Below are 55,060 nucleotides of genomic sequence, written 5' to 3'. Positions count from 1 at the left end.
ACGGCCGCGGAGTTCTACTCCGGGCACGCGGACTGGTCCGCCATCGCGAAGCTCAAGGAGACGATCACGGGCACACCGGTGCTCGGGAACGGCGACATCTGGTCGGCGGCAGACGCGCTCCGGATGGTCGATGAGACCGGCTGCGACGGCGTCGTCGTCGGTCGTGGCTGCCTCGGGCGTCCGTGGCTGTTCGGCGACCTCGCGGCGGCCTTCCGGGCTCGCGCGGGGGAGATCGATGCCGCTGAGGCGGCGCGCGCCCAGGCGCATCCGAGTCTCGGGCAGGTCGCGGCGACGTTCCGGCGGCACGCGGAACTGCTCGTCGAGTTCTTCGAGAGCGAAGAGCGCGGCTGCCGGGACATCCGCAAGCACGTCGCGTGGTACTTCAAGGGCTATCCCGTCGGCGGCGACCTCCGGGCGAGCCTGGCCACGGTCGACACGCTCGCGCACCTCGACGATCTGCTCGCGACGCTCGACTGGTCGCAGGAGTACCCCGGCGAGGCGGCGGAGGGGCAGCGCGGTCGCGCCGGATCTCCCAAGCGCCCTGCACTTCCCGACGGATGGCTCGCGAGCCGTGAGCTCGACGGGTACCAGCGCGCAGAGGTCGCCGAGGCGGAGGTTCACAACAGTGGCGGATGACGGCTACAGCGTTCACGATCGGGAGCGCTGGCTCCCCGAAGAGCACTCGAACCGCCGCAGCGATTTCGCGCGCGACCGTGCTCGCCTGCTGCACTCCAGCGCGCTACGCCGCCTCGCCGCCAAGACGCAGGTGCTCAGCCCGACGGCGGGCCTCGACTTCGCCCGCAACCGACTGACCCACTCGCTCGAGGTCGCACAGGTCGGCCGCGAGCTGGCGACGAGCCTCGGCCTCGATCCCGACATCGTGGACACGGCCTGCCTCGCGCACGACATCGGGCACCCGCCGTTCGGTCACAACGGGGAGCGCGCGCTCAACGGGTGGGCCGACGACATCGGCGGGTTCGAGGGCAACGCGCAGACGCTGCGCCTGCTCGCGCGGCTCGAGCCCAAGGTGTTCGGGCCCGACGGGCGCCCGTATGGACTCAACCTGACCCGGGCCAGCCTCGACGCGAGCTGTAAGTATCCGTGGCCGGCGACGACGTCGGTGGCCGATCCGAGCGGCCGCGCGAAGTTCGGCTTCTACACGGACGACCGCGCGGTGTTCGAGTGGCTGCGGGCGGGCGCGCCTGATCGCGTCCGCTGCATCGAGGCCCAGGTCATGGACCTCTCCGACGACATCGCGTACTCGGTGCACGACTTCGAAGACGCGGTCGTCAACGGCTACATCGACGTGGCCGCGCTGGGCAGCCGGGTAGACCACGACGACCTCGTGCGCTCGATGTACGAGTGGATCGGGGGCGAGTTCAGTCACGACGAGCTCATCGCGGCGTTCGATCGCCTCGACAGCCTCGACGTGTGGCTGGACGCCTGGGATGGCAGCCGCCGGTCGCAGGCGCGCCTCAAGAACCTCACGAGTCAGCTCATCGGTCGCTTCGCGGGGGCGGCGATCCGCGCGACACGCGACGAAGCACCCGGACAGCAGCTGATCCGGTTCGGTGCGAACGTGGTGGTCCCCCCCGGCATCCAGGCGGAGATCGCCGTACTGAAGGGCATCGTCGCGACCTTCGTGATGTCGAAGAACACCCGGCAGCCCATCTACGTCCAGCAGCGCCAGATCCTGACGACGCTCGCCGACATCCTCTATGAACGCGGGCCGGCCGAGCTCGATGCGGGCTTCGCCGAAGACTGGAACTCCGCCGACGATGACACGGCTCGCCGCCGCGTGATCGTCGATCAGGTGGCCAGTCTCACCGACCAGTCCGCGCTCAGTTGGTACGAGCGTCTGGTTCAGCACTGAGTTCACCCAGCGGGCTTGAAACCCCGGGCCCAGTGCAGAATGCTGGGAGTCTTGGCGATCGGGAGGAAAGAATGAGCACCCCAGAACCACCGGCGAACGGCGAGGAGCCGACGCCCGCGGAGGTAGCGGCCCCTGTGCGCCCCAAGCGCACCACGGCACGCCCCGCGGCGAAGACGACCGGAGGCGCCGCCGAGATCCCGGCCGGAACGACGACCGGAGACACCGCTGCGGCAGATGCGCTCGGCACGGATGGCGCACCTCGTGCGACCCGCGCACCACGCACCACGCCTGCCCGGAGCCGAGCGACAGGCACTGGTGCCGGCACTGGCACCCGCACCGGGTCAGGGACCGACGCGGCCACGGACGACACGACCAGCGCCGCCGTCCTCTCGAAGGCGGCCAAGGCGGGAGCAGCGAAAGCCGGCGCTGCCAAGGCGAAGACCGCTTCTCCGACGACCGGCGCTGCCAAGACGCCCGCCGCAAAGAACGGAGCCCCGACGGCCGGTGCCCCGACGGCCGGGGCCCCGACGCCCGGTGCCACTGCGACCGGTGTCACTGCGGCCAGCGCCACGAAGACCGGCGCATCCGCGACGAGCCCGGCGAAGCCGGCGACGAAGAAGGTCCCGACGACCAGTGCGCCCGCGGCACGCTCCACCGCGCGCAAGACCCCCACGCCGAAGAAGCCCACCGGAACGGGCGCGACGCAAGGCGACGCACCGGAGATCCTCGACGCCGCGCTTGCGGGACACAACGCGTTCCTCGACGGTGTGACCGAACCGTCCGCCGCCACGACGCCCGCGGATTCCACGGGAGCACCGGCGTCGGCTGCGGGCGCAACACCGCCCGCTACGGCCGCAGCGGCCGGCCCATCGACCGCCGCCACGACCGCCACCACGGCCGCGACCACCGCCGCATTCAGCGATGCCCCGACCGAGGTGCTCGTGCCCGCAGCGACATCCGCCGCCGCAGGCGCAGGCGCAGGCGCAGTGCCTACGCCCTCCGGCACGGGTGCCGCCGCCGGCGCGGTCCCGCCGACAGCCGCGGTCCCGCCGGCAGGCACGGTGCCGCCGCCACCCGCAGGAACGGTTCCGCCGGCCGGCACGGTTCCGCCGGGCGAAGCCGGAGACGACGACGCCTACTCCGCCGCGGGCGTCCCCCCGCGCAGCATGAGCGACTACGCCGAGATCCTCGACGACACCCGGTTCTTCTCGACGCTGTTCGACTTCAGCTTCACGAACTACGTCACGCGCAAGCTCGCAGGTCCCGTCTATGTGGTCGGCCTGGTCCTGATCGGCCTGAGCACACTGCTGTCGCTCATGTACAGCTTGACGCTCGCGGTCGAGACGCACTCGTTCTTCGGCGCCTTCGTGTTCCTTTTCGGCTTGATCATCACGATCGTTGGCGCTGTGCTGGCGGTGCTGCTGCTGCGGGTCGGCATCGAAGTGTTCGTGGCGATCATCGAGATCGCGCAGAACACGCGCGGACGCAAGAGGCAGAAGCAGTAGCGAGGTGAACGCCCGGCGGCCCTCGAGGTCGGCCCGGGCTCACTAGAATCGATGTATGGCCGGCCGGATTCGACAGAGCGACATCGAAGAGGTCAAGGCCCGCACCAACATCGCCGACATCGTCGGCGACCACGTCAGCCTCAAGTCGGCCGGTGTCGGAGCCCTCAAAGGCCTCTGCCCGTTCCACGACGAGAAGAGCCCGAGCTTCCAGGTGCGTCCGGGCGTCGGCCGCTACCACTGCTTCGGCTGCGGCGAAGGCGGAGACGTCTACGAGTTCCTCCAGAAGCTCGACCACGTCACCTTCACCGAGGCTGTCGAACGGCTGGCCGCGCGCATCGGCTTCACCCTGCACTACGAGGACGGCGGCGGCGGACCCTCCGAGCACGGCAACCGCGCCCGCCTCCTTGCCGCCAACAATGCCGCGGAAGAGTTCTTCCGGTCCCGCCTGTCCGCCCCCGATGCCGAGGTCGGACGCCGGTTCCTCGGCGAACGCGGCTTCGACTCGCACGCCGCCGCACAGTTCGGGGTCGGGTTCGCGCCCAAGAGCTGGGACGAGCTCACCAAGCATCTCCGCTCCAAGGGCTTCACGGTCGACGAGCTCACGATGGCCGGGCTGGTCTCACAGGGCGACCGCGGCGTCTACGACCGGTTCCGCGGGCGGCTCGTCTGGCCGATCCGCGACCTGACCGGCCAGACGATCGGCTTCGGCGCACGGCGACTGCTCGACGACGACAAAGGCCCCAAATACCTGAACACTCCGGAGACGCCGGTCTACAAGAAGGCCCAGGTGCTCTACGGGCTCGACCTCGCCAAGCGCGATGTCTCCCGCCTCGACCAGGTCGTAGTGGTCGAGGGCTACACCGACGTCATGGCCTGCCATCTCGCCGGCATCACGACCGCCGTCGCGACCTGCGGCACGGCCTTCGGCGTCGATCACATCAAGGTCATCCGGCGCGTCATGGGCGACGACAACAGCCAGGGCTCCGTGATCTTCACGTTCGACCCGGATGCGGCGGGCCAGAAGGCGGCGACGCGCGCGTTCGGGGAGGAGCAGCGCTTCTCGGCTCAGACGTACGTCGCGGTGGGCCCGGACGGTCTCGACCCGTGCGACCTGCGGCTCGCGAAAGGCGACGACGCGGTGCGCCGCATGATCGACGCGAAGAAGCCGATGTTCGAGTTCATGATCCGTCAGGTGGTCGACCGCTACGACCTCGACACGGTGGAAGGTCGTACGTCGGCCATGCGCGGGGGAGCACCCATCGTGGCGACGATCCGCGACCCCGCCTCGCAGAACGGCTATGCCCGCGAACTGGCCCGGCTCTCCGGCGCCGACCTGCAGGACACGCTCCGCGCGGTGCAGGCAGCACGTCGTGGCGAACGCTCCGCCCAGAACGGTTCGCCGCAGGGGCAGAACGCGACGAGCGGCGCGAACGGCGCGCAGCCGACCGTGCAGGCGGCGGCGGGCCTGGCCCAGCTGCCGAACGACCCGGTGTCGCGCACAGAGCGCGAGACCCTCATGGTGCTTCTCCAGCTTCCGAACGAGATCGGCGCCGAGCGCGCCGCGCGCGTCATGCAGGTCCCGTTCACGAATCCGTCCCTCGGCGTCGTCAAGGACGCCATCGCCAGCCAGCTTGCCACGCTCGCCGACCCCGGTTGGGTCGACCGCGTCGCGGCGGAGGTGCCGGCGCCGTTCGCTCCGCTCGTGAACGAGCTGAGCGTGGCATCCGTGCCGCAGATGGGCGATCTCACCGCCTATGCGCGGTCGGTCGCCGGCGCGCTGATCGAGCGCGACCTCCTGCGGGAGAAGGCGGAACTGCAGCTGCGGTTGCGCCGCACGGACGACCCGGAGGTCGCGCGGACCCTCGGGCGCGCGATGATGCAGATTGAGACCGAACGACGCAGGTTGCGCGAAGAATAGCGCGTTTTGCGCAACGGCGCTGCGCCCTGCGCGAATGTGCGCAGTTAAATTGCGCGCATGTAAAGATCGCGCTACAAACTCCATCCGGATGCATGCGTGCGACGCGTTTCGTGTTACGAATATGGCTACGTGATTCGGCAGTGAGGCACGCGTGCGTCTGCCGAATCGGTGACCCCACACCAGGAAGAGGTATTCGGATATGAGATCCGCTCACATCAGCGGCAAGCGCCTTCTGGCCGTGTCCGCCGCACTCGCGGCGACGGCCTTGGTGCTCGCCGGTTGCTCCGGGAACGCCAACAACACCGGCTCCGGCAGCTCCGGCTCGCTGACCGTCGGCACGACCGACAAGATCACCTCGATCGACCCCGCCGGCTCGTACGACAACGGCTCCTTCGCCGTGATGAACCAGGTGTACCCGTTCCTCATGAACTCCCCGTACGGCTCCGCCGACGTGAAGCCGGACATCGCAGAGTCCGCGGAGTTCACCTCGCCGAACGAGTACACCGTCAAGCTGAAGCCCGGGCTGAAGTTCGCGAACGGTCACGACCTGACCTCGTCCGACGTCAAGTTCACGTTCGACCGCCAGAAGAAGATCAACGACCCGAACGGTCCGGCCTACCTGCTGGCGAACATCGACACGGTCGAGGCCACGGACCCGACCACGGTCGTCTTCCACCTCAAGGTGCCGAACGACCAGACGTTCGCACAGGTGCTCTCGAGCCCGGCCGGCCCGATCGTCGACGAGCAGGTCTTCTCGGCCGACAAGGTCACCCCGGACAACACGATCGTCAAGGGCCACGCCTTCGCCGGCCAGTACGACATCACGAGCTACGACTTCAACAACCTGATCGCCTACAAGGCCTACTCGGGCTACAAGGGTCTGCTCGGCAAGCCGGCGACGGACAAGATCAACGTCAAGTACTACACCGAGGCGTCGAACATGAAGCTCGACATCCAGAAGGGCGGCATCGACGTCGCGTTCCGCAGCCTCTCCGCGACCGACATCGCGAGCCTGCGCACGGACAAGAACGTCAAGGTCGTCGACGGCCCCGGTGGAGAGATCCGCTACATCGTGTTCAACTTCAACACGATGCCGTACGGCGCCAAGACCACGCAGGCCGACCCCAAGAAGGCCCTCGCCGTGCGCCAGGCAGCTGCTGACCTCGTCGACCGCGCCGCGATCGCCAAGCAGGTCTACAAGGACACCTACACCCCGCTGTACTCGTTCGTCCCGTCCGGTCTGACCGGTGCGACGACGGTCCTCAAGGACCTGTACGGCGACGGCAACGGCGGCCCCAGCCTCGACAAGGCGAAGGCTGCTCTCCAGGCGGCCGGCGTGAGCACCCCGGTGGCGCTCAACCTCCAGTACAACACCGATCACTACGGCCCCTCGTCCTCCGACGAGTATGCCCAGGTGAAGGACCAGCTGGAGCAGGGCGGTCTGTTCAAGGTCAACCTGCAGTCGACCGAGTACGTGCAGTACAGCAAGGACCGTGTCAAGGACACCTACCCGGCCTACCAGCTCGGATGGTTCCCCGACTACTCGGACGCTGACAACTACCTCACGCCGTTCTTCGCGAAGGACAACTTCCTCGTGAACCACTACGACAACCCCGAGGTGCAGAAGCTCATCGACCAGCAGCTGGGAACGACCGACAAGGCCGCTCGCACCAAGCTGATCGAGGAGATCCAGGCGAAGGTCGGAGCCGATCTGTCCACGCTGCCCCTGCTCCAGGGTGCTCAGGTGGCCATCACCGGCAAGACCGTGTCGGGCGCTGACAAGACGCTCGACGGCTCGTTCAAGTTCCGGTACGCCGCCCTGTCGAAGGGCTAGGTCGTCGGCGGTTAGAATCGCCTGACCGAAAGCTGGGGGCGGCTCGCGAAAGCGGGTCGCCCCTTCGCACTCCGGCACACTCACGATTGGTAGAAATGACAGCGACTGTCACGGGCCCCGCCGCGCCGGCGCCGGCAAGCCCCACTGCAACCCCCAAATCTCGTAAGGCGGGAGGTGGGCTCGCACGGTACATCGTCGTACGCGCGCTGCTCATCATCCCGACCATCTTCATCCTGGTCACCGTGGTGTTCTTCATCATGCGCGCGACCGGCGACCCGATCACCGCGGCGCTCGGCGGCAAGCTCACGCCCGACCAGCTGGCCGAGCGCATCCACCAGGCCGGATACGACCGGCCGCTGATCGTCCAGTACTTCGAGTACCTCGGCAACGTCTTCACGGGGAACTTCGGAACGACCCTCAGCGACAACCAGCCGGTGACGCAGGTGCTGCTCACGTACGGTGCGGCGACCCTCGAGCTGGCGTTCTACGCGCTGATCGTGGCGTTCATCGTCGGCATCCCGCTCGGAATGGTCGCGGCCTACTTCCGCGACAAGGGTAAGGATGCGTCTCTGCGCATCTTCGCGATCCTCTGCTACGCGACCCCCGTGTTCTTCGCCGGCCTGCTGCTGAAGCTCATCTTCTCGATCTGGCTGAACTGGCTCCCTGTAGCCGGACGCGCGTCCACCAGCTCCGAACTGGAGATGCAGACGCTCCCGAACAAGACCGGCATCTACCTCATCGACGCCTTCCAGACGGGAGATCCCGCCGTCGTCGGCGACGTGCTGATCCACGCCGTGCTGCCGGCGGTCACCCTCGGCCTGCTGACGGCCGGCGTCTTCCTCCGCCTCGTGCGCACGAACGTGATCGGCACGCTCTCGACCGACTACGTGGATGCCGCCCGCTCGCGCGGGGTGAGCGAGTACCGCCTGGTGCGCAAGCACGCCTACAAGCCGGCCCTGATTCCGATCATCACGGTCATCGGCCTGCAGATCGCCATCCTGCTCGGCGGCGCGGTGCTGACCGAGACGACGTTCGAGTGGAAGGGCCTCGGCTTCCAGCTGGTGCACTACCTGCAGGCACGCGACTTCGTGGCGGTGCAGGGGATGGTCGCGCTGCTCGCGGTGATCGTCGCCCTGACCAACTTCATCGTGGACATCATCGCCGCGCTTGTCGACCCGAGAGTGAGGTACTGACATGTCGACGGAAACGGTTCAGACCGATCTCCCGACCACGCCGCGTCCGCCCAAGCGGAGCATCCTGGACCGCCTGCCGGTCGTCCACCAGCTGCGCCAGAGCGTCGGGCTCCAGCGGGGGATGCTCATCGCGGGCCTCGTCATCACGGGCATCTTCATCCTGGTGGCGATCTTCGCACCGCTGATCGCACCGTACGGCTTCGCACAGCTGCGCAATGCGCAGGGACCGTTCGGCGCGCAGGAGCCGCCGAGCCCCGAGCACATCTGGGGCACCACCGTCGGCGGGTACGACGTCTTCTCCCGCGTGATCTGGGGCGCTCAGACCGCCGTGCTCGTGATCATCGTCGCCGTCGTGCTCTCGATCTTCATCGGCATCGCCGTCGGACTCCTCTCCGGCTACTTCGGCGGCTGGCTCGACCGCGTGCTCGTGGTCATCCTCGACGCGATCTTCGCGTTCCCGTCGCTGCTGCTGGCCATCGTGGTCGCGATCGCGATCAGCGGCGGTCAGTCCAGCCTGTGGGGCGGCATCATGGCGGCCGCGATCTCGATCACCGTGGTGTTCATCCCGCAGTACTTCCGGGTCATCCGCGCAGAAGCGGTGCGGATCAAGGCCGAGGCGTACGTCGAGTCGGCGAAGGTCATCGGTGCGAGCAGCTGGCGGATCATGTTCCGCCACGTGCTGCGCAACTCGACCCGCACCCTGCCGCTCATCTTCACGCTGAACGCCTCGGAGTCGATCCTGACCCTCGCAGGCCTGGGCTTCCTCGGCTTCGGCATCGAGCCGACGGCCGCGGCTGAGTGGGGCTACGACCTCAACAAGTCGCTCGCCGACGTCACCAGCGGCATCTGGTGGACCGCCTTGTACCCGGGTCTCGCGATCGTGCTCGCCGTGCTCGGCATCACGCTCGTGGGCGAGAGCCTCAACGACCTCGCCGACCCGCGCCTGCGCGGACGCCGGGCGGTCGCGAAGGCCTCCGGCCTCGTCGCCGAGACGTCGGTCGTGCCGGGCGGCACGCTCGAGGCGGGCCCGGGAGGACTCGCCGGTCTCGAAGACGGCGAATCGTTCGACGAACACGGAATCGAGGTCAAGCCATGAGCGACGTCGTACAGATCAACAACCTGGCAGTCTCGTTCTCGACCGACGCCGGCGCGGTGAAGGCCGTCGACGACGTGACCCTGCGGGTCGCGCCCGGGGAGGTGCTCGCGATCGTGGGGGAGTCCGGCAGCGGAAAGACCGTGACGGCGAAGACCATCCTGGGGCTCCTGCCCGAGACGGCGACGGCCTCCGGCGCGGTGATCCTGCGGAGCAAGGACGGCTCCACCGAAGCGGATGTCATCAGCCTGAGCAAGCGCGAGCTGCGTGAGGTGCGCGGCAGCGATGTCGCGATGGTCTTCCAGGAACCGTCCACCGCGCTGAACCCCGTCTACACGGTCGGCTGGCAGATCGCCGAAGGACTCAAGGCGCACGCGAAGCTCTCGAAGAGCGAGGCGCGCGCGCAGGCCATCGAGATCCTCGAGCGGGTGGGCATCCCGGAGCCGGAGAAGCGGGTCAACTACTACCCCCACCAGTTCTCGGGCGGGCAGAAGCAGCGCATCGTGATCGCGATGGCGCTCGTGCTCAACCCCGGGCTGATCGTCGCGGACGAGCCGACGACGGCGCTCGACGTGACGGTGCAGGCGGAGATCCTCGACCTGCTGCGCCGCTGCCGCGACGAGTTCGGCGCCGCCATCGTGCTGATCACCCACAACATGGGTGTGGTCGCCGACCTGGCCGATCGCGTCGCTGTCATGTACCAGGGCAAGGTGGTCGAAGAGGCCGACGCGAAGACCCTGTTCGCGAGCCCGCAGGCTGACTACACGCGGCGCCTGCTCGCATCGGTGCCGAAGATCGGCCAGGGGCGCGCATCCACCCAGGATCGCGCGACGTCGCGCGGCGTCGAGTGGGAGAGCGCGGCGCCCGTCGTCAAGGCGGAGGGCCTGCGCATCCAGTACCCGGGCCGTCTCGGCCGTCCCGGCTTCGTCGCGGTCGACGGTGTCGACTTCGAGATCCGCGCCGGCGAGGTGCTCGGTCTGGTCGGTGAGAGCGGTTCGGGCAAGACGACGATCGGTCGCGCCATCGGCGGGCTCAACCGGGTCACCGGAGGCTCGCTGAAGGTTCTCGGCGTCGAGATGAACGGGGTGCGGGAGCGCCGGTTCAAGCCGGTGCGCGCGGACATCGGGTTCGTCTTCCAAGACCCTGCGTCGAGCTTCAATCCGCTGCTGACGATCGCGGACTGCGTAGCGGAGCCGCTCGTCGTGCACGGCCGGGCGTCGAGCCCGCAGGCCGCTCGGGGGCGCGTGAACGACCTGCTCGAAGCCGTGCAACTACCGCGCAGCTACGGCGACCGGTTTCCGCACGAGCTCAGCGGCGGCCAGCGACAGCGCGCCAGCCTGGCCCGTGCGCTCGCCCTCGAGCCGACGCTCCTGATCGCCGACGAGCCCACGTCGGCCCTCGACGTCTCGGTGCAGGCGCGCGTGCTCGAGCTCTTCGCCGAGCTGCAGAAGGAGTTCGGCTTCGCCTCGCTCTTCATCAGCCACGACCTGGCGGTCGTCGACATCCTCGCGGACCGGATCGCGGTGCTGCATCGCGGCAAGCTGGTCGAGGAGGGGACGGGCGCTCAGGTGCTCGGCAACCCGCAGCAGCCGTACACGCAGCGGTTGCTGGCGTCGCTCCCGGTTCCGGATCCAGTGGAACAGGCCGACCGGCGGGAGGCCTTGCGCGCGCTGCGGGCGCAGAGCGCTTAGGGTCGATATGTGAGTTCCAGCCCCGCCATCGCCGTCAGTGACCTGTCCGTCGAGTATCCGGCCAAGGGGCCGAGTGCGTCCTGTGTCGCGCTGCGGGGAGTGAGCTTCCGGCTCGAGGTCGGTGAGGTGCTCGGGGTGCTCGGCGAGACCGGTTCCGGCAAGTCGACGCTGGCGGCGATCCTCGCCGGGCGCGGCCTGCCCGCGCGCTCGTCGGAGCCGGGTCCCCGGGTCAGCGGCGGCGACGCCACGGTGCTCGGGCACTCGATGCGGAAGGCGCGCAAGCGGGACATCGCCGAGGTGACCTTCCACGTCGGCTATCTGGCCCAGAACGCGTCGAGCACGCTGGAGCCGTCGCTGACCGTCGCCGAGAACGTCGCACTTCCGATCTTCGAGCGTGACGAGCGCTACAGCCGGCGAACGGCAGGCGCCCGCGCGGCCACGATGCTCGACACCGTCCACCTGCCGCTCAGCGTGCTGAGCAAGTACCCGTACGAGCTGAGCTCCGGCCAGCGGCAGCGTGTGGCACTGGCCCGCGCACTCGTGCTCGGCCCGTCCGTGCTGGTCGCAGACGAGCCGACCGCCGGCATCGACGCGACGGTGCGGGATGCCGTGATCGACCTGCTCGGTCAGCTGAAGGACCACGCGGACTTCTCGGCCGTCATCGTCAGCCACGACCTCGCCGTCCTGCGGCGGGCGACCACCAACTCGCTGGTGCTGCAGGGCGGCCGCGTAGTCGGCTACGGCCCGATCGAACAGGTGCTCGCCAAGCCGGAGCACCCGTTCGTCGCCGGTCTCGCCACGGCCCTGAAGCCGCCGTCGCGGCGTACGGAGCGCCGCCCGCAGCGCCCGGCCACCGCCGACTGACCCACCACCGCTCGATCAAGGAGACCAGCATGTCCGCAGAGCCGACGAACCACTCCGCCTCCCACTCCGCCTCCGCCTCGTCCGCCACCGCTGCCCCTTCACAGCACCGCGCCGTGCTGGCGGTCGACGTGACCGAGGTGCCGGCAGCGGAGCGCCCGCAGCCGGGTCCCATCGTCGTGCTCCCGCATCCCGAGCAGCAGTTCGTCGACGCCGTGCGCGCCGGCGGAGGCACGGTCGCCGACCCCTCTCCGGAGACGCGGGGCGTCGTGTGGCTCTCGTACCGGGAGGCGGCCGGTCTCGCCGACCTGCTCGAGAAGAATCCGCAGATCGGCTGGGTGCAGCTGCCGTACGCCGGTGTCGATGCTTTCGCGGACATCCTCGCCGCCGAGGCACGGCCCGGGCTGCTCTGGACGAGCGCGAAGGGTGCGTACGCCCAGCCGGTGGCCGAGCACGCCCTCGCACTCACGCTCGCGCTGCTGCGCGTGCTCCCGAAGCGCGTGGTCGCCCGCACCTGGGCCACCGAGCAGGAGGGGCGCTCGCTCTACGGACTGAAGGTCGTCATCATCGGCGCCGGCGGGATCGCACTGGAGCTCATCCGGCTGCTCGAGCCGTTCGGCTGCGAGATCACGATCGTGCGACGCTCGCCCGACGCCGTGCCGGGAGCGGCGCGCACGGTGACGGCCGACGGACTCGGCTCGGTGCTGCCGGAGGCCGACGTCGTCGTGGTGGCGGCCGCCCTCACGGGCGGCACACGCGGCCTGCTCGGTCGCGACGAGTTCGCCGCGATGAAGTCGACGGCGTACCTGGTGAACATCGCGCGGGGCGGGCTGGTGGACACGGATGCCCTCGTCGACGCTCTCGCATCCGGCGAGATCGCCGGCGCCGGCCTCGACGTCACCGACCCGGAGCCCCTGCCCGACGGCCACCCGCTCTGGGACGAGCCGCGCTGCCTGATCACCCCGCACCAGGCGGACACGCCCGAGATGACGGCGCCGTTGCTGGCCGAGCGGATCCGGCTGAACACCCGTGCGTTCCTGGACGACGGACGCTTCGTCGGGCTCGTCGATCCCGCCGCCGGCTACTGATTCCGCGGGCGACGCGCGCGAGATTCGGTCTCGATTTGGCGGTGCGCGAAATGTTGATAAAGTAGCTACGCTGATTCAAGCATTCCTCGATAGCTCAATTGGCAGAGCAGCCGGCTGTTAACCGGCAGGTTCTTGGTTCGAGTCCAAGTCGGGGAGCAACGAACCCCCGAACTCCGTCACGGAGTTCGGGGGTTTTTCGCGTTGGTGGGCGCAATATGTCGAGCCCGGTATATGCGGGAGGGCCCGGATTCGATTGCGACCGACGTCACCGGATGTTCACCTGAGTGCTCTGGTCGCGCGCGTCGCCCGCGCGTACGCTCGGCGCATGACGATCGACAACGGCGATGGCCGGTGGCGCGACGACGAGCGCGCCGGCGGCGATCCGGATGACGTGCTGCGCGACTTCGAGGACGACGACGCAGAAGACCTTCAGAGCCGAGAAGACGAGGCCTCCGACATCGCGCTGGCGGTGCCGGGCGGGATCATCTTCGACGAGGAGCCCGACGACGGCGGATTCGACGCCGAGCACAACCCGTGAGCGCGCCGAAGGTCCGCTGCGTACTCCCTCGGGAGTACCCGTAAAGCGCCCAGCGGCGGATGGAGCATCCAGCGCCGCTGGTTAGCATGGGCAGATGCCCCTGAATGCGAACGATGAGACGTGGTTCGCGCGCGCGGGCACCGGCTGGGAGGGGCGTCGCCGCCCGCCGGGTGCCCGGTGGTTCCCGGTCGTCGTGGCCGCGCTGTTCCAGCTCCCCGGCGTGGTCATCGCCGTGCACGATGCCCGGGCCGATCCACTGACGCTCGCGTTCGTCCTGCTCGCGTTCGCCTCGTCGTTCGTGCTGCTCGCGGCACGTCAGCATCCGGGTCCCGTCGTCGCCGCCGTCGCCGTGCTCTGCGCTCCGGCGATCGCGATCACCACGGGGCCGCCGTTCACCGCGGTTCCGCTCGCCCTCGCCGTTGTGAGCGCCGTGGTGCGTGGGGCGCGGGTCTGGGCCTGGTGGACCCTCGCCGGGCTCGCGGTGCTCGGCCCGCTCGGCGCGTACCTGCTGGTCGGGCATCCGACCGCTATCATCCGGCCCCTGATCATCGCGCTCATCCTGTGCCTGCTGGTGGGAGCGGGTGAGGCCATCCGCGGCCGCAGGGAGCGGTACCGCGAGGTCTCCCGAACGCTCGCCGCGCGCCGCGAGGCCGCCGCCGAGGCGGAGCGCCTGCGCATCGCGCGCGAGCTGCACGACGTGCTCGCGCACTCGCTCTCCCAGATCAGCGTGCAGGCGGGAGTCGGCCTCCACCTCTTCGACACCCGGCCGGACAAGGCGAAGGAGAGTCTGGCCGCCATCAAGACCACGAGCAGCCAGGCGCTCGAGGAGGTGCGTGGCGTCCTCGGCTTTCTCCGCTCCGAGGGCGGACCGGCCGCCCGCACGCCCGAACCGGACCTGCAGCGCATCCCGGTGCTCGTCGAGACGTACACGCGCGCCGGACTCCAGGTGCGGTACGACGAACGACTCTCCAGCGTTCCGAGCCCGGCCATCCAGCTCGCGATCTACCGGATCGTGCAGGAGTCACTGACGAACATCGGCCGCCACGCACAGGCCACCACGGTGCGCATCGACCTCACCGAGACCGCCGGCGAGTACGTCGTGACCGTCACCGACGACGGTCGCGGGCTCCCCGAGACCACCCTGCAGGGCGGCAAGGGCATGCTCGGAATGCGCGAGCGTGCCGAGCTGCTCGGAGGCCGCTTCAAGGCGGTCACCGTGCGCGACGACGACGGACAGCCGCACGGCGTCACGGTCACCGCGCACTTCCCGCACCGCACGGCCGCCGCCACCGGACCGATCAGCACCTGGGGTGTGTCGTGATCCGGGTGCTCCTCGCCGACGACCAGCATCTGGTGCGTGCAGGGTTCCGCGCGCTGCTCGAAGCCGAGCCCGACATCGACATCGTGGGGGAGGCCTCGACCGGCACCGAGACGGTCGCCCTCGCGACCGCGACGAAACCGGATGTCGTGCTGATGGACATCCGGATGCCCGACGGAGACGGACTCTGGGCCACGGAGCAGATCGTGCGCGATCCCGCGCTGTCGGGGACGCACATCGTCATCGTGACCACCTTCGAGCTCGACGAGTACGTCGCACAGGCCATCTCGGCCGGCGCGAGCGGGTTCCTCGTGAAGGACACCGAGCCCGTCGACCTGATCCGAGCCGTGCGGGTGGCCAGCGCGGGAGACGCGCTGCTCTCGCCGGGCGTCACGCGCCGACTGCTCGAGCGCGTCGCCGGTGGTCTGAAGCCGGCGCCGGCATCCGACGCCCTCGCCGGGCTGACCGAACGCGAGCGCGAGGTGCTCACGCTGGTCGGCCAGGGACTGACGAACGGGGAGATCGGCGAACGGCTGTTCCTGAGCCCCCTCACCGCGAAGACCCACGTCTCGCGCATCATGACGAAGCTCGACGCCCGCGATCGCGTGCACCTCGTCGTGGTCGCCTACGAGACCGGCCTCGTGCAGGCGGGCTGGCAGTAGCCGCACTGCTCCCTGCGGAGTACGGCCATTCACTCCACGGGGCGGATTCGCCGAACAGCCGATCCGGCGACGCTTGAGTGGATGGTCCGCGAATCGTGCGGACCGCGTTCACCGATTGGATGACCACCATGCTCAGCACACTCGCCGCTGCGAACGTCGCAGCCCACTGGGGCGGACCCTGGGTGGGACCGTGGGGCGCCGGCTTCGGCTGGCTGTTCCTGCTGATCCCGCTGTTCTGGATCGCCGTCTTCGTGCTCATCTTCACCTTCGCCGGGCGTCGCTGGCGCCGTGCGGCTGCAGCCCGCGGCGGTTACGGCCCCTACGGCGGCGGCTACGGTCCGGGAGCCGCCTCGCGCTCGGCCGAGAGCACGCTCGCGGAGCGCTTCGCGCAGGGTGACATCGACGAGGTCGAGTACCGCGCCCGGCTCGAGGTCCTTCGCGCCAACCGCGGCGACAGCGCCTGAGTCGCAGCCCCGAACGGCGGTCGCGTCATCCGGCGCGGCCGCCGTTCGCCGTGCGCCCGCACGTCTGCCGGGTAAGCTCGTTCGGGCCGTTCCCCCGTAGCGGCCCGAAGGGACTGTCATGGACGCTCTGTCGTCACCCGACGCACGAGGCCTCGTGATCGCCGCCGGCATCGTCGGCGGCGTGCTCCTCCTGGCCGTCATCGTGTTGCTGATCCTCTGGCTGCGCGCCGCACGCTTGCTCCGCCGGCAGCGCGACGACCGCAGCGAGTCCGAGTGGGACCGCATCGACCGCGAACTCGAGCTCGCGGAGCACGCCGGACGCTTCCGCATCATCCGCGAGCTGCAGGACGTCGCCGTGCAGGCGGTCTCCCGGCTGGTCGCACAGGCCGAAGGCATCCGGTACGCCGCGGCGAGCGACCCGGAGGCGGCCACACGGTCGGCGGGCACGCTCGAGACGCTCGCCCGGGATGCCCTGGCCGATCTGCGCCGCGCGCAGTCGGTCGTGCGCGAGGGCGAGTCGGCGGCGATGCCGCAGCCCAGCCTGCACTCCGCCCGCGACCTGTTCCGTGTGATGCGAGACGCCGGACTCGATGTGACCTTCACCGAGACCGGCGAGCGATTCGACCTGCGGCCCGGCGCCGAGCTCGCCGTGTTCCGCATCCTGCAGGGCAGCCTCGAGAACGCGCTCCGGCACGGCGGGACCGGCACGGCGGTCGCCGTCGGCTTCGCCTGGACGGACGAGGGCCTGCAGGTGAGCGTCGACGACGACGGCATCCGGTCGGCCGCCCGCCGCGCCGGCCTCAGCCCCGACGAGGTCGATCAGGCGACGCAGTACACGATCGACGACGACCTGCGGGCGCTCACCGAGCGCTTCGAGGGCGCCGGCCTCACCGAGATGCGGGAGCGTTCCGCACTGTTCGGCGGCATCCTGAACGCGCACACCGTGCCCGGAGTGGGGTTCTCGGTGTCGGCGGTCTTCCCGTCGCTGCGCTTCCACAATGGCGTGCACGGGGTCGACCTGGGCCGCTGAGGCCCGTCGGCCCTCGGCGTCGCCTGGCAGCGCACAGTGCTCGGCGCCGCCGGGCAGTTCACACTGCGATGCGGTCGGCGAGGATGACCACGGTGGCGTAGTTCATGGTGAAGCTTCCGCCGTGGTCGTCGACCACCCGTGCGAGCCCGTCGAGGAGTTCGGTGAGGCTCTCGCGGGGGATGCGGTTGTGGCCGCCCATGGTGGGAACCTGATCGAGCCACGCCTCCCCGGTGATCGCGGTCTGCCGATCGAAGCGCAGCCGGCGCGGCTCCGCGAAGGCAGCGGTGGCCCGGATGCCCGCGATCGCTGCTCCGGTGATGGCGTCGTAACCGTCGAGAGCCGGTGCGGCCCACGGCGTGAACGGCAGTCCTGTCTCCACGGACCGGTAGACGGCAGCGAACTCCGCGGCGATCTCCGGTTCGGGGTCTGCGACGTTCCAGAACAGGGCGAGCCGGCCACCAGTCGCGAGCACGCTCGCCGCTTTGGCTGCACCGGCCGACGGGTCGATCCAGTGCCAAGTCTGTCCAGCGATCACGGCATCGAAGACGCGTCCGGCAGCATTCCAGTCCTCGAAACGAGCGACCTCGACCTGGAAGCCGCGCGAGCGTGCGAGCTCAGCCATGCGCGGATCGACCTCGACCCCGACGATGTGCGCCCCCGCCTCGTCGAATGGCAGCGCAGAGATGCCGGTGCCCATTCCGACATCGAGCACGCGGCGGCCCGGCAGGCCGTCCAGCACAGCGTCGGCGACCGCCTGCGGGTAATGCGGGCGGGCGCGGTCGTAGCGTGCCGCCTCGGCACCGAAGGATTCGGCGATCTCGCGGTGGCGGTGCGGTGCGGGATCCGGCGTTAGAGTGGCCATGCGCCCACTCTAAGTGGGCGGTCGCCCATTAATCCAGTAGCCGAGGAGACGTGCATGCCGACCGGAGTCGCTCTGCGGGACGCGCGGGCACAACTGTTCGCCGCGGCCGAGCGCGTCGTCGCGAGGGACGGCGTGAGCGGACTCACCAGTCGCGCGGTGACGGATGAGGCGGGGGTCGCCAAAGGCGTGCTGCATCGCCATTTCGCCGACTTCGACGATTTCCTCGCCGAGCTGATCCGCGACCGCATCGCGCTGCTCGATCAGGAGGCCACTCGGCTCGACGCATCCGTCGGGCGGGAACGCGTCGTCTCCACCATCGCCGATGCGCTCACCCGGATCTTCACCCCGATCGATCTGGGGTTGATCGCCGTCATCGGCTTCCGGGAGGAGTTGCGCGGCCGGCTGCGCCAGACGACCCCGCGTGGCGTCCCCATCGTCACCGAGGCATCCGCAGTGCTCTCGCGCTACCTGACGGCGGAGCGCCGCCTCGGACGGCTGACCCCGCAGGCGGACCCCGACGCACTGGCATTCACCCTGATCGGCACAGGGCACCTGCTCTTCGCCGGGGAACTCGGCGGTCTGCCCGATGCCGACGCCGTCGAAGAAGTGGTCGAGTCGATCATCGTCGGCGCCGAACCCGGCGCGCGCCCCTGACCGACTACAGCACCTCGGCGGACGCAGCCGTCAGTCCTCGAGGTGGTCGCGTCCAGGAAGCCAGCTCAGCCCGGGTACGCCCCAGCTGCTCTTGCGCGACGCCTTCGCGGCCGCTTTGCCGTACGGCTGCGTGAGACGGTCGACGTAGAGGGTTCCGTCGAGGTGGTCGTACTCGTGCTGGAAGATGCGGGCGAGCCAACCGTCGGCGTGCACCTCGAACGGCTCGCCGTCGAGATCCACCGCCCGCAGGATGGCGTTGGCTGAGCGCCGCAGCGGGAACCGCTCACCCGGGAATGACAGGCAGCCCTCCGACTCCTCGTCTTCGTCGAGCTCGTCCGTCGAGGTCGGGGTGATCCACAGCACCGGATTGATCGCCACGCCGCGATGCGACACGTCGTCATCGTCGGTCCAGCCGTAGACGAAGAGACGAAGCGGCACGCCCACCTGCGGCCCGGCGAGGCCGACCCCGGGAGCGGCATCCATCGTCTCGAACATGTCGGCGACGAGCGTGCGCAGGCCGTCGTCGAAATCGGTGACGGGGGCTGCGGGGGAGTGGAGCACGGGATCTCCGGAGATCCGGATGGGGAGGACGGCCATTCAGCAAGAATATCGGCATGAAACTGGGTAGGGTCGTGGGGTGGATACGGTGTTGACGGCGGTGACGGGCGAGGTCGCGCTTCAACCGAGCGCATTCCTCGGAATCCCGATCGCTCTCATCGGCGCCTGCTTCCTGTCGGTCGGCGCCCAACTGCAGCATCACGGTGTCGCCAAGGTCGAAGCGATGACCCATGAGGCGTCCTCCGGCCTCGACGTGGCTCAGCTCGGCAGACTGCTCGCGCGGCCGTCGTGGGTCGTCGGCACGCTGATGCTCGGCCTGGCGATCGTGTTCCAGCTCGTCAGCCTGACCCTCGCGCCCATCATCGTGGTGCAGCCGCTGGGGGCGATCGCTCTCGTCGTCACGGCCATCCTGAACGCGCGCGTCACGCACGTGAAACTCAACCGGCAGTCGATCATCGCCATCTCGCTCTGCGTCGGCGGCGTCGGTGCGTTCGCCATCCTGGCCGCCTTCACCGCGAGAGACCTGCCCGTGACGAATCGGGCGCTGATCGAGATCCTGGTGATCCTCGCCATCGTGCTCGTGGCGTTCGGGGTGTGCTTCTTCTTCCTGCGCTCCCGGTTCAAGGCGCTGATCTACATCGTCGGTGCTGGGGTGCTCTATGGTTTCGTGGCCACCCTCGCCAAGGTCGTCATCGCACGCATCAGCGACGGCGAGTGGGATGGTCTTCTCGTACTCTGCATCGTCGGACTGCTGATCGCCGCGGCACTCGGCGCGTACTTCGTGCAGAACGCGTACTCGTCGGGGCCACCCGATCTCGTCATCGCCGGTCTTACCGTGATCGACCCGCTGGTCGCGGTGACCATCGGCATCCTGATCCTCGACGAGGCCGCCCAGGCGCCCTGGTGGGCGATGATCGGCTTCGTCCTCACGGGCGCGGTCGCCATCTACGGGGTCTTCATGCTCGCCAGGCACCACCCGCAATCGCTCGAGCCGGGCCTGGAAGGCGCGCCGGTCGCGGCCACGCTTTCGGACAGAACGCCGGATTCCGGCTTAGACTAAGCGACTGAATCAGCCGGTCGACCCCGATCGGCGTTAGCGACGACCTTCGCCGGATTCCTGTCCCGGCCCACAAACGTAGGGAACCAACTTCGTGCCCGATTCGAGCGGACCGCATAGCTCCACGCCCGCCCAGCCGGCCGGCGCGGCCAAGAAACCCCTGACGGTGCTGATCGGCGCCGACACCTTCGCGCCCGACGTCAACGGCGCCGCACGCTTCGCCGAGCGCCTCGCCGCCGGCCTCGTCTCCCGCGGCCACGACGTGCACATCGTCGCCCCCGCCGCCTCTCGCAAGCACGGCACCTGGCAGGAGGAGCACGAGGGCCAGACGATGACGGCCCACCGCCTGTACAGCTGGCGCTGGTACCCGCACGACTGGCTGCGATTCGCCATCCCGTGGCGCATCAAGCAGAACAGCGCCAGGATCATCGACGAGGTCAAGCCGGACGTCGTCCACTTCCAGTCGCACATCGTCGTCGGTCGCGGACTCTCCGTCGAGGCGAAGAAGCGCGGCATCCGGATCATCGGCACGAACCACTTCATGCCGGAGAACATGCTGGAGTTCACGCTCCTGCCGCGCTGGATCCAGGAGTGGGCGATCGGGCTCGCCTGGAAGGCGGCACGACGCACCTTCGGGCGCGCCGAGGCCGTGACCACGCCGACGCGCAAGGCCGCGGACTTCCTCGAGAAGTTCACCGGTCTGCGCGGCGTGCACGCGATCTCCTGCGGCATCGACGCCCACAACTACACGCCCGACTTCGGTGAGCGCACCGAGAACCGCATCCTGTTCGTCGGCCGGGTCACGGGCGAGAAGCAGATCGACGTTCTGCTCAAGGCCGTCGCCGCGCTGCCCGCCTCGCTCGACACGAAGCTGGAGATCGTCGGCGGCGGCGATCAGCTGAAGAACCTGCAGAACCTCGCCGAGACGCTGAACATCGCCGACCGCGTGACCTTCACCGGCTACGTGACCGACGAGCAGCTCCGCCAGGCGTACACGCGGGCATCCGTGTTCGCGATGCCGTCCATCGCCGAGCTGCAGTCGATCGCGACCATGGAGGCGATGGCCTCCGCCCTCCCGGTCGTCGCGGCGAACGCGATGGCGCTGCCGCACCTGGTGCGCGACGGCGAGAACGGCTACCTCTTCGATCCGGGCAATGTCGACGACCTGGCGACGAAGCTCGAGCACGTGCTCACCCTCCCCAAGGAGGAGCTGGATGTGCTCAAGCGCGGGTCGCTGCGCATCGTCGCGGCACACGACATCCAGACCACGATCTCGACATTCGAAAGCCTGTATCGTGGTGAGCCGGTGGCCGACCCGGTGACGGAAGCGGCCCCATCGGTGCCGACGTCCGAGTAGACGCCGGCACACGGGGCGGTAGCTCAGCTGGTTAGAGCATCGGACTCATAATCCGCCGGTCACGGGTTCAAGTCCCGTCCGCCCTACTGATGAGCCGCCGGACTCGATGCCACGGCCACGGCAACGCCGCGAGCGCTCTCAGGCGCGCTCGACGGGAACCTGCAGCTCGGTGACCCAGTCGGGCTGCGGGATGTGGCCGTTCGCCTTGAGGTAGACCTCGCGGCTGGGGCCGGTCATCCGGTAGCCGTCACCAGTCAACTGATCGACGAGTGCCGACCAGGTGTCGCCGATGCCGGACATGTCGCCGCGGTGGACGATCGTGGCGGCCGTCTCGATCCCGGGGAGTTCGACGACCTGGTAGCCGTCGCCCGGCAGAGGCGTCGGCTCGGCGTGGTACGAGACGTTCACGGCGAGATCGTCGCCGCCCTCGCCCGGCTCGTACCAGAAGATCGCCGGCTCGACGATCGCGCGCCCGGCGTCGACCAGCACGCGGTCGAGCCGCTCGATCAGCGGACCGACGACGGGGCCGACGTTCTCCGGACCCATCCCCGGAGACACACCTGTGACGGCGTAGACGGTGACGGGCTCGACGGTGCGATAAGTGACTGCTTCTGACATGGTTTCCGTTCCTTCCAGTAGTCGGAGACGTCGCCGGATCCGGGCGAGACGCGCGGTGTCGTCGGCCACGGAGTCCTCGAGTTCGGCGAGCCGCGCCTCGAGGGCGTCCCGGAGCGCAGCGTCGTCGTCCTCGTCGCTTGCGAAGACGGTGGCGATGCGGTCCAGGCCGACACCCAGCTGGCGGAGCTCGACGATTCTCAGCAGACGACGCAGCTGGGCGTTCGAGTACTGGCGGTACCCGGTGCGCTCGTCGACTCGAGCGGGCGGCAACAGCCCGATCGCGTCGTAGTGCCGCAGCATCCGCACGCTGACCCGCCCGAAGGCGGCGAACTCTCCGATGGTGTACATAGTGGAAGCCACGTTCGACCATGACACAGTGTGAGAGTCAAACGAAAGCCGCCGCGATTCGTTGAAGGGTGGCGAATACGCCATTGGCCGGCGTGTTTAGACGCATTCGGCACCCCTCAACGAATGGCGCCAGGGAGGCGCGCGGCGGGCGGTGATAGGCTCGCCGGGTGTTCATCCAGCTCTCGCTCTCGCTGCCCTCGGGGCGTCAGGAGGTCGTCGGCGTGTTCTTCGCCGACGCGAGATAGCGACACCGCGTTCGTCCTCCACCTCGCCGGCTCTCGGCGGGGAGCGGCATCTGCCGCTGCTTCGAACCCTGCGTCCCGGGCTGCGCCCCGCCGACGCCTGCACGGCCGACCGGGCACGCCCATCCGGCCGACGATCCCAAGGTGCACACTCATGATTCCCCTGACCGAACAGTCCATCCGCTCGTCCTTCGTCAACGCCTCCCGCAAGGAGGTCTCCGACCTGACCCTCCCCGCCGATTTCGCGACCATCGACTGGGACGCCCATGACTACCTGGGCTGGCGCGACCGCAAGGTTCCGAGCCGAAGCTATGCCATCGTCGAACTCGACGGCTCGCCCGTCGGCCTCCTGCTGCGTCCCACGGAGGCTCGCGCCCTCGCGCGCCCGCAGTGCTCGTGGTGCCAAGACGTGAACCTGTCGAACGACGTCGTCTTCTACAGCGCCAAGCGCGCCGGTCAGGCCGGCCGCAACGGCGACACGGTCGGCACGCTCGTCTGCGCCGACTTCGGATGCTCGGTAAACGTCCGCAAGCGGCCGCCGATGGCGTACATCGGCTTCGATGTCGAGGCGGCGCGGGAGGAGCGCATGGCGGTGCTCCGGGAGCGCGCACGCAGCTTCGCGCTGTCGGTGCTGCACGGTGTCGGCGCCTAGCGAGTAATCTGGCGCTCGATCGCACTTTTCGTCTCGAAACCTGTCGGTTCAGGAGGCACGGATGCGCACGCGATGGAGTCTGCTCGGTGCTGCGGCGATCTCGGTCGCCCTCGTCGTCTCCGGGTGCTCGGCGCGCGGCGGCGTCGCGGAGAGTCCACGGTCGCTCACGATGGGCTTCACCGAGCAGGACACCACAGGCGATCCCTTGGCGGACTGATTCGCGCGCAGTGTGTTCGCGCTGTCGCACGGGCAGCTCGCCATCCGGATCGTCCGCGACTGCTGCGGCGACGGACAGGATGCCGAGACGCGCCTGATCCGGGGCGTTGCTCGCCACGCGTACGACCTCGGCTGGGTGCCAACGCGAGCGTTCGAACGTCTCGGCGTTCCGACGGCGCGTGCGCTGACCGCACCGATGCTCGTCGACAGCTACCGACTCCAGCAGGCGGTGGTGGACAGCGCCCTGTCCACCACCGTCTTGACAGACGTGCGGCGCCTCGGGGTCGTCGGGCTGGCGCTCGAGCCCGGCTTTCTGCGCCGGCCGGTCGCGACGGAGACATCGGGGCCGCTCCGCGCACTGAGCGATTGGCAGAGGTCCACGTTCTCGTCGTACGGGTCCTCCGTCGAGGCGGCGGCGGTCACCGCGTTCGGTGCACGGTCGGTGCAGCTGAGCCCTCCCGAACGCGACACCGCGTTCGCGAATCGCACCCTGCTGGGCTACGCGAGCTCGATCGTCGACCAGAACCACGATCATGTGCTCGCCCGCCCGTACATCACGCAGAACATGGCGCTGTGGCCGCGGATGACGGCGCTGATCGCTCATCCAGGCGTTCTCTCGCTCCTGTCGATGCAGCAACGGGCGTGGCTCGACGACGCCGCCGCGGACGCTCGCGGGCGCACGGGCGCTCTGCGGACCCTCGAGCAACGGGCGATCCGGGCCGGATGCTCGGCCGGGACCCACTTCGTCACTGCGGACCTGCGTGACCTCGCCGGGCTCTGGCACGCGCTCGGTCCGGTCTACGCCGTGCTCGGGCGCGACGAGCCGACCCGCCGCGTGATCCTCGCCATCCTCGCCCTCGATTCGGCCACGCCTGGCGACGGCTCAGCCCCACCTGCCTGCGATTGACCGAGGAGCACCATGTCCGCTGACCACCTCCCCGACAACTGGGAGCAGGGAGACGCGTACGAACGGTACGTGGGGCGCTGGAGCAGAGCGGTCGCTCCGGCGTTCCTGCGCTGGCTCGACGCTCCCCCCGGGGAACGCTGGCTCGACATCGGATGCGGCACGGGCGCGCTGACCGAGGCGATCGTTGCCGGATGCGAGCCGTCGTGGGTCGGCGGGGTGGAGCCGTCCGCAGGCTTCCTCGATACGGCCAGAGCCCGGCTGGGGACACGCGCCCAACTGCGGCAGGGGAGCGCGGAGGCGATCCCGTTCGACGACGACACTGCGGACGTCGTCGTCTCCGGGCTGGTGCTGAACTTCGTCCCGGACCCCGCGCGAGCCGTGACGGAGATGGCGCGGGTGACACGCCCCGGCGGAACGGTCGCCGCATACGTCTGGGACTACGCGGGAGGCATGGAGCTGATGCGCGCGTTCTGGGACGCCGCGGTGGGGCTCGACCCGACGGCGCCGGATGAGGGAGCACGCTTCCCGCTGTGCGAGCCGCACGCTCTCGCGCGTGTCTTCACTGAGGCGGGCCTGGTCGCGGCGGAGACGAACGGGGTCGAGATCCCGACGACGTTCTCGAGCTTCGACGACTATTGGACGCCGTTCCTCGGCGGACAGGGCTCCGCTCCGACGTATGCGATGTCGCTGAGTGACCGCGATCGCGAGCGGCTCCGCGACGCGCTGCGCGAGCGGGTGTCCACCGAGCCGGACGGCTCCATCCGGATGCATGCGCGCGCCTGGGCGGTGCGCGCCTCCGTGCCCGGCTGAGTAATGCGGTGGACGCCGCCCGCGTCGTGGCTCAGCGCCCGATGCGAGCAGCCAGCTGCGCGTCCACGTCCTGGAGCGTCTGCGCGGTGGTGCGGAGAAACTGCGAGAGGTCGTTCAGACCGCCGATGGTGTTCTGCGCACCCGAGGTGAACCGGGTGTAGGCGTCGGCGAAGGCCCCCGACGACTTGTCAGTTGTGAACCCGGCCGCCGTGAGCGCGGAGATCTGCGACTGCAGCTTCGCGAGCGTCGAATTGATCTCGTCCCGGCCGGCGACGAGCCGATCAGCGTTGCCGTTCAGCTCCTGATACGAGACGTTGATGTTTGCCATCGTGGTTCCCCCCACATGAATCGTCGAGGGCGGCCCCCGCCCCCGGATCGGTTGTTACCTGACGAAGCCTATTGACGACACGCTCGGGGCGTCGAGGCATATCTCCGTGTATCACTTCGACGCGGTCCGACGCGAGCCCTGACCCGCGCGGACACGCGGAGTCGCCCACACGGCGCACCAGCACCCGCACCGGTGGCGGCACCGGCGCTAGGCTCGCTCCGACGAGAGGATCCCATGACCGCAGCGAACGGCCGACCAGGCCGCGTGACCTTCATCGCCGTGCTCGTCTGGCTTCAGGCGTTCTTCGACCTGCTCGGCGGGATCGCCCTGCTGGTGCTGCAGAACGACGCGGAGCTGCGCGCTCAGCTGGGCGGCTCGACGGGGGTGATCGTCACCGGTATCGTGCTGATCGCGCTGGCCCTCATCATCTTCGCCATCGCACGAGGGCTGCTCCGAGGCAGCCGCACCGCCCGGGCGATCGTCACCGTCGTGCAGCTGCTGAGCATCGCGTCCGTCATCTACGCGGCCGCCGTGTTCCCCGCGCAGTTGCCGAGCGCCGCCATCAGCGCGGCAATCTCCCTGATCGTGATCATCATGCTGTGGAGCGGCCGCGCGGGAGACTTCTTCCGCAGCTGACGCAGGCGCTCACGGTCTGGCGCTCATCCGCCGACCCGCGCCTCCAGGGCATCGAGGATCGCGCGCTGGCCCTTCACGAGCTTCACCCGCGCCTCGTCGATGTCGACCCAGCGCGCGTCGTCGATCTCCGGGAACTCCTGCATCGTGCCCGACCTCGGGGGCCACTCGAGCGGAAAGGTGTTGCTCACGATCGTCCCGGGAGCGAAGTCGGTCTCGGCCGCGAACACGACGACCACCTTGCCCGACGATTGCCGGAACTCGCCGAACGGCTCGTACGCAACGTCCGGCGGCGCCGTGCCCACCTCCTCCGTGAACTCCCGGATGGCCGCAGCCAGCTCGCCGTCGACGTCCGCCGTCTCGACGATTCCCTTCGGGATCGACCAGGCGGCCTCATCCTTGCCGGACCAGAACGGCCCGCCCATGTGCGCGATCCACACCTCCAGCGCGGGGGAGCGCCGATACAGCAGGATGCCCGCGCTGCGCACGGCCGCCGTCACGATACCGGCCTGGTTGTCCGAGCGATCATGACCTCACCTTACGACCGCACCGCAGAGCGGGACGGACTCGTTCTTCGCGGATGGGAGCTCGCGTGTCGCACGACGTCACGAGCGCTGCCCGGCAGCGTCCCGTGAGACGCGGACGACTAACGTGGAACCGTGAACTCCGGCGATGCGTGGGTCGAGGGCCCGAACGGCGAACGATTCTGGGGACGGTTCGGCGCGGCCGGGCTCCTCGTGCATGATCGCCTGCGCGGCATCCTGTTGCAGCACCGCGCGGACTGGAGCCATTTCGGCGGCACCTGGGGGCTGCCCGGCGGCGCACGCCACGCGGACGAGTCGGCGGTCGACGGAGCGCTGCGCGAAGCGCACGAGGAGGCGGACGTTCCCGCCGACGCTGTGAACGTGCTCTTCACGAGCGTGCTCGACCTCGGGTACTGGTCGTACACCACGGTCGTCGCTGAGGCCGTGCGGCCGTTCGAGCCGCGCATGGCGGACGTCGAGAGCATCGAACTTCGCTGGGTGCCGGTGGGGTCGGTGACCGAGCTGCCCCTGCATCCGGGATTCGCGCAATCGTGGCCCGAGCTCCGCGCGCGACTCGTGGGCCTCGACGACTGACGGAGCACGGCAGAGCCGGCACGACAGAGCCCGTACGGCTCAGGAGGCGATGCTGCTTCCCCAGCGCTGGGCGGGCCAGAGGGCGGATCCGGGGACATCCGTGTAGCCGACCGGCAGGCTCAGGAACGGCGCGGCTCCCGGATAGCTGGCGTGCCCGGGGTAGTCGGGCGCGCCGGGATAGCTCGGAGTGCCGCGGTACGGCGGCGCGTCGCGAACGAGGAGGCGATCGCCGACGACCGTGCCCAGGTACACGCCGTCCTGTGAGACGACCTCGTCGTCGCCCCAGGGGAACCAGCCGATCCACGTACCATCCGGGTTGAACAGGAAACGCCCGTTCGGCTCGGTGCGGAACGCGATCCAGGTGCCCTGGCTGTCGTGCAGATAAACGGTCATCGTCGATCGCCTCTCGGGTTGGGCTTCGTCGTTGACTGAATTATCCTCATGTTTGCGGTCGCGTGCAACGGGGACGCACCCATGAATGTCGCCGGCAGCACCGAGAATGGAAGGGTGCACATCGTTCTCGACCGGTCGCGTTCCGGCGCCGTCCTGGCCGTGCGCATCGATGACGACGGAGCGATGCGGGGGGAGCGGACCGTCGACCTCGCCGAGCTGCCCGCGTACGTGCGCGACGCGGAGCGCGAGACGCCGCGCTGGGTCTGGAGCGACACGCGCGCCTGGTATCCGTCGCTGCTCGCGGCGGGCATCCGGATCGAGCGCTGCGTCGACCTGCAGCTCAGCCATACCATCCTGCGGTATTCGACCCTCAGCGCCTCGTCCGCCCTCGCGCGCCGTCCGGCCGACGCCTGGGATGTGCGGCCGGACGTCGCCGATGAGGCGGTCGAGCATGCCACCCTCTTCGACCTCGACCAACCGGATGACCGTCCGGAGCCGCGCTCACCGCTGCAGGAGTTCGCCGCCCAGAAGGAGGCGATCGACGGCAGTCTGAGCCCGGGTCGTCTGCGTCTGCTGCTCGCCGCGGAATCGGCGGGAGCGCTCATCGCCGCGGAGATGCGTCACGCGGGCCTCCCATACAGCACCGAGCGTCACGATCTGCTGCTCACCGGGCTCCTGGGCGCGCGCCCGCTGGCCGGAGGCCGTCCCGCCGTGCTCGAACAACTGACCGCCGAGATCCGAGCGACCCTCGACGCACCTGCGCTGAACCCCGACAGTCCGCCCGAGCTACTGCGCGCTCTTCAGCGCACCGGTCTCATCGTCACGTCGACGCGCTCGTGGGAACTGCGCAAGCTGGAGCATCCGGTGATCGAGCCGCTGCTGCGGTACAAGAAGCTCTCCCGGCTGCTGACGGCGAACGGCTGGACCTGGCTCGACGCCTGGATCCGCGACGGCCGCTTCCGGCCGGACTACCTGCCGGGTGGCGTCGTGACGGGGCGGTGGGCGACCAAAGGGGGCGGAGCGCTGCAGCTCCCGCGCCAGGTGCGAGGGGCGGTGGTCGCGGATCCCGGATGGAAGCTCGTGGTGGCCGATGCGGCGCAGCTGGAGCCGCGCATCCTCACCGGGCTCTCGGCCGATACGGCCATGGCGGCAGCAGGCCGCGGGAAAGACCTCTACGAGGGCATCGTCGCGTCCGGCGCGGTCGACGAGCGTGCGCACGCGAAGGTCGCGATGCTCGGCGCGATGTACGGGGCGACGACGGGGGAGAGCGGTCGGCTCATGCCCCGTCTCACGCGGGCGTTTCCACGCGCCATCCGGCTCGTCGAAGACGCCGCCCGCGCGGGGGAGCGCGGCGAGGTGGTCACATCGAGACTGGGGCGCAGCTCGCCACGACCGGGATCCGCGTGGCTGGCCGCGCAGTCGGCTGCGTCGGGCGCCGATTCGACCGATGCGGAGGAGCGACGCGCGCGCAGCCAGGCACGCGACTGGGGCCGCTTCACCAGGAACTTCGTGGTGCAGGCGAGCGCAGCGGAGTGGGCGCTGTGCTGGATGGCCGAACTGCGCAAGCAGCTGACGTCGATGGCGCCGGAACGCCGGCTCGAGGAGGGCCCGCACCTGGTCTACTTCTTGCACGACGAGGTGATCGTGCACGCCCCGGAGGGCCTCGCCGATCGCGCAGCGGACGCGGTCGCAGCAGCAGCGGCCCAGGCCGGCCGATTGCTGTTCGGCGACTTCCCGGTGGAGTTCCCCGTCACCGCGGCGATCGTCGACAACTACGCCGAAGCGAAATAGATCGATGCGCACGCACGCTTCGCGGCATAAACCTGTGTCGGAGTTGGTTGTTGCAAACGACCTGACCGAGGATGGAGACCATGACCGACACCGCCACCGCCCCCACTGATCCGCGCGACATCCTGGCCCGCTACCGCCAGCGCCGCGCGCAGGCCGTCACGGCGCCGAAGGGCAACCTCGCGCTCGTCAACACGCAGTGGATCACGGGCGACCCGGCCGCTCCCGGGCAGCCGATCTGGGGCATCCCCGGCCTCTGGTCGCCGCTGCCGGCCGGTCAGTCCGGGCTCAAGGTCACGGCGACGCCGGCCGACGACATCGTGGTCGACGGCACGCTGGTCGACGGAGACGCCATCGTGCGCGGCAAGGACGACGCGAACCCGAGCGAGGTCGTTTTCAGCGACACCGTCACCGGATTCGTGATCGCCAGCGAAGAGGGCGACTACGCATTGCGCGTCTGGGACTCGAATTCGGAGGCGATCCAGGACTTCGGCTCGATCGATGCGTTCGACTTCAACCCCGAGTGGATCGTGCAGGCAGCCTTCACGCCGATCGAGGGCGGCAAGACGGTCGGCTTCGAGCACCTGAAAGACGAGGGGAAGACCCGCGACATGGTCGTCCCGGGCGAGATCACCTTCAGCAAAGACGGCGTCGACTACAACCTCGCCGCCTTCAAGGCGGGCCGGGCGCTGCAGCTCGTCTTCTCCGACAGCACGAACGGCGACTCCACCTACTCGGTCGGCCGATTCCTGTTCGTGGCGCCCAATCCCGACGGGACGGTGACGCTCGACTTCAACCTCGCGGTTCTGCCGCCGTGCGCCTTCAGCTACAACTTCAACTGCCCGCTGCCTCCGGCGCAGAACCGGTTCTCGGTTCCGATCGAGGCGGGCGAGAAGAACGTGCTGAACAAGGCGGGCGAGCTGCTGCACTGACCCGTCGGGTCAGGACACCGTCAGGTCAGGTCGCGGCGGGTTTGCGTCCGCGTCGGGGGCGGTCGGACGACCGCTCCTGCAGAAAGATCTCCGGATGCGCGGCGAGGGTCGCGATGACCTCGTCGATCCACTCGATCGCAGCCTTTGCACCGAGCTCCGCTGCGCGGTTCGCCGCCAGCTCGGCGCTCGAGTCGGCGTCGTGGGCGAGCTCGCGGATCTTCTCCACGAACGCGGCTCGATAGTCGCGGAGCACGCCGTCGGGATCGGCATCGGCGAGCGAGACGGCCACCAGCACCTGGTCCTGCATCTCGTCCCAGTCGGGGCGGGAATCCTTCGGGCCGGTCGTGAGCCACGCGCGCGCCTGTTCCTCACCCTGCGCAGTGAGGGCATAGAGCGGCAGCCCGTCGTCGGTGGCGCCCGCCGGCTCCACGAGACCCTGATCGATCATCCGGTCGAGGGTGGAGTAGACCTGCCCGGCGTTCAGCTGACGGCGGTGCACGGCGCGGGCGAGGAACTCGCCCTGCAATTGCGACCCGTAGGCCGGCCCGAGGGTGAGGAGAGCGAGAAAACCGTTCTGAACGGACATACTCGGTATGCTATTCCTTTTGCCACACGACCCCGGCACCGAACCGCCGAATCACAATCTTGTAACTTCGCCGGGTTGTGCGGCATAATTCAAGACATCAGCCTCGTGGCTGCCAATTTCATATCGTGCCCGTGCATACGCACAGCCTGGTTCCGTCGATCGATCGTTGGGGAAGACGTATCGAACCGAACGGAGGAAAACCATGGCGGCACACGCAGCTAGAGGAGTGCTCTACGTGCACTCCTCACCTGGCGCGCTCTGCCCCCACATCGAGTGGGCGGCGGGTCGCGCGATCGGTCGCGCCGTGAATTTCACATGGGAGGCGCAACCGGTGCTCAAGGGCGCCCAGCGCACCGAGTTCTACTGGGATGGACCCCAGGGCACGGGTGCCGCGATCGCGTCCGCTCTGCGCGGCTGGGAGCACCTGCGCTTCGAGGTGACGGAGGACGCCGGGCTCGGAACCGACGGCGGCCGCTGGATGCACACGCCCGACCTCGGAATCTTCTTCGCCCAGACCGACACCGCCGGCAACATGGTCATCCCCGAGGACCGCGTGCGGTACGCGATGGAGATCGCCGGCGCCAACGCGATCGAGCTCCACCGTGAGCTGCGGCTCGCCCTCGGGCAGGCCTGGGACGACGAGCTCGAGGTGTTCCGGCACGCCAGCGACACGACCTCTGTGGTCTGGCTGCACAAGGTCGGCTGACGAACAACGACTCCCGCGGCGGGCCGGCCCAGGCATCACGCGCTGCCGCCCGCACGCGGTGAAAACGAAAAGACCCCGACCGGTGGCTTCCCGGTCGGGGTCTCTTCTCTTTTTGCGAGCGAGCGCTGATGTCGGCGCGCGCTCGGGGTCAGACGGAACGGATCGCGACGACGGCGTTGTGGCCGCCGAAGCCGAACGAGTTGCTGATCGCGAGCTGCGGGCCGCTGCCGAGCGGCTGAGCGGTGCCAGAGACGCTGAGCGGGATCGCGGGGTCGAGCTCGGTGATGTTGATCGTCGGCGGCGCGACCCGGTCGCGCAGCGCGAGGATCGTGAATACGGCCTCCAGGGCACCCGTGCCGCCGAGGAGATGGCCGGTCGACGCCTTGGTCGCAGAGACGGGGATCTCGGCGATCCGCTCGCCGAACACCTCCCGGAGAGCCGTGTACTCGGCGGGGTCTCCCACCGGGGTGCTCGTCGCGTGGGCGTTGATGTGCGTGACCTCGTCGGCCGTCGCCCCCGCCTGGGCGAGCGCCAGGTTGACCGCGCGGATGGCTCCACGGCCCTGAGGGTCGTTCGCCGTGATGTGGTACGAATCGGCGGTGACGCCGCCGCCGACGATCTCGGCGTAGATCTTCGCGCCGCGGGCGAGCGCGTGCTCTTCGGTCTCAAGCACGAGGCTGGCCGCGCCCTCGCCCATGACGAACCCGTCACGGTCGACGCTGTACGGCCGCGATGCGGAGGCAGGGTCGTCGTTCCGCTTCGACAGCGCCTGCATCGACGCGAAGGACGCCATCGTGATCGGATGGATCGCCGACTCGGTTCCGCCGGCGATGATCACGTCGGCCAGTCCGGCCTGAAGGTTGTTGTAGGCATTGACCAGCGACTCGGTGCTGGACGCGCACGCGGAGGCGACGGTGTGCGCGAAGGCGCGCGCCTCGAAGTGCATCGAGACCGCAGCAGAAGCGGCGTTCGGCATCAGCATCGGCACGGTCAGCGGCATCACGCGGCGCGGGCCGCGCTCACGCAGCGTGTCCCAGGCGTCGAGGAGTGTCCACAGTCCGCCGATGCCGGTGGCGTAGTCGACGCCGAGCCGTTCGGGAGCGACGTCGGGGGAACCCGCGTCGGCCCACGCCTCCATTGCGGAGATGAGGGCGAACTGGCTGGACGGGTCGAGGCGCTTGGCGACGGGCCGTTCCAGCACTTCCTCCGGACGCACCTTGGCCTCAGCGGCGAAGGTGACGGGCAGGGCGTACTCCGCTACCCAGTCGTGCTCGAGGGTGCGGGCACCGGACACGCCGGCGAGGAGGGCGTCCCAGGTCTCCGGGACGGTGCCACCGAGCGGCGAGGAGGCGCCGATGCCGGTGACGACGATCTTCTTGGTCATTGCAACACTCTCCGTTGGTGAGAAACTCGAGGCGCCGATGGCGCTCTCGATCACGGGCGGGCCGATCCGGCGGCGCCGGACCGGCCGCGACCGCGATGGAAGTTCTTCGTGCGGTACTAGGCCTGTGCCTTGACGATGAACTCGACGGCGTCACCGACGGTCTTGAGGTTCTTGACCTCTTCGTCAGGGATCTTCACGTCGAACTTGTCCTCGGCGTTGACCACAATGGTCATCATCGAGATGGAGTCGATGTCGAGGTCGTCGGTGAACGACTTGTCCAGCTCAACCGTGTCGGTCGCGATGCCGGTCTCGTCGTTGATGAGCTCGGCCAGGCCGGCAAGAACTTCTTCGGTGGACAATGCCATGGTGTTATCTCCTTGAGGGGGGTGTCGTTTGACCGTTGATTAGTTTAGGGCAGCACGACGACCTGCGCGCCGAACACCAGCCCGGCGCCGAAGCCGATCTGGAGGGCGAGGCCGCCGCTGAGCTCGGGATTCTCCTCGAGCAGGCGGTGCGTGGCGAGCGGGATGGACGCCGCGGACGTGTTTCCGGTGGTCTCGATGTCACGGGCGATCGCGACGGTGTCGGGAAGCTTGAGCTGCTTCGCGAACTCGTCGACGATGCGCATGTTCGCCTGGTGCGGGATGAACGCGGCGAGCTGGTCGCTCGTGACGCCCGCCGCATCCAGGGCCTGCTTCGCGACCTTGGCCATCTCCCAGACCGCCCAGCGGAAGACCGTCTGGCCCTCCTGGCGGAGCGTCGGCCATTCGGCCGCACCGTCGCGGAAGTCGACGAGCGTTCCGTTCATGCCGACCGCGTCGGCCTTGGAGCCGTCGGACCCCCAGATGGTCTTGGAGATGCCGGGGTACTCGCTCGGCCCCACTACGACCGCGCCTGCACCGTCGCCCAGGAGGAACGAGATGCTGCGGTCGGTGGGGTCGACGACGTCGGAGAGCTTCTCGGCGCCGACGACGAGCACGTAGTGCGCGACGCCCGTGCGGATGAGCGCGTCGGCCTGGGCGATGCCGTAGGTGTAGCCGGCGCAGGCCGCGTTCATGTCGTAGGCGGCTGCCGGGTTGGCCCCGACGCGGTCCGCGAGCACGGCGGCGAGCGAGGGCGTCTGGCGGGAGTTGCTGATGGTGGCGACGATGACGGCGTCGATCAGCGCGGGGTCGACCCCGGACTTCGCGATGGCTTCACGGGATGCGTCGGTGGCCAGGTCGACCGCCAGCACGTCGTGGCTCGCACGGGTGCGGGTGATGATGCCGGTGCGCTGCCGGATCCACTCGTCGGACGAGTTGATCGGGCCGATGAGGTCGTCGTTCGGCACGACCACGTCGCCGCGGGCGGCACCGACGGACAGGATGCGCGTGTACTGGGGCCCGTGGGCCTGCTGCAGGGTGGGGTGGGTCAACGCGTCTCCTTAGGCGGCCTGGTCGATGAGGTCGAATGCGGCGGGCAGGTCGTCCGGCGTCTTGATCGCGACGGACGGTACACCCTTCAGGCCGCGCTTCGCGAGACCGACGAGGGCGCCGGCCGGGGCGACCTCGATGATCCCCGTGACGCCGGCCGCCTGGAACGATTCCATGCAGAGGTCCCAGCGCACGGGCGAGGAGACCTGACCGACCAGCAGGTCGACGAAAGCGGCACCGCTGGTGACGCGCGAACCGTCGTTGTTCGTCCAGATCGGCAGCGTCGGGTCGGAAGTGGCGAGCGTCGAGGCGAACTCCCGGAGGTGCGCGACGGCGGGCTCCATGTAGCGGGTGTGGAAGGCACCGGCGACCTGAAGCGGGATCACCCGGGCGCGCGCCGGCGGGTTCTCGCTCAACTTCGCGAGCCCCTCGAGTGAGCCTGCGACCACGATCTGGCCGCCGCCGTTGTAGTTGGCGGGGGAGAGCCCGTACTCGTCGAGCTTCGCGAGCAGTTCCGTCTCGTCGGCGCCGATGACGGCGCTCATCCCGGTCGGGGTCTCGGCGGCAGCGCGTGCCATGGCCGCACCCCGTTCGCGCACGAACGCGACGGCGTCGTTCTCGCTCAGGATGCCAGCGCCGGCGGCGGCGGTCAGCTCGCCGACCGAGTGCCCGGCGATGCCGCCGACGGGGTCGCGGCGGCCGTCGGCGAACAGAGCGGACAGGGTGAGGAGCCCGGCCGAGACGATCAGGGGCTGCGCGACGGCGGTGTCCTTGATGGTGTCGGCGTCACTGGTGGTTCCGTGGGCGATGAGGTCGATGCCGACGGAGTCCGAGATGGCGCCCAGCTGGTCGCGGAACGACGACTCCGTGAGCCAGGGGTCGAGGAATCCGGGGGTCTGGGAGCCCTGCCCAGGGCACACGATGACAATCACGAGTTCTAGTCTGCCAATCCTCCGCTGAGCGGATGTGTCGAACGGGTACGAAGTATTCCGGAATGCTTGTGCGGATGTCTACTAACCGATGTCCGCTGGGAGACGGCGTCAGGGGCGGCGTGGCGCATCCGGCTCGTTGATGGAGCCGACGATCAGCGCCGCCTGCAGGATGAGCGCCTCGCGGGCGCCGGTGGCGTCCCAGCCGATCACTTCCGAGACGCGCTTGAGACGGTACCGCACGGTGTTCGGGTGGACGAACAGCTCCCTGGCGGTCGCCTCGAGGGAGCGGCCGTTGTCGAGGTAGCACCACAGGGTGGTGAGCAGCTCGGTCGAGTGCGCCTGCAACGGGCGGTAGATGCGGTTGATCAGTGTCGCCCTGGCGAGGCCGTCACCGGCCAGCGCCCGCTCGGGGAGCAGATCGTCGGCGTGCACCGGGCGCGGGCAGTTGCGCCAGGCCTTCGCCACGGCGAAGCCGGCCAGCGCCGCCTTCGCGCTCTTGGACGCGTCGACCAGGCTCGGCACCTCGTGCCCGAGCACCAGGTGGCCGGCGCCGAAGCCCGGCTCCAGCTGGGTGGCGATCTCGAGGAAGCTCACGATGGGGGAGGCGCCGACGGTCTCGCCGTACTGTTCCTCCGGCGTGGCGTTGCTCGGCCATGCCCGGCCGATCACGAGCACGAGCCGGCTGCCCTGCACCCCGATCAGCACATCCGCCGACATGTGCCGCGCCGTGCGGCGCAGCTGGTCGACGTCGAGCATCTTGGGCGCCGTTCCGACCAGCACGCTGACCTCGCCGTGACCGTGCCATCCGAGCGCCGCGATGCGGCTGGGCAGCTCGTCGTCGTACTCGCCGGTCAGGATGCTGTCGACCACGAGCGCTTCGAGGCGCGCGTCCCAGAGGCCCCTGGCCTCCGCGGCGCGGGCGTAGACGTCCGCGGCACCGAAGGCGATCTCCCGCGAGTAGAGCAGGATCGCCTCGCGCAACGGCTCGCTGCCGTGCTTGACGCGGTCCTCCACGACCTCCACCGTCACCTTGATGAGCTGCAGCGTCTGCTGCAGGCTCACCGAGCGCAGGAGCTCGCGGGGTGCAGCGCCGAACACGTCGGCGGCGATCCACGGCGTCGACCGCGGGTCGTCGAACCACGAGATGAACGACGAGATGCCGGCCTGGGCGACCAACCCCACCGCGGACCGCCGCCCAGGGGGCATGTCGCGGTACCACGGCAGGGTGTCTTCGAGTCGCTTGAGCGTAGCGGTGGCCAGCTCACCCGAGATCTTGCGCAGCCAGGTGAGCGTCTCCGCTTTCGTCATCTCCGCCGGCTTCTTCGGCACAGGTGTCTTCGGCACGGTGGTGCGTTCGCGCGTCAGCTCTCGCCGCCGGCGGTTCCGGTGGTGCCCGCGTTCACGTCGTGCAGCAGGTACTTCTCGATCGCCCGGGCGGGGGCATCCGCGTCGACCTGGCCGCGAGCGGCGAGCAGTTCGAGGGTGCGGACGACCATCGAAGGGCCGTCGATCTTGAAGAACCGGCGCGCAGCGGCGCGAGTGTCCGAGAAGCCGAAGCCGTCGGCGCCGAGCGTCGCGAACTCGCCGGGCACGAACTGACGGATCTGGTCGGGCACCGCGTGCATGTAGTCCGTCACGGCGACGAACGGGCCTTCTGCGCCCTCCAGCTTGCGGGTGACGTACGGCACCTGCGTGTCCTGCTGCGGGTAGAGGAAGTTGTGCTCCTCGGCCGCGAGGCCGTCGCGACGCAGCTCGGACCACGAGGTCACCGACCAGACATCGGCCGAGACACCCCAGTCCTGCGCGAGCAGGTGCTGCGCCTCGAGCGCCCACGGCACGGAGACACCCGACGCGAGCAGCTGCGCCTTCGGTCCGACGACGTCGTTCCCGCGGAGCTTGTAGATGCCGCGGACGATCCCGTCGACGTCGACGCCCTCCGGCTCGGCCGGCTGCACGATCGGCTCGTTGTAGACCGTCAGGTAGTACATGACGTTCGGGTTCGGGTGCGACTCGCCGTACATCCGCTCGAGACCGTTGCGCACGATGTGCCCGATCTCATAGCCGTAGGCCGGGTCGTACGAGACGACGGCCGGATTCGTCGCCGACAGCACGAGGGAGTGCCCGTCAGCGTGCTGCAGTCCCTCGCCCGTGAGCGTGGTGCGGCCTGCGGTCGCGCCGATCATGAAGCCGCGGGCCATCTGGTCCCCGGCGGCCCAGATGGCGTCACCGGTGCGCTGGAAGCCGAACATCGAGTAGAAGACGTACACAGGGATGAGCGGCTCGCCCTGCGTGGCGTACGACGTGCCGACGTTGGTGAACGCAGCGAGCGCTCCCGCCTCGTTGATGCCGACGTGGATGATCTGGCCCTGCGGGCTCTCCTTGTAGGCCAGGAGCAGCTCGCGGTCGACCGACGTGTAGTGCTGGCCGTTCGGGTTGTAGATCTTGGCGTTCGGGAAGAACGCGTCCATGCCGAACGTGCGCGCCTCATCCGGGATGATCGGCACGATGCGGTGACCGAAGTCCTTCGAGCGCAGCAGGTCCTTGAGCAGCCGGACGAACGCCATGGTGGTGGCGATCTCCTGCGTGCCCGAGCCCTTCTTGGCGATGGCGTAGGCCGAGTCGTCAGGCAGGTTCAGCTGCGTGTACTTGGTGCGGCGCTCCGGCACGTAACCGCCGAGGGCGCGACGCCGGTCGTGCAGGTACTGGATGGCCTCGTCGTCCGGACCCGGGTTGTAGTACGGCGGGAGGTACGGGTTCTCCTCGAGCTGAGCATCCGATACCGGGATGCGCATCGCGTCGCGGAAGGTCTTGAGGTTGTCTAGCGTCATCTTCTTCATCTGGTGGGTCGCGTTGCGGCCCTCGAAGCTCGGACCCAGGCCGTAGCCCTTGATGGTCTTGGCGATGATGACGGTGGGCTGGCCCTTGTGCTCGACAGCGGCCTTGAACGCGGCGTAGACCTTGCGGTAGTCGTGACCGCCGCGCTTGAGGTTCCAGACCTGGTCGTCGGAGTAGTCCTTGACGAGCTCCAGGGTGCGCGGGTCGCGACCGAAGAAGTTCTCGCGCACGTAGGCGCCGTTCTCCGTCTTGTAGGTCTGGTAGTCGCCGTCCGGCGTCTGGTTCATCAGGTTGACGAGCGCGCCGTCGGCGTCGCGGGCGAGCAGGTCGTCCCACTCGCGGCCCCAGATGACCTTGATGACGTTCCAGCCGGCGCCGCGGAAGTAGCTCTCCAGCTCCTGGATGATCTTGCCGTTGCCGCGCACCGGGCCGTCGAGGCGCTGGAGGTTGGCGTTGATGACGAACGTGAGGTTGTCGAGCTTCTCGTTCGCCGCCACCTGCAGCTGACCGCGGCTCTCGACCTCGTCCATCTCGCCGTCGCCGAGGAAGGCCCAGACGTGCTGGTCGCTCGCGTCTTTGATGCCGCGGTTGGTGAGGTACTGGTTGAGCTGCGCCTGGTAGATCGCGTTGATCGGGCCGAGACCCATCGACACGGTCGGGAACTGCCAGAACTCCGGCATGAGGCGCGGGTGCGGGTACGACGAGAGACCGCCGCCCGCGTGCGACTTCTCCTGGCGGAACCCGTCGAGCTGGTCTGCACTGAGGCGACCCTCGAGGAAGGCGCGGGCGTAGGTGCCGGGGGAGGCGTGGCCCTGGATGAAGATCTGGTCTCCGCCGCCCGGGTGGTCCTGGCCGCGGAAGAAGTGGTTGAAGCCGACCTCGTACAGCGCTGCGCTCGACGCGTAGGTCGAGATGTGGCCGCCGACAGCGATGCCGGGGCGCTGAGCACGGTGCACCAGGATGGCCGCGTTCCAGCGGATCCAGGCGCGGTACCGGCGCTCGATGTCCTCGTCGCCGGGGAACTCCGGCTCGTTCTCGGGCGAGATGGTGTTGATGTAGTCCGTCGTCGGGACCATCGGAACACCGAGGTGCAGTTCTTTGGAGCGCTTGAGCAGGCTCAGCATGATTTCACGAGCGCGCTCGTGTCCATGGGCCGCAACCAGTGCGTCGAGGGATTCCTGCCATTCGGCGGTCTCCTCCGGGTCCGAATCGATGTGATTCACCGAGTACGGGTCCTGGTCGTTTACAGTCACCCTCGACCTCTTTCTTGTGTCGGATAGATCGTGTGAGGCGCCGGACGCTGTCGGGTTACGACAACCGCGAAGGCACCATCCGCAAGCCTAGCCTCACTGAGACGCAGGTGTTGACAGCCACCTTGGTCTTGCCTCGCGGGAGGTCTAAGCTGTGTCCTCGTGCGCCGAATCAGGATCGAGCATCCCGGCGCTGAAAGGAACACACCATGGCTCTGGAGAACGACACCCAGGCACCCGACTTCGAGCTCCTCAACCAGTTCGGCGAGAGCATCCGGCTGAGCGACTACCGCGGAAAGCGCGCCGTCGCGCTCGTCTTCTTCCCGCTCGCGTTCTCGGGAACCTGCACCGGGGAGCTCTGCGCACTTCGCGACAACCTCGCTCTGTTCAAGGACCACGCGGTGGAGCTGATCGGCATCTCGGTCGACTCGAAGTTCACCCTGCGCGCGTGGGCGGAGCAGGAGGGCTACGACTTCACGCTGCTCGCTGATTTCTGGCCGCACGGCCAGATCGCTAAGGAGTACGGCGTGTTCCTGCAGGAGAAGGGCTTCGCGAACCGCGCGACGTTCGTCATCGACGAGTCCGGCATCATCAGGGCGTCGTTCATCACCGCTCCCGGCGAGGCCAGGTCGCTCGAGGCGTACCGCGCCGCACTGGAGCTGCTGCCCGCGCACGTCGGCTGACCCCGGTAAGCTGGACGGACCGCTTCGGCAGTCTTTCGCCGCTTCCGCGGCATCAGGGCCTTTAGCTCAGCTGGTAGAGCGCCACGTTTACACCGTGGATGTCGTCGGTTCGATCCCGGCAGGGCCCACCACTACTCCACCTCGCACCGCTTCGGCGCTTCACCGCTGGCTCGCCCGGAGCAGCACACTGCCGACCGCATCCCAGAACGCGACCCGCGCCTTCTCCGTGGCTTGAGCAGCCGCACCCTCCGGCAGTGCGATGGGGAGGCCCGGCGGCACCGTCATCGCGTGCACCGACCGGGGTGCGCGGATCACCTGATCGCCGACGCGAGCGCCGCGGGCGCGCAGAGCCGCATCCATCCACGCGCACGCGTTCGGCAAGACCTCGTCGCGACCGGCGCAGGCAAACACCGCTGATCCATCGATGGCCGCCAGCGGGAACACCCGCGACTGATCGATGCGCGAGGCGCTCCTCTGGCACAGGGTGCGTTCGCCGTTCTCGGACACCGGGGGCACGGCCGCCCCACGCATGCACAATGGCGCCGTGGCGCCACCGGCGGCGAACACGCCCTCGATGCGATCGTTGAACCTGGTCGCCGCCCAGAGCGCAAGCTGCGCCGACTGCGACGTGCCGTAGGTGAAGATCCGGGTCGAGTCCACCTCCGGCCGACGGTCGAGCCAGTCCAGCACGGCGGCCACCGTGGTGGCCTCGATCACGTTGGCCGTCTGCACGCCGGTGAAGGCGCGCCGCACCGGGAGTACGAAGACCGCGGCGCCGAACTGCGTCAGCAGCGGTGCGATGTAGTCGGACGAGCCGCCAACAGCCGGATCGTCGAACACGATGACGACGGGCCCCTGCGGTCGCTCCGCAGAGCGGGCCTGGAAGTACGCGCCGACCGGGATCACCCCTCCGATCGAGAGCTGCGGCGGATGCTCCTCGCCGGCAGCAGCGGCGGCCTGCTCGATGTCGAGGGATCCGACCGTCATCGGGTCGGCGTTCGCGCCCGGCCCGTCGAGCGAGAACGCACGGCTCGCCACGACGCGCCCTCCGTCTCGGGCCTCCAGCACCACCGACACGGTCGAACGCATCCAGAGCGGCATCAGCTCCGAGGGATCGACAGCCGGACCGCGCAGCGACCAGAACAGCCCAGCGGAGTCCGCTTCGGTGAAGGCGGCCTGCTGCGGCCGTGCGGTGGCCAGGTCGACCGTGCCCGACGGCGGCACCGTGTACGTCGCGGCCGAATGCCAGCGGCCGAACTCCGACCGCATCGACACCGAGAGGCGCAGGCGCCTTCCCGGCTCGACCCCGGTGAGCACCAGGGGAACCGGCCACAGGATGGTCGTGTAGTGGATGAGCGGGGGCGTGACGAAGCGCGGGCCGGCGCCGGTGCCCGCGCGCGTCGTGCATCCGGCGAGCGCGGCGGCAGCGATCAGGCCGCAGGCGACGAGGAACGCCGCCCGCTGGGTGAGCCGCTGCCATCGCATGGCTTCGCCGTCATCCTCACGGGCCGCCCGACACCGGGTGGACGTTCTCACGGACGGAGATCATGCAGCTCACTCCTCAGCGCACCTGCCGGGAACCAGAACTGACGATCAGCGTGCGGCTCTCCCGACACGTGATGCTGTCCTCAGTATGACCCCGGGGTGCCCGGCACGAAAGGTGCCGTCGCGGCCTACCGCGGCCGTCGTCACCAGCGGATAATCGCAGATATGCCGGGCTCAGCAGCGGTGCTCAATGCGCTGGCGGACGGCCGTACAGCCTTCGCCGAACGCCGGTGGGAGGACGCTTTCGGTCTTCTTGCCATCGCCGACCGGGAACGCCCTCTCGGTATCGGCGATCTCGAGCGTTACGCGCGGAGCGCCTCGCTGACGGCCCGCGACGACGAGGCGTTCGCGCTCTTGGAGCGCGGGTACGTGCAATGCCTCGACGAGGGCGACGAACTGCGCGCGGCGAACTGCGCCTTCTGGATCGGCTTCCGTCTCTCGTCGCTGGGGGAGCGGCCGCGAGCGGAGGCATGGCTGTGGCGCGCCTCCGACCTCGCCGACCGGCTGGGCGACTGCGCGGTGAGCGGTTACGTGAAGATCCCGCAGATCCATCGCGAACTGCTGAAGCGCCGGCCCGATGCCGCGCATCTCCTCGCGGTCGAGGCGGCGGCATGCGGCGACCGGTTCGGCGAGGCCGACCTCTCCGCCCTCGCCCGGCAACTCGACGGCCGCGCGCTGATCGAGCTGGGTCAGGTCGATGCAGGCATCCGGATGCTCGACGAAGCGATGCTCGTGGCCACCACCGGCCCCGTCTCCGAGCTCGGGCGCGGCCTCGTCTACTGCGCGGTCATCGGATGCTGCCAACGTGTCCTGGCCGTCGACCGCGCCAGGGAGTGGTCGGCCGTGCTCGACGACTGGTGCCGGTCCCAGACGCAGCTCGGCATCTTCAACGGCACCTGCCGCGTGCACCGGGCGGAGCTGCTGGAGTTCGGCGGCGACTGGCCCGCCGCCCTGGCCGAGGCGGGACTCGTGACATCGGGCATGAAGGTCGAGAGACGTGAACGTGCCGCTGCGACGTACGAAGAGGCGGAGATCCACCGGCTGCGCGGTGAGCGAGCCGACGCGCAGTCGCTCTACGAGTCCGCCGCTGCGCTCGGCGCCGATCCGCAACCCGGACTCGCGCTGCTGCACCTGCAGTATGACGACCTCGAGCACGCGATGGGAGGCATCCGTCGTGCGCTCGGCACGTCGTCGAGCCCTCTGGGGCGCGTCCGATTCCTCCCGGCCTTCGTCGAGATCGCTCTCGCGACCGGCGACCGGACCGACGCAGGCGACGCGACCGAGGCCGTGGATGAGCTCGAACGGATCGCGGCCGCCTACGACACACCCGTGCTGGGCGCGCTGGCGGCGGAGGCCCGCGGCCGGCTGCTGCTGGCGTCGGAGCGGGCCGGGTTCATCCCGCGCGCTGTGGCGGCGCTGTCGACCGCGCTCGAGGCCTGGCTCGAACTCGACGCTCCGTATCGCGCGGCCCGGGTGCGCGTGGTGCTCGCCGACGGATTCGATCGGCTCGGCGACGACGAGGGCGCTCACCTGCACCGGCAGGCGGCCGCGGCAGTATTCGCCGCACTCGGCGCCGCACCCGGCCGCGAGCGGCGCACCGGCGACCACGCGGACACCGCATCGCGTGGCCCGCTCAGCGACCGCGAGTTGCAGGTGCTGCGGCTGGCGACGACCGGCTTGACGAACAAGGAGATCGCCACCGAGCTCGTACTCAGCAGGCGCACGGTCGACCGTCACATGAGCAACATCCTGGCCCGGCTCGGCGTGCCGTCCCGTGCCGCGGCGACCGCCTATGCCTACGAGCACGGCCTGGTCGCGGGCTGACGCCACGCCGGAGGGTGTGCTCGGGCACACGGAGCGCTCAACGGGACTGGGTACGAATACCCAGCGTGCCGCCGACGCCTGGAGCATTGTGCCGAAGCGTCGACCGGAGGTGCGTGCCTACCGTTCAGACATGAACAGCACCCAGCACGTCGACACCCTCGTCATCGGCGGCGGCCAGGCCGGACTCGCCGTCTCCTACCAGCTGCAGCAGCGGGGCATCCCGCATCTGGTGCTCGACGCGGCGCCGCACATCGGCGATGCGTGGCGCACCCGCTGGGACAGCCTCCGGCTGTTCACCCCCGCGCGCTACGACGGGCTCGACGGGATGCCGTTCCCCGGCCCGCCCGACGCCTGGCCGACCAAAGACCAAATGGCCGACTACCTGGCGTCGTACGCCGAGCGCTTCCATCTGCCCGTCGAGAGCGGGCGCCGCGTCGACGCGCTCCGTGCCGCGCCCGACGGCGACGGGTACCTCGTCGTGTCCGGCGACGAGTCCTTCCAGGCGCGTTGCGTGGTCGTCGCGATGTCGAACTACCAGGTGCCTCGGATTCCGGCGTTCGCGGACGACCTGAGCCAGGGCATCCGGCAGCTGCACGCCGCCGACTACCGCAACCCGGAGCAATTGCTCCCCGGAACGGTGCTGCTCGTGGGGGCAGGCAACTCCGGCGCCGAGATCGCCAAAGACCTCGCCGCCACGCATCCCGTCGTCGTCGCCGGCCCGAGCACGGGGGAGGTTCCCGGCTCGGCGACGAGCTTCGTGAGCACACACATCGTCGTGCACGTGCTCAACCGGGTGGTGTTCCCGCGCATCATGTCCGTCGATACACCGATCGGCCGCCGCGCCCGACCACGCATCATGAGCAAAGGGGTGCCCCTGATCCGGGTGAAGTCGCGTGAGCTCGCGCGACTGGGGGTGCGCCGCGCGGGACGCGTGACGGGCGTCGACCATGGGCGTCCCGTGGTGGACGGCGAGCCGCTCGAGGTCGCCGACGTCGTCTGGTGCACCGGCTTCAGTGCGGGTTTCGACTGGATCCGGCTGCCCGTGCTCGACGCGACGGGGGAGCCGCGGCACGACCGCGGCGTCGTCCCTGGCGCGCCGGGGCTCTACTTCGTCGGACTCCACTTCCTCACCTCGATGTCGTCGGCGATGGTGCACGGGGTCGGCCGGGACGCGGCACGGATCGCCGACCTCGTGGCCGCCTCGTCGCCGCGGGAGTCCGCGCGGCCCTCACCTGCTCACGCCGTCGCGCGCACGGCCGGCCGGTGACACCGGGTGACGGTGGTCGCGCGTAGCCTGGCCCGAGCGCGACCGCAGCGGGCGGCCGCTCGATCGGAGAGGTGCCGTGCCGGAGAGCGTCGAGCAGTGGTGGGCGCGCCGGCAGTGGACCAAGGCGCTCGACACCCCCTACGTGATCGGCCAGTACCGCGCGGAGTGGGAGCGCTATCCGGTGCTGATCCGCCAGTACCACCCGGACCTCAATCACGGGGTGGTGCTCACCCAGATCCCACCGGCCGCCGACGTCTATCTCGTCTGGGAGTGCGACGCCGGTCATCGTTTCGTCGCGACACCCGCGGAGCAGCGAGCGCGGCCGGCTGGCTCCCGCCGTCGGTCGACCTGGTGCCCCGAGTGCACCGCGCTGGCGACCGCACGCCGGGTGGTCACCCCGTCTCCGGATGCCGGCACGTACGTCTGCGGCCACGCACGTGATCCACGCTGGATCGAGAACGACCCGGATGACGACCGCTGCTATCTCTGCCGCCGCCTGGACAGGGAGACGCTGACCCGCGAGCAGCTCGTCACCATGGCCACACCCCGCTCGCGCGTCGAGGTCTCGCAGGCGACGAACACCGGCGGCCGCTTCGCCTGGCAGTGCGAGCACGGGCATCCGTCGTACGAGGCGACGATCGAGAAGATCCTCGGCGGCCGCCGCTGCCCGGTGTGCCGTCACGCGCGCGCCGGCGCCGATGCGGTGCCGGTCGGCGATGCGTTCGTGAGCCGCTGGGCGCCGGCGCCGGCCTCCGCGGCCGAGCCGGAGCTCCGTCGCCGCCTCGGCGAGCGCCTCGAGGTCGACCTCGGGAACAACGCCGTGCGCGTCGCCCGTCCGTTCTTCTCCCACCTCGAGGTGTGGCCCGACATCATCATCCCCGAGCTCCGTGTCGCGATCGAGTACGACACCACCGGGCGCGACGGACTCGAGCACGTCGGACGCCGCGAGGACACGGATAAGCGCAAGGACCGGCTGCTGCGCGGGGTCGGCTGGGAGGTGGTGCGCATCCGGTGCGGCAAGCTGCGCCCGATCGGGCCTTTCGATCTCACCGCCTCCGGCGTGACAAACGCGCTCGTCGACCGCATCGTCGACCGGCTGGGCGAGATCCGCGGCGAGCTCATCGTCGGCGCCTATCGCCGCTGAATTCTGCACTCGTGCAGCGCGATCGGCCGTGAGTACTCTGAGACCAGATCCGTTCACGAGGAGGAGAGCATCATGGTTTCACGGTTGAATCCCTACCTGAACTTCCGCAATTCCGCTCGGGAGGCGATGACTTTCTATCAGTCGGTCTTCGGTGGCGAACTCACGACGTCGACCTTCGCCGAGTTCAACGTCAGCACCGATCCGGCCGAGGCCGACCTGATCATGCACTCGCAGCTGGAGACCGACGCCGGCTACACGCTGATGGCCGCGGATGTTCCCGCGCACATGGAGTTCTCGCCGGGTTCGGCCATCTCGGTGTCACTGAGCGGCGACGACGAGGCTCAGCTCACCGGCTACTGGGAGAAGCTGATCGACGGCGGCACGGTGCTCGAGCCGCTTTCGAAGGCGCCCTGGGGCGACAGCTTCGGCATGGCGGTCGACCGCTTCGGCATCCAGTGGCTGGTCAACATCGCAGGCACACCGCAGGGGTGATCCGCTCTGACCGACGCGTCCGTCTCCCCGGTGCTGGCCGGGGTCTATCCCGGCCAGTCGGTCGCCGTCGTGCTCGAAGCGGCCACGCTGGCGAAGGAGCTGCACCGGCCGCTCCTCTGCGCCTACGTCGCGATCGACACCTACCTCGCCGACTGGGAGAGCGGGGACCGGCGCAACGCCGAGTCCCTGTATCCCGGCGATCTGGGACCGGCGGATGACAGGATCGCGTTGGATCTCGCCGCTTCGATCGCGCAGACCCTGAACCGCATGGAGCCGCTCGAACACGGTTGGTCCCTGCGGGTGCTCGCGGGCGACCCGGGCCACGTGCTGAAGATCGCCGCCGACGAGGTGGCTGCCCGCCTGATCGTGGTCGGCACGCACGGCTCTGGCGCGGCGCACGTGGTCGAGGCGTGGCTGTCCGGCTCGGTCGCTGCGCACCTGAGCCGCGCGACGACCCGACCCGTCGTCGTGGTCCCGGTCGCCCACGAGGAACGGGGCGCGGAGAAGCTCGGTCGATCACCCGTGTGACGACCTGTGCCGTGGGACTCAGGTGAGGTGCTGGGCGATGAACGCCAGCTGGTCCGGCGCGACGCGGCGCCAATACGCGCTGTCGTGGCCACCGGCCGTGAACCCTCCCGCCGGTTTCGGCGAGAGACTGTCCGCGTAGTCGCGGGCGGCCTCGTAGAAACCGTCCCCAGTACCGCAGTCGATCCGCACGGGAATGCCGGCGAGTTCGTGCTGCCGCCCGAACACCGTGTTCGCCGCGAAGTCGGCCGCGTCGTCGAAGGCTCCGCGTGCGGTCTCACCGGCGTGGTGCCAGAGCGCTGGGCTCTCGGCGGACACGGCGGCCACTTTCGACGGTCCGAGTCGTCCGGCCAGCCGCAGCGCGCCATAGCCGCCCATCGACCATCCCATCAGCCCGATCCGGTCCGTCGCCAGACCCTGCGCCGCGAGGAGGGGCACGAACTCGTCGGTCACCATCGCGCCGGCGTCCTCTCCGCTCGCGCGGCGATGCCAGTAGGTGTTGCCTCCATCGACTGCGGCGACCGCGAACGGTGCCGCACCGCGCTGCACTGCCTGGGCGAGGAAGCGGTCAAGGCCTTGGCCCGATCCGAACGACGACCGGTGATCGCCCGAATAGCCGTGCAGCACGACGAGCACGGGGAGGGCATCTCCTACGCTCGATCCCGGCGGGTAGCTCACTGCCCACCCGCACTCGACGCCGAGCCGGGCCGCCGACCGGAACGAGCCCGAGATCATCGGTCCCGGGGCTACCGACGGGATGGTCCCCACAGCGCCGTCGAGCCCGAAGACCCTGTTGAAGGTGGAGCGACCGGGCAGCAGGCGGTTCTCGATCGCGATCGGCACGCCGACGCCGGTGGCGACCACCGCGGCCGCTGCGACCCCGCCGATCACGAGCGCCCGCCGCGAGATCCGGCGGCGATCCGGCTGCTCTGCCTGCTCGGACCCTTTTCTCATCGCGTTCTCTCCGTCATCCAGGGGGCCGCCACAGCCTACGACGGGCATCCGCTGCCGGGCCGCAAGAACGCCGGGCAGGGCCATAATCGTGGCATGACCGACGACGCCGCGAAGCTCTGGGACGGCTACGCCGACGTCTTCGACGACAGCGCCGATCACGGTCTGCGCGATCCTCTCGTGCGGGCGGCCTGGGAGCGTCTCCTCCTGCCGCTCCTTCCCAGCTCGCCCGCAGTCATCGCCGATCTCGGATGCGGCACGGGAAGCCTGTCCGTGCTCATCGCCTCCAGCGGGCACGAGGTCCTCGGGCTCGACATCTCCGGCCGGATGCTCGAGATCGCACGCGGCAAGGCCCGTCGCGCCGGTGTCGCCGTCGACTTCGTCCAGGGTGACGCCGCCGACCCGCCGCTGGTCGCCGCCATGTTCGACGTCATCGTGGAGCGCCACGTCCTCTGGTCGTTTGACGATCCGGATGCCGTCCTCGATCACTGGACACGCCTCCTCCGGCCGGGCGGTCGGATGATCCTGATCGAGGGATCGTGGTCGACGGGATCCGGCATGACGGCGGAGGAGTGCCGATCGCTCGTACTGCGACATCGCGAGGGGGCCGCAGTGCGCGAACTCTCGTCCGATGCGGCGTTGTGGGGCGGCGCGGTCGGCGACGAGCGTTTCCTCCTGGTCAGCGACCGCTGAGCAGCAGACCTTCTCCCGCGCCGCGCCGCGGAGTAGCGTGCCCGGCGATGGCTCTCGACCCCGCTCTGCAGGACTGGCTGCTCGACACCGACCCGGCGTTGCGCTGGCAGGTCGAGCGCGATCTGATCGGCGCTCCCCGCGACGAATGGGAGGCGACCCGCTCCCGGATCGCAACCGAGGGGTTCGGGGCGGACCTGCTCGCGCTTCAGGATCCGGACGGTCAGTGGGCGGGAGGCGCGTTCTTCCCGAAGGACTTCGACTTCGACGGCCCGGAGGCCGCCGAAGGCGCCGGCCAACCGTGGACCGCTACCACCTGGAGTCTCAACGCCTTGCGCGACTGGGGGCTCGACCCCGCTGCCCTCGCCGGCACGGCGGAACTGCTCGACGCGAACAGCCGGTGGGAGTACGACGGCTCCCCGTACTGGCGCGGCGAGGTCGACTGCTGCATCAACGCCTACACACTGGCGAGCGGCGTGTGGCTCGGCGCGGACGTCTGCGGGATCGCGCAGTGGTTCCTCGAACATCGCATGAGCGACGGCGGCTGGAACTGCGAGTGGGTCGAGGGCTCGACCCGCTCCTCGTTCCATTCCACGCTGAATGTGCTGCTCGCGCTGCTGTACGTCGAGCAGGCGACGGGCGGGAGCGACGAACTGCGCGCGGCGAGGCATGCGGGGGAGGAGTACCTCCTCGAACGCCGGCTGATGCGACGGCTGAGCACAGACGAACCGGTCGGTCCGTGGGTGACGCGCTTCGCGTACCCGTTCCGCGCTCCGTTCAGCGTGCTCAAAGCGACCGACTACTTCCGGGCGGCCGCTCTGCACGACGGGGTGCCACCGGATGCTCGGCTCGGCGACGCCATCGAGGCGGTCCGCGCCGCGCGACGACCCGACGGAACCTGGTTGCAGGAGCACCGGTATCCGGGTCGATCCTGGTTCGACGTCGACGTGCCGCCGGGGCTCCCGTCGCCGTGGCTGACCTTCTTCGGCACCCGCGTGCTGCGGTGGTGGGACGGAGCCGCGGCCTAGGCGCTGCCCTTGGCCCGCGGGTGGAACACGCCGCGATGGATCTCGCGCACCCGCGCGTGACCGGGCGAGTCCGGGTCGTCGACGATCGGCTCGTCGGCCATGAACGACCGGATGACGTGAGCGAGTTCGCCGGGATGGCTGAAGTTGATCGCGTGCGCCGCCCCTTCGATCGTGACGAGCAGCACGTGGTTGTCGGTGCGGCTCGCGATCTCCTTGACCCGCGCGGGCCCCGGCATCAGCGGATCCCTGTCGCCGATCACCACCAGCGTCGGGATGCGCAAGGCGAGCAGCCGTTCGAGCGACGGATACTGCGTGAGCGCTCTGAACATCCGGACCGTGCTGGGGACGCCGAAACGCAGGTAGTCGGGGGTGGCGACCCGGACCATCCTGCGCGGCTCGCGCGTTCCGTCTCTGGTGAGCTGTCCGATCGCCCGGCGCAGTGGTTGGTTCTGCACGCCGCCGGCGGGCGAGACGAGGATGGCGCGCTCCAGCCGCTCAGGGTAGTGATAGGCGAACTCGCAGATCACGGGGCAGCCCATCGAGTTCCCGACCAGCGTGACCTTGTCGATCCCGCGATCGTCGAGGAAACGCGCCGCCGCGTGCGCGAGGTCGGGGACGTCGAGCGGAACATCCACCTTGTCGCTGCGACCGAACCCCGGCAGGTCGGGAACGAGCGTGTGGAACTCGTCGCGCAGGAGTTCGGCCGTCGGGAGCAGGTATCTGCCGGAGAGACCGAAACCGTGGACGTGCATCATCACGGGGGCATCCGGAGGCGCGGGGGACTCGCGGTAGAAGACGTCGATGCCGTCGATCGTCGTCCACCGCTCGGCCAGCGCCGATGCCGGCCGTCGGGGAAGCTTGCGTGTCTGTTCGCCGGATCCGCTCGATCCGCCCGACCCTCGTGGAGATGTCACCCGAGCCACACACCCAGTGTGCGCCCGATGCCGGCGCTCCTCGTCACCCTCGCCGGATGATCTCAGCCATCGGCGCCGGACATGCGAAAGGAGAGGGTATCCACTTCCCTCTCCACTTTCAATTTATAGCCGAGTGGGGGGCTTGCGGCAAGACCCGGGTCATGGCGCAGACTAGTCGGCCGAGGCGGAGAGCAGCATGAGGGGAGTCGCTGAATGGGCGTGGTGTCGACGGTGTACGGGCCGGATGAGAGTGATTCGACAAGCGGCGGAATGGGGCCCGGCGAGGACGTGACCAACAGCGCCTTCGACCTGCCGGCACGATTGGCCGCGAAAGCCGACCCGCGGCTGATCGCCGACGATGAGCGGCACTTCGCGACCATTCAGGCGAGCCTCGATCAGACGATCGCCGAGCTCAGCGCGCACCTCGAGGCGCAGCTCGCGGCACCAGGGGGCCCCGGTCAGGCCGCGATGGACCGCGACATCGAGATCCACCGGGTGACGGCGCGACTGCGGTCGCTCCGTCGATACGGACTGGATCTGTGCCTCGGTCGCATCGTGCCGGACGACGGTGGCGAACCCGTGTACATCGGGCGCTTCGGCCTGACGGACAGCGCAGGAGGCCGCCTCCTTCGCGACTGGCGGTCACCGGCCGCCGAGCCGTTCTTCGGCGCGACGCACGGTGATCCGATGGGGCTGGCGAGCCGTCGCCGCTACCGCTGGACGCACGGCAGAGTCAGCGACTACTGGGACGAGGTGTTCGATCCCGACGGCTTCGCAGACAACGCCGCGCTCGACGATCAGTCGGCGTTCATCGCGAGCCTCGGCAGCAGTCGCTCACCCCGGATGCGTGACGTGCTCGGCACGATCCAGGCCGACCAGGATGCGATCATCCGTGCAGGATCCCGCGGCGCCCTCGTCGTCGACGGCGGCCCCGGCACCGGCAAGACCGTGGTCGCCCTCCACCGTGCCGCCTACCTGCTGTACGCGGATCCGCACATCGCTCGCGGCTCGGGCGGCGTGCTGTTCGTCGGCCCGCACCAGGCGTATCTGGCCTATGTGGACGACGTGCTCCCGAGCCTGGGGGAGGACAGCGTGCAGGTCTGCACACTCCGCGATCTGGTCGCCGAGGGAGCCGATGCGACCACGGAAGCCGACCCAGCAGTGGCCGCTCGGAAGGCATCCGCCGATCCGGTGCGACTGATCGACGCCGCGGTGCGGTACTACGAGCAGCCGCCGGCCGCCGGGATGATCGTCGAGACGCCCTGGGCGGACCTGCCGCTCAGCCGCGCCGAGTGGGCCGAGGCCTTCGACGCGGCCGACCCCGGCGCCCCGCACAACGAGGCTCGCGACCAGGTGTGGGAGGCGCTGCTCGACATCCTGATCGATCAGCTCGACGATGAGGAGGTCCCCCCGCACGTCGCGCGCAGGGCCCTCCTGCAGAACGAACAGCTGACCGGAACCTTCGCACGGGCGTGGCCACTCCTCGACCCGGCCGGCGTCGTCGGGGACCTCTGGACGGTGCCCGCGTATCTGCGTCCGCTCCCTGGCTCGGCGCCGACGAGCTCCGGATGCTCCAGCGGCCGGATCCCTGCGCCTGGACTGGGTCCGACCTGCCCTACCTCGACGCTGCGCGCCGGCGCATCGGCGATCCTGAGGCGGCGCGACGCACGCGGCAGCGGGACGCCGCGATCGCGGCATCCCGCGAGCAGATGGCGCAGGTCGTCGAGCACCTCATCGAATCCGACGACAGCGAGATGCAGGTGATGTCGATGCTGCGACGTCCGGATGCGCAGAACAGCCTGGTCGATGAGTCCGCGTTGCCGAGCGCCGACCCGGATCTGCTGGCGGGCCCGTTCGCGCACATCGTCGTCGACGAGGCCCAGGAGCTCACCGATGCCGAGTGGCAGATGCTGCTGAGCCGCTGCCCGTCGCGCAGTTTCACCATCGTCGGGGACCGCGCTCAGGCGCGGCACGGGTTCAGGGAGACGTGGGAAGAGCGTCTCGGGCGGGTCGGGCTCGGCCAGGTCACGACGGCGTCGCTCACCATCAACTACCGCACACCGGAGGAGGTCATGGTCGAGGCGGAGCCGGTCATCCGGTCCGTGCTGCCGGACGCGAACGTGCCGACGTCCGTGCGGACGAGCGGTGTTCCGGTGCAGCACGGCGCCGTGGCAGAGCTGCCGTCGATTCTGGATGCGTGGCTCGACGAGCATCCGGAGGGGATCGCCGCCGTCATCGGCAGCGTCGCCGCCGGGGTCGAGGTGGGCGTCGATGTTGTGCGGGGGAGGAGCCGCACGCGGCTGCTGACACCGGAACTGTCGAAGGGACTCGAATTCGACCTGGTCGTGCTCATCGACCCGGAGTCGTTCGGCACGGGCATCGAAGGGGCGGTCGACCGCTATGTGGCGATGACACGGGCGACCCAGCGGCTCGTGATCCTCACCTCATCGCAGGTGGAGGAGCCGCTGTCGGTTCAGTGAACCGGACAGATGCTGGACGCGCCGGCCGCCGTGCTGCTATCGTCCAGGGGTCCGTGACGAGCTCGAGGAGGTGGAACCCATGATCGCAGTATCCATGGGGTGCTTCCCGTCTCTGCCACGGGTGGCCGGCTGACGCAGGTCGTCGCCGGGAGCGCCTCGTTCAGGCACTCCCGAAAGGCAACAGCCATGCACTTCACTTCTGAGACGTCGGCCGACGGCGTCATCGAACGCACCTTCGCACTGGATGACGTCACCGGCGTCGTCTGGTCGCCCGCATCCGCCACCGATCCCGCACCCCTGGTGCTGATGGGTCACGGCGGCGGGCTGCACAAGTTCGCAACGGCGCTCGTCGCCCGCGCTCGCTACTACGTCACAACCTGCGGGTACGCCGTCGCGTCCATCGACGCGCCCGGTCACGGCGAGCGCCCTCGCTCCGCCGAGGACCAGGCCCAGGTCTCCCGGATGCTCGACGCCCGGGCATCCGGCCGGTCGATCGACGCGATCGTGACCGCCTACAACGCCTCACTGGCCGAGCGGGCTGTTCCGGAATGGCAGGCGACGCTCGACGCCCTCCAGACCGTGCCCGAGATCCGTAGCGGTGGTCCGGTCGCCTACACCGGCATGACGCTCGCCTCGGCGATCGGCCTGCCGCTGGCCGCCGTCGAACCCCGCATCACCGCCGCCGTCTTCGGCGGGGTGCTCGTCTACGACGCGCTGCTCGACGCCGCGCGCCGGATCACCATCCCGATCCAATTCCTGCTGCCATGGGACGACGCGGAGATCTCACGCGGCTCGGGCTTCGAGCTGTTCGATGCCTTCGCCTCGCCGGAGAAGACCCTCCACGCCAACCCGGGCGGTCACCACCAGGTGCCGTGGTTAGAGACGGAGGACTCGGCGCACTTCCTCACAAGGCACCTCGGTCGTGGGCGGCCGTCGGACGAGCCGACACCGGAAGGGCCGGTGGTACGCTGACCGCGCCATCCGAACGATGAAGGAGCGGACTGTGGGAGTGACAGGTATCGGCGGACTCTTCTTCCGGAGCCAAAATCCGGACGCGCGGGCGGCGTGGTACCGCGAGCATCTCGGGATCGAGGCGGGCCATGCGGACATCTGGCAGCAGCAGGCGGGCATGACCGTCTTCGCTCCGTTCCCCGCCGACTCCGATTACTTCTCGGCAGAGCAGCCGTTCATGCTGAACCTGCGGGTCACCGAGCTGGATGCTCTGGCCGAGAAGCTCGAGGCGGAGGGCATCGCCGTCGAGCGTCGCCCGGAGTGGACCACGGAGTACGGAGACTTCGCCCGCATCCACGACCCGGAGGGGCTGCCGATCGAGCTGTGGGAGCCACCATCGGGGCCGGGCCCTCGCTGAGCGATTCAGCGGGCCCCGGCTCCGAGCCGGGATAAATCTCTCACTAGGTGTCCGATCCGGGTGGGTCCGTTCGTTGTCTGTATGAAAGGCGCTCAAGGGCTGGGCGCCGACGACGAGGAGTAGCAGAGAGATGAAACTGACGACTGTCACGCAACTCACCCTTGACGGAGTGACCCAGGGAAACGGCGGCGCGAGTGCCGAGGATCGCCGGGGCGGATTCGTCCGCGGTGGATGGGCCAGGGGAGTCGGTGACGACTCGACCCGCGATCACATCGCCGCGACCTACCAGCGCGCCGACGCCTTTCTGTTCGGTCGTCGGACGTACGACCTGTTCCTCGAATTCTGGGGAACGATGGAGGACCTGAAGCGTCACCCCATCGGAGCCGCACTGAACGCGAAGCCGAAGTACGTGGCATCCAGGACCCTGACGGCGCCGGCGTGGTCGAACACGACCGTGCTCGGTGACGACCTCCTCGCGGCCGTCACCGAGTTGAAGGCCGGC

At 69.4% G+C, this 55,060-nt stretch carries 54 protein-coding genes, 3 tRNA genes and 1 pseudogene (2 of these 58 only partly in view); 42 read left to right on the top strand and 16 right to left on the bottom strand.

The window, feature by feature from the left end; genetic code table 11:
* From dusB to AC1DB1_RS07225, 16 genes are all read left to right on the top strand, one after another.
* Positions 1 to 636, top strand: the 3' portion of a protein-coding gene (dusB, locus tag AC1DB1_RS07300; protein WP_477200288.1) for a tRNA dihydrouridine synthase DusB. The gene continues 555 nt to the left of window position 1, outside the view; only the last 636 of its 1,191 coding nucleotides appear in the window; the start codon falls outside the window, past its left edge; the stop codon is at positions 634 to 636.
* Positions 626 to 1,873: a deoxyguanosinetriphosphate triphosphohydrolase gene (locus tag AC1DB1_RS07295; RefSeq protein ID WP_271178589.1), complete on the top strand. Its 1,248-nt coding sequence runs from the start codon at positions 626 to 628 to the stop codon at positions 1,871 to 1,873. Before dusB ends, AC1DB1_RS07295 begins: the two co-directional genes overlap by 11 nt.
* A gap of 71 nt (positions 1,874 to 1,944) precedes the next feature.
* Positions 1,945 to 3,378, top strand: a complete 1,434-nt coding sequence (locus AC1DB1_RS07290; RefSeq protein ID WP_477200287.1) for a DUF4282 domain-containing protein — start codon at positions 1,945 to 1,947, stop codon at positions 3,376 to 3,378.
* A 55-nt stretch (positions 3,379 to 3,433) separates the two neighbouring features.
* A complete protein-coding gene (gene dnaG / locus AC1DB1_RS07285) occupies positions 3,434 to 5,296 on the top strand; it encodes a DNA primase (protein ID WP_271178591.1) in 1,863 nt (620 codons plus the stop codon).
* A 199-nt stretch (positions 5,297 to 5,495) separates the two neighbouring features.
* The gene (locus AC1DB1_RS07280; RefSeq protein ID WP_271178592.1) at positions 5,496 to 7,130 is read left to right on the top strand and encodes an ABC transporter substrate-binding protein; all 1,635 of its coding nucleotides are present in this window, start codon (positions 5,496 to 5,498) and stop codon (positions 7,128 to 7,130) included.
* A 95-nt stretch (positions 7,131 to 7,225) separates the two neighbouring features.
* A complete protein-coding gene (locus AC1DB1_RS07275; RefSeq protein ID WP_271178593.1) occupies positions 7,226 to 8,323 on the top strand; it encodes an ABC transporter permease in 1,098 nt (365 codons plus the stop codon).
* 1 nt (position 8,324) lies between these two features.
* Positions 8,325 to 9,419 (top strand): ABC transporter permease, encoded by a 1,095-nt coding sequence (locus AC1DB1_RS07270; RefSeq protein ID WP_477200286.1) that lies wholly within the window; start codon positions 8,325 to 8,327, stop codon positions 9,417 to 9,419.
* Positions 9,416 to 11,107, top strand: a complete 1,692-nt coding sequence (locus tag AC1DB1_RS07265) for an ABC transporter ATP-binding protein (RefSeq protein ID WP_477200285.1) — start codon at positions 9,416 to 9,418, stop codon at positions 11,105 to 11,107. The genes AC1DB1_RS07270 and AC1DB1_RS07265 overlap by 4 nt, the downstream gene beginning before the upstream one ends.
* A gap of 9 nt (positions 11,108 to 11,116) precedes the next feature.
* Positions 11,117 to 11,971 carry an ATP-binding cassette domain-containing protein gene (locus AC1DB1_RS07260; RefSeq protein ID WP_271178596.1) on the top strand — a complete coding sequence of 285 codons (855 nt, stop codon included), beginning with the start codon at positions 11,117 to 11,119 and terminating at the stop codon, positions 11,969 to 11,971.
* A 29-nt stretch (positions 11,972 to 12,000) separates the two neighbouring features.
* The gene (locus AC1DB1_RS07255; protein ID WP_477200284.1) at positions 12,001 to 13,056 is read left to right on the top strand and encodes a D-isomer specific 2-hydroxyacid dehydrogenase family protein; all 1,056 of its coding nucleotides are present in this window, start codon (positions 12,001 to 12,003) and stop codon (positions 13,054 to 13,056) included.
* A gap of 83 nt (positions 13,057 to 13,139) precedes the next feature.
* Positions 13,140 to 13,212, top strand: a tRNA-Asn gene (locus AC1DB1_RS07250).
* A gap of 169 nt (positions 13,213 to 13,381) precedes the next feature.
* Positions 13,382 to 13,594, top strand: a complete 213-nt coding sequence (locus AC1DB1_RS07245; RefSeq protein WP_477200283.1) for a hypothetical protein — start codon at positions 13,382 to 13,384, stop codon at positions 13,592 to 13,594.
* A 94-nt stretch (positions 13,595 to 13,688) separates the two neighbouring features.
* On the top strand, positions 13,689 to 14,915 hold the full coding sequence (locus AC1DB1_RS07240) for a sensor histidine kinase (RefSeq protein WP_477200282.1): 1,227 nt from the start codon (positions 13,689 to 13,691) through the stop codon (positions 14,913 to 14,915).
* Positions 14,912 to 15,574 (top strand): response regulator, encoded by a 663-nt coding sequence (locus AC1DB1_RS07235; protein WP_271178600.1) that lies wholly within the window; start codon positions 14,912 to 14,914, stop codon positions 15,572 to 15,574. The genes AC1DB1_RS07240 and AC1DB1_RS07235 overlap by 4 nt, the downstream gene beginning before the upstream one ends.
* A gap of 128 nt (positions 15,575 to 15,702) precedes the next feature.
* Positions 15,703 to 16,038, top strand: coding sequence for an SHOCT domain-containing protein (locus AC1DB1_RS07230; protein ID WP_271178601.1), 336 nt, complete (start codon positions 15,703 to 15,705; stop codon positions 16,036 to 16,038).
* A gap of 118 nt (positions 16,039 to 16,156) precedes the next feature.
* Positions 16,157 to 17,068 (top strand): sensor histidine kinase, encoded by a 912-nt coding sequence (locus tag AC1DB1_RS07225; RefSeq protein ID WP_477200281.1) that lies wholly within the window; start codon positions 16,157 to 16,159, stop codon positions 17,066 to 17,068.
* Positions 17,069 to 17,126: 58 nt separating this feature from the next.
* Here AC1DB1_RS07225 and AC1DB1_RS07220 read toward each other — a convergent pair whose 3' ends face one another.
* Positions 17,127 to 17,930, bottom strand: a complete 804-nt coding sequence (locus AC1DB1_RS07220; RefSeq protein ID WP_477200280.1) for a class I SAM-dependent methyltransferase — start codon at positions 17,928 to 17,930, stop codon at positions 17,127 to 17,129.
* A gap of 54 nt (positions 17,931 to 17,984) precedes the next feature.
* Here AC1DB1_RS07220 and AC1DB1_RS07215 point away from each other — a divergent pair, with 54 nt between their 5' ends.
* On the top strand, positions 17,985 to 18,584 hold the full coding sequence (locus AC1DB1_RS07215) for a TetR/AcrR family transcriptional regulator (RefSeq protein ID WP_271178604.1): 600 nt from the start codon (positions 17,985 to 17,987) through the stop codon (positions 18,582 to 18,584).
* A 30-nt stretch (positions 18,585 to 18,614) separates the two neighbouring features.
* Here the strand turns inward: AC1DB1_RS07215 and def are convergent, their stop codons facing one another.
* Positions 18,615 to 19,181 carry a peptide deformylase gene (gene def, locus AC1DB1_RS07210; protein WP_477200279.1) on the bottom strand — a complete coding sequence of 189 codons (567 nt, stop codon included), beginning with the start codon at positions 19,179 to 19,181 and terminating at the stop codon, positions 18,615 to 18,617.
* A 40-nt stretch (positions 19,182 to 19,221) separates the two neighbouring features.
* Here def and AC1DB1_RS07205 point away from each other — a divergent pair, with 40 nt between their 5' ends.
* From AC1DB1_RS07205 to AC1DB1_RS07195, 3 genes are all read left to right on the top strand, one after another.
* On the top strand, positions 19,222 to 20,202 hold the full coding sequence (locus AC1DB1_RS07205) for a DMT family transporter (RefSeq protein ID WP_271178606.1): 981 nt from the start codon (positions 19,222 to 19,224) through the stop codon (positions 20,200 to 20,202).
* A gap of 91 nt (positions 20,203 to 20,293) precedes the next feature.
* Positions 20,294 to 21,556, top strand: a complete 1,263-nt coding sequence (locus AC1DB1_RS07200; RefSeq protein WP_271178607.1) for a glycosyltransferase — start codon at positions 20,294 to 20,296, stop codon at positions 21,554 to 21,556.
* Between the two features lie 12 nt (positions 21,557 to 21,568).
* A tRNA-Ile gene (locus AC1DB1_RS07195) sits at positions 21,569 to 21,642 on the top strand.
* Between the two features lie 52 nt (positions 21,643 to 21,694).
* Here the strand turns inward: AC1DB1_RS07195 and AC1DB1_RS07190 are convergent.
* A complete protein-coding gene (locus AC1DB1_RS07190) occupies positions 21,695 to 22,522 on the bottom strand; it encodes a MerR family transcriptional regulator (RefSeq protein ID WP_477200278.1) in 828 nt (275 codons plus the stop codon).
* 396 nt (positions 22,523 to 22,918) lie between these two features.
* Here AC1DB1_RS07190 and AC1DB1_RS07185 point away from each other — a divergent pair, with 396 nt between their 5' ends.
* The 4 genes from AC1DB1_RS07185 to AC1DB1_RS07170 all read left to right on the top strand — a co-directional run bounded on the left by AC1DB1_RS07185 (position 22,919) and on the right by AC1DB1_RS07170 (position 25,349).
* Positions 22,919 to 23,416 (top strand): FBP domain-containing protein, encoded by a 498-nt coding sequence (locus AC1DB1_RS07185; RefSeq protein WP_387843501.1) that lies wholly within the window; start codon positions 22,919 to 22,921, stop codon positions 23,414 to 23,416.
* A gap of 61 nt (positions 23,417 to 23,477) precedes the next feature.
* Positions 23,478 to 23,633 carry a hypothetical protein gene (locus AC1DB1_RS07180; RefSeq protein ID WP_477200277.1) on the top strand — a complete coding sequence of 52 codons (156 nt, stop codon included), beginning with the start codon at positions 23,478 to 23,480 and terminating at the stop codon, positions 23,631 to 23,633.
* A gap of 12 nt (positions 23,634 to 23,645) precedes the next feature.
* The gene (locus tag AC1DB1_RS07175; protein WP_477200276.1) at positions 23,646 to 24,539 is read left to right on the top strand and encodes a hypothetical protein; all 894 of its coding nucleotides are present in this window, start codon (positions 23,646 to 23,648) and stop codon (positions 24,537 to 24,539) included.
* A 12-nt stretch (positions 24,540 to 24,551) separates the two neighbouring features.
* The gene (locus AC1DB1_RS07170) at positions 24,552 to 25,349 is read left to right on the top strand and encodes a class I SAM-dependent methyltransferase (RefSeq protein WP_477200275.1); all 798 of its coding nucleotides are present in this window, start codon (positions 24,552 to 24,554) and stop codon (positions 25,347 to 25,349) included.
* Positions 25,350 to 25,380: 31 nt separating this feature from the next.
* On the opposite strand, the gene AC1DB1_RS07165 is transcribed toward AC1DB1_RS07170, so the two are convergent.
* A complete protein-coding gene (locus tag AC1DB1_RS07165) occupies positions 25,381 to 25,677 on the bottom strand; it encodes a WXG100 family type VII secretion target (protein WP_477200274.1) in 297 nt (98 codons plus the stop codon).
* A 234-nt stretch (positions 25,678 to 25,911) separates the two neighbouring features.
* On the opposite strand from AC1DB1_RS07165, the gene AC1DB1_RS07160 reads away from it, so the two are divergent.
* Positions 25,912 to 26,313: a hypothetical protein gene (locus tag AC1DB1_RS07160; protein WP_271178615.1), complete on the top strand. Its 402-nt coding sequence runs from the start codon at positions 25,912 to 25,914 to the stop codon at positions 26,311 to 26,313.
* A gap of 23 nt (positions 26,314 to 26,336) precedes the next feature.
* Here AC1DB1_RS07160 and AC1DB1_RS07155 read toward each other — a convergent pair whose 3' ends face one another.
* On the bottom strand, positions 26,337 to 26,810 hold the full coding sequence (locus tag AC1DB1_RS07155; RefSeq protein ID WP_477200273.1) for an NUDIX hydrolase: 474 nt from the start codon (positions 26,808 to 26,810) through the stop codon (positions 26,337 to 26,339).
* Positions 26,811 to 26,969: 159 nt separating this feature from the next.
* Here AC1DB1_RS07155 and AC1DB1_RS07150 point away from each other — a divergent pair, with 159 nt between their 5' ends.
* Entirely contained in the window at positions 26,970 to 27,428 is a 459-nt protein-coding gene (locus tag AC1DB1_RS07150) for an NUDIX hydrolase (RefSeq protein WP_271178617.1), read from the top strand.
* Between the two features lie 39 nt (positions 27,429 to 27,467).
* Here AC1DB1_RS07150 and AC1DB1_RS07145 read toward each other — a convergent pair whose 3' ends face one another.
* Positions 27,468 to 27,821, bottom strand: coding sequence for a hypothetical protein (locus AC1DB1_RS07145; protein WP_271178618.1), 354 nt, complete (start codon positions 27,819 to 27,821; stop codon positions 27,468 to 27,470).
* 114 nt (positions 27,822 to 27,935) lie between these two features.
* Here AC1DB1_RS07145 and AC1DB1_RS07140 point away from each other — a divergent pair, with 114 nt between their 5' ends.
* Positions 27,936 to 29,612 (top strand): bifunctional 3'-5' exonuclease/DNA polymerase, encoded by a 1,677-nt coding sequence (locus tag AC1DB1_RS07140; protein ID WP_477200272.1) that lies wholly within the window; start codon positions 27,936 to 27,938, stop codon positions 29,610 to 29,612.
* 80 nt (positions 29,613 to 29,692) lie between these two features.
* Positions 29,693 to 30,541: a DUF1684 domain-containing protein gene (locus AC1DB1_RS07135; protein ID WP_271178620.1), complete on the top strand. Its 849-nt coding sequence runs from the start codon at positions 29,693 to 29,695 to the stop codon at positions 30,539 to 30,541.
* A gap of 25 nt (positions 30,542 to 30,566) precedes the next feature.
* Here AC1DB1_RS07135 and AC1DB1_RS07130 read toward each other — a convergent pair whose 3' ends face one another.
* Entirely contained in the window at positions 30,567 to 31,127 is a 561-nt protein-coding gene (locus tag AC1DB1_RS07130; RefSeq protein ID WP_477200271.1) for a PadR family transcriptional regulator, read from the bottom strand.
* Between the two features lie 202 nt (positions 31,128 to 31,329).
* Here AC1DB1_RS07130 and AC1DB1_RS07125 point away from each other — a divergent pair, with 202 nt between their 5' ends.
* Positions 31,330 to 31,833, top strand: coding sequence for a DUF3145 domain-containing protein (locus tag AC1DB1_RS07125; RefSeq protein WP_271178622.1), 504 nt, complete (start codon positions 31,330 to 31,332; stop codon positions 31,831 to 31,833).
* Between the two features lie 148 nt (positions 31,834 to 31,981).
* Here AC1DB1_RS07125 and AC1DB1_RS07120 read toward each other — a convergent pair whose 3' ends face one another.
* From AC1DB1_RS07120 to aceE, 6 genes are all read right to left on the bottom strand, one after another.
* Positions 31,982 to 33,217, bottom strand: a complete 1,236-nt coding sequence (locus AC1DB1_RS07120) for a beta-ketoacyl-[acyl-carrier-protein] synthase family protein (RefSeq protein WP_477200270.1) — start codon at positions 33,215 to 33,217, stop codon at positions 31,982 to 31,984.
* A gap of 116 nt (positions 33,218 to 33,333) precedes the next feature.
* On the bottom strand, positions 33,334 to 33,582 hold the full coding sequence (locus tag AC1DB1_RS07115; protein ID WP_271178624.1) for an acyl carrier protein: 249 nt from the start codon (positions 33,580 to 33,582) through the stop codon (positions 33,334 to 33,336).
* A gap of 44 nt (positions 33,583 to 33,626) precedes the next feature.
* Positions 33,627 to 34,631: a beta-ketoacyl-ACP synthase III gene (locus tag AC1DB1_RS07110; RefSeq protein ID WP_271178625.1), complete on the bottom strand. Its 1,005-nt coding sequence runs from the start codon at positions 34,629 to 34,631 to the stop codon at positions 33,627 to 33,629.
* A 9-nt stretch (positions 34,632 to 34,640) separates the two neighbouring features.
* Complete coding sequence (locus tag AC1DB1_RS07105; protein WP_477200269.1) at positions 34,641 to 35,561, bottom strand: ACP S-malonyltransferase; 921 nt, start codon at positions 35,559 to 35,561, stop codon at positions 34,641 to 34,643.
* 108 nt (positions 35,562 to 35,669) lie between these two features.
* The gene (locus tag AC1DB1_RS07100) at positions 35,670 to 36,869 is read right to left on the bottom strand and encodes a PucR family transcriptional regulator (protein WP_271178942.1); all 1,200 of its coding nucleotides are present in this window, start codon (positions 36,867 to 36,869) and stop codon (positions 35,670 to 35,672) included.
* 53 nt (positions 36,870 to 36,922) lie between these two features.
* A complete protein-coding gene (aceE, locus tag AC1DB1_RS07095) occupies positions 36,923 to 39,649 on the bottom strand; it encodes a pyruvate dehydrogenase (acetyl-transferring), homodimeric type (RefSeq protein WP_477200268.1) in 2,727 nt (908 codons plus the stop codon).
* A gap of 206 nt (positions 39,650 to 39,855) precedes the next feature.
* Here aceE and AC1DB1_RS07090 point away from each other — a divergent pair, with 206 nt between their 5' ends.
* Together AC1DB1_RS07090 and AC1DB1_RS07085 are read left to right on the top strand one after the other, a co-directional pair.
* On the top strand, positions 39,856 to 40,329 hold the full coding sequence (locus AC1DB1_RS07090) for a peroxiredoxin (RefSeq protein WP_271178628.1): 474 nt from the start codon (positions 39,856 to 39,858) through the stop codon (positions 40,327 to 40,329).
* Positions 40,330 to 40,384: 55 nt separating this feature from the next.
* A tRNA-Val gene (locus tag AC1DB1_RS07085) sits at positions 40,385 to 40,460 on the top strand.
* Between the two features lie 28 nt (positions 40,461 to 40,488).
* Here the strand turns inward: AC1DB1_RS07085 and AC1DB1_RS07080 are convergent.
* Positions 40,489 to 41,814, bottom strand: a complete 1,326-nt coding sequence (locus tag AC1DB1_RS07080) for an acyl-CoA thioesterase/BAAT N-terminal domain-containing protein (RefSeq protein WP_477200267.1) — start codon at positions 41,812 to 41,814, stop codon at positions 40,489 to 40,491.
* 225 nt (positions 41,815 to 42,039) lie between these two features.
* Between AC1DB1_RS07080 and AC1DB1_RS07075 the strand changes: the two genes are divergently transcribed.
* The 5 genes from AC1DB1_RS07075 to AC1DB1_RS07055 all read left to right on the top strand — a co-directional run bounded on the left by AC1DB1_RS07075 (position 42,040) and on the right by AC1DB1_RS07055 (position 47,129).
* Positions 42,040 to 43,698 (top strand): LuxR C-terminal-related transcriptional regulator, encoded by a 1,659-nt coding sequence (locus AC1DB1_RS07075; RefSeq protein ID WP_477200266.1) that lies wholly within the window; start codon positions 42,040 to 42,042, stop codon positions 43,696 to 43,698.
* A 130-nt stretch (positions 43,699 to 43,828) separates the two neighbouring features.
* Positions 43,829 to 44,965, top strand: a complete 1,137-nt coding sequence (locus AC1DB1_RS07070; protein ID WP_477200265.1) for a flavin-containing monooxygenase — start codon at positions 43,829 to 43,831, stop codon at positions 44,963 to 44,965.
* Positions 44,966 to 45,041: 76 nt separating this feature from the next.
* Complete coding sequence (locus AC1DB1_RS07065) at positions 45,042 to 46,109, top strand: hypothetical protein (RefSeq protein ID WP_477200264.1); 1,068 nt, start codon at positions 45,042 to 45,044, stop codon at positions 46,107 to 46,109.
* 72 nt (positions 46,110 to 46,181) lie between these two features.
* Positions 46,182 to 46,601, top strand: coding sequence for a VOC family protein (locus AC1DB1_RS07060; RefSeq protein ID WP_271178633.1), 420 nt, complete (start codon positions 46,182 to 46,184; stop codon positions 46,599 to 46,601).
* A 30-nt stretch (positions 46,602 to 46,631) separates the two neighbouring features.
* Positions 46,632 to 47,129: a universal stress protein gene (locus AC1DB1_RS07055; protein ID WP_271178634.1), complete on the top strand. Its 498-nt coding sequence runs from the start codon at positions 46,632 to 46,634 to the stop codon at positions 47,127 to 47,129.
* 18 nt (positions 47,130 to 47,147) lie between these two features.
* On the opposite strand, the gene AC1DB1_RS07050 is transcribed toward AC1DB1_RS07055, so the two are convergent.
* Positions 47,148 to 48,080: an alpha/beta hydrolase gene (locus tag AC1DB1_RS07050; protein WP_477200263.1), complete on the bottom strand. Its 933-nt coding sequence runs from the start codon at positions 48,078 to 48,080 to the stop codon at positions 47,148 to 47,150.
* A 93-nt stretch (positions 48,081 to 48,173) separates the two neighbouring features.
* On the opposite strand from AC1DB1_RS07050, the gene AC1DB1_RS07045 reads away from it, so the two are divergent.
* On the top strand, positions 48,174 to 48,770 hold the full coding sequence (locus AC1DB1_RS07045; protein WP_477200262.1) for a class I SAM-dependent methyltransferase: 597 nt from the start codon (positions 48,174 to 48,176) through the stop codon (positions 48,768 to 48,770).
* A 47-nt stretch (positions 48,771 to 48,817) separates the two neighbouring features.
* On the top strand, positions 48,818 to 49,795 hold the full coding sequence (locus AC1DB1_RS07040; protein WP_477200261.1) for a prenyltransferase/squalene oxidase repeat-containing protein: 978 nt from the start codon (positions 48,818 to 48,820) through the stop codon (positions 49,793 to 49,795).
* On the opposite strand, the gene AC1DB1_RS07035 is transcribed toward AC1DB1_RS07040, so the two are convergent.
* On the bottom strand, positions 49,792 to 50,709 hold the full coding sequence (locus AC1DB1_RS07035) for an alpha/beta fold hydrolase (protein WP_477200260.1): 918 nt from the start codon (positions 50,707 to 50,709) through the stop codon (positions 49,792 to 49,794). The genes AC1DB1_RS07040 and AC1DB1_RS07035 overlap by 4 nt on opposite strands.
* A gap of 270 nt (positions 50,710 to 50,979) precedes the next feature.
* On the opposite strand from AC1DB1_RS07035, the pseudogene helR reads away from it, so the two are divergent.
* The 4 genes and pseudogenes from helR to AC1DB1_RS07015 form a co-directional block, all read left to right on the top strand.
* Positions 50,980 to 53,189 (top strand): annotated as a pseudogene (gene helR, locus AC1DB1_RS07030) (RNA polymerase recycling motor ATPase HelR).
* A gap of 186 nt (positions 53,190 to 53,375) precedes the next feature.
* Positions 53,376 to 54,161, top strand: a complete 786-nt coding sequence (locus AC1DB1_RS07025; RefSeq protein ID WP_477200259.1) for a dienelactone hydrolase family protein — start codon at positions 53,376 to 53,378, stop codon at positions 54,159 to 54,161.
* Positions 54,162 to 54,192: 31 nt separating this feature from the next.
* Entirely contained in the window at positions 54,193 to 54,558 is a 366-nt protein-coding gene (locus tag AC1DB1_RS07020; RefSeq protein ID WP_477200258.1) for a VOC family protein, read from the top strand.
* 130 nt (positions 54,559 to 54,688) lie between these two features.
* Positions 54,689 to 55,060: the 5' portion of a dihydrofolate reductase family protein gene (locus tag AC1DB1_RS07015; protein ID WP_271178642.1), read on the top strand. Its footprint extends 240 nt past the window's final position; 372 of the gene's 612 nt are visible here — the first part of the coding sequence; the start codon lies at positions 54,689 to 54,691; the stop codon falls past the right edge of the window.

This window comes from Leifsonia sp. 10N434, assembly GCF_056394405.1.
This window is presented reverse-complemented; position numbering and strand designations above follow the sequence as displayed.

What these genes read in the sequence shown, in the direction of transcription:
- AC1DB1_RS07290 (WP_477200287.1), top strand. Translation starts at nt 1,945, where the DNA reads ATGAGCACCCCAGAACCACCGGCGAACGGCGAGGAGCCGACGCCCGCG.
- dnaG (WP_271178591.1), top strand. Translation starts at nt 3,434, where the DNA reads ATGGCCGGCCGGATTCGACAGAGCGACATCGAAGAGGTCAAGGCCCGC.
- AC1DB1_RS07280 (WP_271178592.1), top strand. Translation starts at nt 5,496, where the DNA reads ATGAGATCCGCTCACATCAGCGGCAAGCGCCTTCTGGCCGTGTCCGCC.
- AC1DB1_RS07275 (WP_271178593.1), top strand. Translation starts at nt 7,226, where the DNA reads ATGACAGCGACTGTCACGGGCCCCGCCGCGCCGGCGCCGGCAAGCCCC.
- AC1DB1_RS07270 (WP_477200286.1), top strand. Translation starts at nt 8,325, where the DNA reads ATGTCGACGGAAACGGTTCAGACCGATCTCCCGACCACGCCGCGTCCG.
- AC1DB1_RS07265 (WP_477200285.1), top strand. Translation starts at nt 9,416, where the DNA reads ATGAGCGACGTCGTACAGATCAACAACCTGGCAGTCTCGTTCTCGACC.
- AC1DB1_RS07255 (WP_477200284.1), top strand. Translation starts at nt 12,001, where the DNA reads ATGTCCGCAGAGCCGACGAACCACTCCGCCTCCCACTCCGCCTCCGCC.
- AC1DB1_RS07245 (WP_477200283.1), top strand. Translation starts at nt 13,382, where the DNA reads ATGACGATCGACAACGGCGATGGCCGGTGGCGCGACGACGAGCGCGCC.
- AC1DB1_RS07240 (WP_477200282.1), top strand. Translation starts at nt 13,689, where the DNA reads ATGCCCCTGAATGCGAACGATGAGACGTGGTTCGCGCGCGCGGGCACC.
- AC1DB1_RS07230 (WP_271178601.1), top strand. Translation starts at nt 15,703, where the DNA reads ATGCTCAGCACACTCGCCGCTGCGAACGTCGCAGCCCACTGGGGCGGA.
- AC1DB1_RS07225 (WP_477200281.1), top strand. Translation starts at nt 16,157, where the DNA reads ATGGACGCTCTGTCGTCACCCGACGCACGAGGCCTCGTGATCGCCGCC.
- AC1DB1_RS07220 (WP_477200280.1), bottom strand. Translation starts at nt 17,930, where the DNA reads ATGGCCACTCTAACGCCGGATCCCGCACCGCACCGCCACCGCGAGATC.
- AC1DB1_RS07215 (WP_271178604.1), top strand. Translation starts at nt 17,985, where the DNA reads ATGCCGACCGGAGTCGCTCTGCGGGACGCGCGGGCACAACTGTTCGCC.
- def (WP_477200279.1), bottom strand. Translation starts at nt 19,181, where the DNA reads ATGGCCGTCCTCCCCATCCGGATCTCCGGAGATCCCGTGCTCCACTCC.
- AC1DB1_RS07190 (WP_477200278.1), bottom strand. Translation starts at nt 22,522, where the DNA reads ATGTACACCATCGGAGAGTTCGCCGCCTTCGGGCGGGTCAGCGTGCGG.
- AC1DB1_RS07185 (WP_387843501.1), top strand. Translation starts at nt 22,919, where the DNA reads ATGATTCCCCTGACCGAACAGTCCATCCGCTCGTCCTTCGTCAACGCC.
- AC1DB1_RS07180 (WP_477200277.1), top strand. Translation starts at nt 23,478, where the DNA reads ATGCGCACGCGATGGAGTCTGCTCGGTGCTGCGGCGATCTCGGTCGCC.
- AC1DB1_RS07170 (WP_477200275.1), top strand. Translation starts at nt 24,552, where the DNA reads ATGTCCGCTGACCACCTCCCCGACAACTGGGAGCAGGGAGACGCGTAC.
- AC1DB1_RS07165 (WP_477200274.1), bottom strand. Translation starts at nt 25,677, where the DNA reads ATGGCAAACATCAACGTCTCGTATCAGGAGCTGAACGGCAACGCTGAT.
- AC1DB1_RS07160 (WP_271178615.1), top strand. Translation starts at nt 25,912, where the DNA reads ATGACCGCAGCGAACGGCCGACCAGGCCGCGTGACCTTCATCGCCGTG.
- AC1DB1_RS07145 (WP_271178618.1), bottom strand. Translation starts at nt 27,821, where the DNA reads ATGACCGTTTATCTGCACGACAGCCAGGGCACCTGGATCGCGTTCCGC.
- AC1DB1_RS07135 (WP_271178620.1), top strand. Translation starts at nt 29,693, where the DNA reads ATGACCGACACCGCCACCGCCCCCACTGATCCGCGCGACATCCTGGCC.
- AC1DB1_RS07130 (WP_477200271.1), bottom strand. Translation starts at nt 31,127, where the DNA reads ATGTCCGTTCAGAACGGTTTTCTCGCTCTCCTCACCCTCGGGCCGGCC.
- AC1DB1_RS07125 (WP_271178622.1), top strand. Translation starts at nt 31,330, where the DNA reads ATGGCGGCACACGCAGCTAGAGGAGTGCTCTACGTGCACTCCTCACCT.
- AC1DB1_RS07120 (WP_477200270.1), bottom strand. Translation starts at nt 33,217, where the DNA reads ATGACCAAGAAGATCGTCGTCACCGGCATCGGCGCCTCCTCGCCGCTC.
- AC1DB1_RS07115 (WP_271178624.1), bottom strand. Translation starts at nt 33,582, where the DNA reads ATGGCATTGTCCACCGAAGAAGTTCTTGCCGGCCTGGCCGAGCTCATC.
- AC1DB1_RS07100 (WP_271178942.1), bottom strand. Translation starts at nt 36,869, where the DNA reads ATGACGAAAGCGGAGACGCTCACCTGGCTGCGCAAGATCTCGGGTGAG.
- AC1DB1_RS07090 (WP_271178628.1), top strand. Translation starts at nt 39,856, where the DNA reads ATGGCTCTGGAGAACGACACCCAGGCACCCGACTTCGAGCTCCTCAAC.
- AC1DB1_RS07080 (WP_477200267.1), bottom strand. Translation starts at nt 41,814, where the DNA reads ATGCGATGGCAGCGGCTCACCCAGCGGGCGGCGTTCCTCGTCGCCTGC.
- AC1DB1_RS07075 (WP_477200266.1), top strand. Translation starts at nt 42,040, where the DNA reads ATGCCGGGCTCAGCAGCGGTGCTCAATGCGCTGGCGGACGGCCGTACA.
- AC1DB1_RS07070 (WP_477200265.1), top strand. Translation starts at nt 43,829, where the DNA reads ATGAACAGCACCCAGCACGTCGACACCCTCGTCATCGGCGGCGGCCAG.
- AC1DB1_RS07060 (WP_271178633.1), top strand. Translation starts at nt 46,182, where the DNA reads ATGGTTTCACGGTTGAATCCCTACCTGAACTTCCGCAATTCCGCTCGG.
- AC1DB1_RS07050 (WP_477200263.1), bottom strand. Translation starts at nt 48,080, where the DNA reads ATGAGAAAAGGGTCCGAGCAGGCAGAGCAGCCGGATCGCCGCCGGATC.
- AC1DB1_RS07045 (WP_477200262.1), top strand. Translation starts at nt 48,174, where the DNA reads ATGACCGACGACGCCGCGAAGCTCTGGGACGGCTACGCCGACGTCTTC.
- AC1DB1_RS07040 (WP_477200261.1), top strand. Translation starts at nt 48,818, where the DNA reads ATGGCTCTCGACCCCGCTCTGCAGGACTGGCTGCTCGACACCGACCCG.
- AC1DB1_RS07025 (WP_477200259.1), top strand. Translation starts at nt 53,376, where the DNA reads ATGCACTTCACTTCTGAGACGTCGGCCGACGGCGTCATCGAACGCACC.